A 57,671-nucleotide genomic window follows, 5' to 3' on the forward strand; every position below is an offset into this window, starting at 1 on the left:
TACTTGACAGGGAGCACTTCATCTCCGCCTGTGAGGGTCACTTCTTCATTAACTGATAATTCTTGGAGGGGTAATCCCACTCAAGTTGTTTGTACTGAGGACGGTCGGGCGGATCGTCCTTATTTCTATTCTTATCTTAACATAAAAAACATAAAACATGTAAGAAAAAATGTGGGATAGCTATCTTACATTTTATTTTTCTAGTGCCTGTAAGGCATCGTTAATTTGGGCTAGTTGTTTTTTAAAGTCCACCAATTCATTTTTAAAAACAGTCTACTTCATTTTCAAACTTTCGAGTGAAATTGGCTATAACTTCCCCCTGTACTGATAATTTTAGGTGTCATTTCCAGGCTTAGATCAAGTGCTATCCTACTACTATGTTAACTTCTTGGTCTCATTCCGTAAGGAAATTTCCTAGCATAAAAATTACTCCGTTAGGCGCTACGTGTGTTACTTATAATTTTTGCCTGTAATTGTTTTAAACTCAGCAGGAGTTATTGGATAAAAGTGACATGCATCTCATTTCTTCTTCCCAAACAAAATAGCCCTCTATCAGCTAGAGGGCATAACCATCTTTTATGAAGTTCTTATATCTTTACAGACTTCCAAAATCAAAAAAGTTAAATTTATATTGCTGCATACCATATAAATTTGGAGCATCTATAACCATATAAATAGTCGCCCCTGGAGGTACTGCTACATTATTCATAATATGACTAGAACTTATTCCTGATGTATCTGCATACATCAGAGTAGAAAGATACCGGTTGTTATATTCATATTGAATCCCTAATCTATTGGGAGTACTTCTATCATCACTTAGGCATTCAATTCTAACGAATCTCGTTTTATCAGTGGTATTCGTCCACTTAAACCAGTCTTGATCACTATTGGACTGCAAAAATAGAGAATATTCAGCCCTATTACTACCATTCTGGAAAAATAATGAAATGGCATCATTCCTTGTGTCACCTACCCCTACTGCTGTAGGTGTTATCTCCCTAGCAAATACCGATGTTGACAGAGTAAGTAGTAACATTGAAGTCAAAAGAACTGTAAGTAACTTTTTAAGCTTCATTTTCTCCCATCCTTCTATCAAATTTAGAATCGGCCGATTCGACTCTATTATACATCTTTCTACCAATTATTTAAAATAGTAGTTTATATTTAGGTATTTTGGATTAAACAAATATTAAAATACATCTTTAGGCACTATTGGGATATTTACCTTTACTTACTTGAAATGCATCCGGCGTGAAAAGTGACATATTGTGCTATTTACAGACGCACTGTTATTATTCGAATAAACCACACTTGATTTTGAACTTGTTCAATAATAGATTTACTGTCGTGACGTAACCTCCTGTAGTAAAAAGCCCAATCCAATTGGGCGAGATGAACAGGTACTGGCTAAATTGTAAGCTCCCTCTCTTTCAGCAATTCCACTGTATTTTCCTTTTTTCAGCAAGCCCGGAATATTCGTTTCGTCAATATCAGAAGCCCATACCCCGTTTATCTCACAGCCCAATCAATCTTTTTGTACCACCGCCTACAACGACTAGTCCTCCAGCTGTACTTTCTCTTGAAGCATATAGCAGTTCTGCGTTAGCAGAATCATTCACCTCTACCGCGCCAAAGAACAAATCAATATTGACATGTTGTACAGTGATGTCTTTTGACTACTCTCGTTTTGTAAAGCTCATTACTTAAGGCTCTATCTTGAAAATCAATACTTGACCGCTAACCCACACTAGCGAAGAGACAGAGAGATTCTGAAGAATGTCTCTTAAAATCAAATTCCACCAATAAAATTACTTCAATATAAGGAATCTGATTTTAACAACAATCGCAAGAACTCTCTGGAACGTAGCTACCATCCTCCAGTCGTTGGCAAGTATTAATTTCTAAATAGAGCCTGACTTAAAATCACTTTTTCATTTTACAAAATTTCCAATGTATCTTACACTAAACACAGCCCAAGGCAGTATTAACCACAAAAAATGGAGGCGTTTACGATACATAAACTTACCACTCGATTGATTGCAATCATCACTTCTCTTTTAATAATTGTTCCTTTAGTCTCTACAACTGTTAGCGCTAATGAAGCAGGCACGCTGAAAAAGGTGTGGTCAAACGGTCCTGATTCCATTCCGAACACCCGCACCGGAGGCATCGCTTCTAATGGTGAATTTGTTTTCTTTTTCCCCTACGGTGACCTTGTAGGTTACAAATCAGTAGATGGGGTAAACTGGGAAACTGTAGAGACGCAGCTTCAAACAGCAGATGGTACCCTATATGATGGGGTTAGTGATGTGAAGCAATTGTTGTGGGATGGCAAGCAGTTTGTAGCGATTACGTCTTACAACGTGTTGACCTCAACGGATGCGACTGTCTGGAAAATACACCCTATCCCTCATCCGAATCCTGCCAAGGAATATGATTTACAGGATATTGTGTATACAGGTAAGCAATATGTTCTAGTTGCCCAAGATCGTAGCAAAAATGCAAGTGGCTTTTCTACCCCTGGTCCAAATACTTTTTTAGTGTCTAAGGATCTAAATATATTTACCGCTGCAAAAAAGCAAAATATTGAAAAATCGATTAGTGGCGAGCGGCCTGTTGAATTTCTTGCAACCAATGGGACTACCATTTATGGCGGAGGTAATACTTCTGTTGTGTCAACGGACGGTGGACTAAGCTGGAAGGGATTGTCTAGTGGACACTCGCCTTATAGCGGATATGGCGCGATTTGGGATGGCAAGCAGTTCGTCCATGCAATAGACAATCTCATTTTCACGTCAAAAGATGGCATCAAATGGACAAGTAGTAAAATCAGCATTGCGGGTAATAAAGCCGAAATTAAAGTAGATAACATCGCTTACAACGGCTCAGAATATATCGCTACAGGCTACAATTATAATAATAACAAGACATTTACCGTGTACACCTCTCCTGATTTGAAGAAATGGAGTAAGATATCAGTAGCCACTACGAATACGAATGTCATTCAGATTAAGCCATTTAGAAATGGATTTATTTTACTCGGCACAGAGGCGTGGTTATATCAAAATGATAGTGTCAATATTGCAAGCAGTTGGGCGCAAAAGGAAGTAAGCCAAGCCAAGGAGCATCAGTTAGTAGGCGACAGCTTAATAGGTCTATATCGTAAAAATATTACACGTGCAGAGTTTGCAGAAATTAGTGTACGACTCTATGAGCAGCTAACACTTACTCAGCAAGACCTGCAAGGCAATACGAGCAACACGAAGGCTGATGACACCGCACACAGCACAATTGACAATGAAGATAAGGAAAGAAAAGAGGTAGGCTCTGAGAATACAGAAGATCGTATTGAAATGACTATCCTGCCTTCTCCTTTTAGTGATATAAACAACCAATATGTAACCAAAGCGTTTCATTTAGGTATTGTTGCTGGTAATGGAAGTAAGCTTTTTAACCCAGAGCAATCTCTACAACGTCAAGACATGGCAATAATGCTGAATAATGTGTTAAAGGTGGCTAAGTTGACGTTACCTGATCAAGCGTCTCAATGGCAAAAGCAATACAAGGATTTAGACACAATCTCAGGTTATGCGACAGAAGCCTTAAAGAGTTTTAATGCGACTGGCATCATCCAAGGAATTGGCGAGCAAATCCAACCTAAGCAATCTACAACAAGAGAGCAAGCGATTGTAATTGCCGAAAGAATTTATCAGCTTTTAAACAGTAGTATATAAACAGTTTGTTCATCAATAGCTCCACCATTCAGACACATATGGGAATTGATTTCGTTTACACTAAACGGGGTCAATTCCTAGCTTTTTATCACCCTAACAACAAATTAGCAGTAAACGAAGTACATACAGTGTGCTATGATAGCAAGCATGAAAGTGAAAAGAATCGGAGGCAGTATTATGAAGATTACGGGAGACCAGCAATTGATCAAAAAAATGAATAAAACGATCGTGCTGGATACAATAAGGCAATGTCAGCCTTTGTCCCGCAGTGACATTTCAAGTACGATTGGGTTAAATAAAGCAACAGTGTCCTCGCTCGTATTAGAGCTTATTCAGAGTCAACTTGTCAATGAGATTGGACCTGGTGCATCAAGTGGAGGACGTAAGCCTACACTACTCCTTTTTAATAGCAATGCAGGGTACGCGATTGGTGTAGATATTCGGATACATCATGTGTATTTTGTGCTTGTAAATTTAGAAGGGGTGGTCATTAAGGACTTAACGATCGCCATTACTTCGATAGAGCCTGATGACATCATTCCTGAAATTGCTAAGCAAATTAAAGCGCTAGGTAACGAAGCCCCTCCTTCCCCTTATGGGGTTATCGGTATTGGGATTGGTGTACCTGGCTTAGTCGATGAGCAACACCATGTTGTATCTACACCCAATTTGGGTTGGGATAACTTTTCTCTAAAAACTTCATTGGAGCAATATATAGATTACCCTGTCTATATCGATAATGAAGCTAATGCAGGGGCGATTGGCGAACGCTTATATGGGGCAGGCAAAGAAAGTGACAACTTAATTTATTTAAGCATTGGGGTAGGGATTGGTGCAGGAATACTCGTAAATGGCTCATTATATCGGGGTACATCTAACTTTTCTGGAGAAGTTGGACATATGACGGTAACCGAAGAAGGCCCGCTTTGTCGCTGTGGCAATCATGGCTGCTGGGAGACGTTAGCTTCAGAAAAAGCATTGCTAGATAAAGCAACGAAACGACTAGGACAATCGGGAATGGAAATTACGATTGATGAGTTGATTGCACTTGCACAAGCAGGTGACAAGGCTGCACTTGAGCTATTTGAAGAGGTAGGAACACACTTAGGTGTAGGTCTTGCCAATTTAGTGAATGTATTAAATCCAGAGTTGATGATTATTGGGGGTCGGCTCTCCTTAGCAGGTAACCTGCTAGAAGAACCGATGTTAAACACGATTGAAAATCGAAGCTTATCGTACCACCGTAAAAAGTCAGCCGTTACTTTTGCCAAGCTTGGACTTCGCTCAACTGCACTTGGTGCGGCATCCATGCCCATCACAGCTTTCCTTAAAGACACGGATAAGCATTAGCTAATACGCTCTAAAAAATGCTGTACAAAAGCAACATGATCGACGGCAACGCAAACCTGAACAGTTGCAGAAGGTGAAGGAACACCGATCGTTTGACCTGTTTTTTCTCCTTCTGTCACGACTGTAATATCCATACGCTCTGTGGTCACAAAGCTAGAATTAATTGCTACGCCAATCGCAAGCGGATCATGCAAAGCACAACCTCCAATACCAGGATACATCTGTTCATAAGCCCCGATATAAAAGTCGGTCATCTTTCCTAGTAGTGCAGTAGCTTGCTCGTCACTTTGTTGCCATTTCTTAATTTCAGCACGTGGAAGCAACGTTTGTAGCGTAACATCAAGTCCAACCAATACTACATTTGCACCCGAGGAAAAAACAAACGCAGCGGCTTCAGGGTCAGCAACGATATTGGCCTCCCCATAAGGTGTCACATTACCAGGTACGTTAACAGCTCCACCCATAATGATAATTTCCTTGATTAAGGGGGCTATCTTAGCGTCTTTTTGAATAGCAAGAGCAATATTTGTTAACGGTCCTACCGCCACAATGGTTATTTCATGGGGTCTTTTATATATTTGCTCGATCAAGTAATCAATAGCGTGCATCTCAGGTACGATACTTTTTATGGGTTGTGACAATTCAACATTACCAATTCCGTTTTGCCCATGTACATGGCGAGAATAACGTGACTTTTCACCACGGACCAAAGTTTCTGCTGCGCCTTGAATCACAGGCACATCAACGCCTAATGCTTCAAGCACAGCTAACGAGTTTCGTGAAGCATCCGCTACAGGAATATTTCCGAAACACGTAGTAACGCCAAGTAAGTCTAATTCTGGTGAATGAACAGCATAAGCAATTGCTAACGCATCATCCACACCTGTATCTACATCTAGTATAATTGGTTTCATCTACATTCCTCCCGCTAAACATCATACACTATTTCTTTCTCTAGTAAATGACTAAGCTCTGTTTCCGTTAGCGGCTTGCTGAGCAGATAACCTTGGATAAGATCACATTTTGCCCGTTTTACATATTCAAGCTGTTCCTGTGTCTCAATCCCCTCTGCAACAACAACTAACCCTAGATTCCGTCCAATTAAAACAATAGATTTAGCTAATGTATGCTGATGATCCACATAGGAACTGGTCACTTGTTCGATAAAGGTTTTGTCAATTTTTAAGGTTGAAATTGGCATCCGCTCTAAATAACTCAGGGAAGAATAACCTGTCCCAAAATCGTCCAAGGCAAAATGAACGCCCCGAGACTTTAACAACTCCAGCTTCCATAAAAGAAGATCAAAGGACTCCATAAAAACAGACTCCGTAATTTCTAGCTCAAGCTGCTGTGCTTGTAGCCCCGTTTCCGCTAAAATCCCCCCAACCATATCAATAAAACCATCATGTAAAACCTGTAGCAATGAAACATTCACAGACATTTTAAGCGAAAGTCCATACAAATCATTTATTTTCTTACCAAATTGACATGCCTCTCTCAGCACCCATTCACCAATTTCGATAATTAAACGACTATCCTCCGCCACTTTGATAAACGTAGCAGGAGACACTGTACCTAACTCTGCACTATGCCAACGAATGAGAGCCTCTACCCCAAGAATTTTCCCTGTTTTTAAGCAAACCTGCGGCTGATAATGGACCGCAAATTCCTGCTTTTTGATCGCTTTACGCAAATGCTTTTCGATCGTGTATCGATCATTAAAAGCCTTTAATAATGCAGGTTCAAAAATAACAAATCGATCCTTCCCCTGCTCCTTGGCTCTATACATAGCTAGCTCCGCATTTTTAAATAATTCCTCTTCTGAATCCCCATTTTCAGGATAAAAGGAAACGCCAATGCTGAGCGTCACGTACACTTCATGCTCCATTACGGCAAAGGGTTGTCTAAAGCCCCACAGCATATGCTCAATCCACTTGACTACCTCACTTTTGGACTGAAATTGGTTCAAAAAGATAATAAATTTATCTCCACCTAAATGAAAGATTTGACCCTTTTGACCAAAGAACTGACTTAATCTTCCCCTAATGAGCTCCATCAATTGGTCACCACAGGCATGGCCTAACGTATCATTAACATACTTAAAATTATCACTGTCGATAAAAAACAGGGCTGCATCACCTTGATCCTGCTCAAGATAGGCTTTAATTTTTTGCAGTAGATAGGGTCGATTAGGGACGGTGTTTAGTTCCTTTAGTTCTTTTACTTCCTTTGGTTCGTTTATATCCAGTGATCTCTTCTCAGTTGATAGCTGGGCGGTAGCACTTACCTCTTTAAAAGCCAGATCCGCCTCTAAATCTATGTCTGTAATATCTAGCCCATACAACGTATAAACTTGTTCAGAGCTGGCATTTTGACTTAGGCTTACTCGAAAGACAAGCTTAGTTGCTTTGCCATCCTTGTTGTTATTAAATGTGATCGAGCTATGCCCCTCTCGATTTGCAGCGATTATCGCGTCTAGCAAATCGATAAACCTGGGATGCTGTTCGTATAGTGAAGGGATGTTGTCATATTTCATCCCTGTCACCCTTTGTTGCTCAATGCCTAACAGTTGAAGCGAATAATCATTTACTTTTAAAATTTGCTTATCCTTATGTACCATCCACATAAATATTTGAGATTGATCTTGCTTATCCTCTGTGGGCTGAGCGCCGGCAAGTCTGTTCGAGGTTGCTATTCTTTTATATGCAATCCAAATGACCGCCATAAAAATAGCAATTCCCACGATTGTTACCGACACTTCCGCCCACGAGGGGATTGCATCCAATATCGTAGTAATCTTCAAGCTGAATCCCTCCCTTCTTGAAATATAAGAACGAGGCAAGCACCATTTTTCTATTAGAAATTGACACTGTTTTACGTTGGATGAATGAGGATGCAATAACTCCCTACTATACTTAATTTTATCATACTAATGAATTCCATTAATTACTTTAATAAAATTTAGCGATTTACATAGTTATACATTACACCCATAAGTACACTACCGCCAATCAAATTCCCAATCGTAACTGGAATTAAATTGTGAAGCACTCCACCCCATGAAATAGCCTCAGAATGTTCTAATACTAGCGCGATTGCAAAGGTACACATATTGGCAATACTGTGCTCATAACCCGAAATAAAGAAGCAAAATACAAACAACATCATCGCAAACATTTTTGCTCCATCGCCCTGCATAAACATCGGCACAAAAAAGGCAAGACACACGAGCCAATTACACAAAATAGCACGGAAGAATAGAGGGAGGATAGGATAGCTCATTTTATGCTCAACAACATCAAGTAAAAACGTATTTACAGAGGCATCTGCAAATAAACCTGTTAAAAAAATTAACAAAGCAAACGCACATGCACCTAAAATGTTACCTAAATAGCTAAAGCCCCACAACTTTATCACTTCACGCCACCGTAGCTTCTTCTTGAGTGCTACATAAGTGTAATAAAACGTGTTACCTGTAAATAAATCACCACCGCCATACGAAATTAAAATAATCGCAGCACCAAATGTAATCGCTGCCATTGGATATGCAAACGGAGATTTTTCCATGTAAAAGAAGTTACCTGTCTTAAATGCCACAATGACCCCAAATCCAATAAACATACTTGCAAGCATTGCTCTTGCTAAATAGTGCAATGGGTTATGCTTAAAAATATTGAATTTTTTCAAAGCTAATTGTTCGACCTTTAACAATGCTTCTGTTTCCATAGAACCTCCTAAAATTTTAAATATCCCCTTCTTTCTATAATATGCTCTTTTTGCTTTTTATACAGTCATGTCAATGTTAGTTATCACAAATATCGGTGTAAGTTTACTTTTTTTTAAGGTTTTTATTTACTTTTTATCTTTTATTGTGCATAATAATATAAAGTTGATAATGATTATCATTATTGAAGGAGAGACGTGCCCATGAGATTATCCACTCGCCAAAAAGCCTATCTACAAATTGATGATTATTTAGATTTGTTGAATTTGGCAACTAGTCTTGGTGATTCTACGTGGCAACAGGAAATTGTTGCTCAATTAGCGCAAATGCAAAACGAATCTGATCAGATTCAATTGAAATCATAGATGCACAAAGTAAAATCCAGCAATCAACAAAAAATAAATGCCCAAAGATAAAAAAGTGATCTCTAAAAATTAGGGATCACTTTTTTATTATATATAATAGTAGCCTTATCTTTTTCTTATTGCCCTAACTGTGAGCTCCCCATCAAATAACAATCGACCTCGTGTGCGACCTGTCTGCCCTCATGAATCGCCCATACGACTAAGCTTTGTCCACGTCGCATATCCCCAGCTACAAATACACTCGGTGCGGAGGTGGTGTAGCTAACCTTATCGCCCTGCCCTTGATGCTGATGTGGTGAGTGTCGTTCGATATTTAACTCAGCAAACATCGTTTCCTCTGGACCAGTGAAACCAAGAGCCAACAATATAAGATCCGCGTCGAGCACTTGCTCGCTGCCTTCCACCTCAGTTGGAAACCTGCTCCCCTGTTGCCACTCAATATGACTTACCTTCACCCCTGTCACTTGTCCCTCAGCATTGCCAATAAATTGTTGTGTTGAGGTTAAGTAATGACGAGGGTCATGTCCATACAGAGTTGTAGCCTCCTGCTGTCCGTAGTCTCGTTTTAATACTTTCGGATACTCAGGCCAAGGATTGTTCGCTTGTCTTGTCTCAGGAAGCTCAGGCATAATCTCTAATTGCTTCACACTGAGACAACCTTGACGAATCGCGGTAGCTACGCAGTCTGTACCTGTATCGCCACCTCCAATGACAACAACATGTTTCCCCTTAGCTGAAATATAATTGTGATCCTCTAGTCTTGAGTCTAGTAAGCTACGTGTAGTTCCTGTTAGAAACTCCATCGCTTGGTGAATCCCCTCTAGCTCTCGACCTTCAACATTTAAATCACGTGCAACTGTAGCTCCCCCACATAACACAACAGCATCATATTGATCACTTAACTGCTGAGTTGAAATATCCTTTCCAACTTCAGTACCTGTAATAAAAGTAATCCCCTCGGCTTCAAGTAAATCTACACGTCTTTGCACAGTTGCTTTATCTAGCTTCATATTAGGAATGCCATACATTAGCAGTCCACCCACTCGATCAGCCCGTTCATATATAGTCACCTGATGTCCTGCCTGATTTAATTGATCCCCACAGGCAAGCCCTGCTGGACCAGAGCCTACGATTGCAATCTTTTTGCCAGTTCTAGCTTCAGGAATTGTAGGTGTAATCCAGCCCTCTGCAAAACCTTTGTCTATGATCGCCTTCTCAATGCTTTTTATCGAGACAGGATTTCCATTCATCCCTACTGTACAGGCACCTTCACATGGTGCAGGGCATACTCGACCTGTAAATTCAGGGAAGTTATTTGTTTTATGCAGTCTTTTTAACGCCTCTTTCCAATTCCCGTGATATACAAGGTCATTCCATTCTGGAATAAGATTATGCACTGGACATCCAGATGCCATGCCTGATATGATTCTGCCGGCATGACAAAAAGGAGTGCCACAATCCATACATCTTGCACCCTGTGTTCTAAGCTGCTCCTCCTGTAGTGGAACTGAAAACTCGGCCCACCCCGTAATTCGCTCTACAACATCTACTTCAGTTGGAACCTGACGATGGTACTCCAAAAAACCTGTTGCTTTTCCCATTTGACGCCTCCCATTCATGAATACGTGTGCTGTACAAGTTAAGAAATGCATAAAATTTTACTAATGTGACTGAAATTAATTTATATTAGCACTTCTTTTTATATTTTTTGAATGAAGAATATCACGTAAAGTATCATTCTTAATGAATAAATATACAAATACGAGCAACCAACAAAGATATTAGTTCTCACACAATCCGCTACAATTCCCGATAATTAAAATATAGACATTTAACGTTTCGTCACTTTGTGACAACTAATTCAGAAACCCATTGATTTCCTAAACCCACCGCATGTATGATGAGAGTATGATTTATATTTTGAAGTGAGCATATAACAATATAGATACATAATTTCGAGTATTCATTTCGAGGAGGCTATTACTGTGGATAAAGATGAAAATAACATCAATGTTGAAGCTATCATTAAATCCTCCGCGTTGTTGCGCTCTATCGATATGATGGGGGTCGGCATGGCCATCACCGATCCTTCTCTTGAGGACAATCCTTTAGTTTATGTAAACCAAGGATTTGAGAAAATTACAGGTTATTCTCGGGAAGAGGTATTACACAAAAACCCCCGTTTCCTACAAGGAGAAGAAACAGACACCGAGCATCTAAAAATTATTAAACGTGCGATCCAAACCGGAAAAGCCGAAACAGCAACAATTAAAAATTATCGAAAAGATGGCACCACCTTCTGGAATCAGTTTATTCTGAGTCCGCTTGTAGAGGATGGCAAACCCATTTATTTTATAGGTCTACAATTTGATGTCACAGGAGAAGTAGAGGAGCGTCAGGCCTCCCACCAGAAAATACAGCAGCTCTCCTATTTTGATTCATTAACTGGACTATTAAATACAAACCGCTTTAAAGAAATTACGAAACGAAGGCTTGAGCAATCAGAAGCAAACCATACAACTGCTGCTATTTTACGCTTTAACATCAATCGTTTTCGTTACATTAATGAAAGCTATGGGGAAAATGCGGGAAATGAGCTTTTATATTTAGTCGCTGAACGGGTACGCACATTATTTCCAGATGATACGCCAATATGTCGCAGCTTTGCAGATGATTTTATGGTATTGATCTCCGATATCGTTAATCCACTACAAATTCATGAGATTGCACACAACCTAAATGAAGCATTAAAAAAACCATATATTTTAAATAATGAAGAACTCACACTTGGGTTTGGCATGGGTGTCAGCTTATTTCCCGATGATAGCAAGGATACGACCTCTTTAATTAAACATGCAGAAATGGCAATGAAGGAAGCGAAGGCAGAGGCAATCAATGGTCCTCATTATTTTGATTATTATTTAATGGATAAGCTGCTAGAACGGATTAATATTGAAAAGAAATTTCCTAAGGCTTTGGCAGAAGAGGAATTCGAATTATATTATCAGCCAAAAATCGATGCAAGTACGATGGAATTAACCGGGTTTGAGGCTTTAATTCGCTGGCAAGATCCTGAGCTTGGCTTAATCCCACCTAACAATTTCATCCCGATTGCGGAGGATACGGGTTTTATCGTCCAGCTTGGTGAGTGGGTGTTATGGGAGGCTTGCCGTACAAATAAAAAATGGCAAGATGCAGGATTACCTAAGCTGTCTGTCTCGGTCAATGTCTCAGCGATCCAATTTAGACATCCACAATTTGTCAATACAGTAAAAAGTGTCCTTGAACAAACCGGACTCGAAGCACAATACTTGGAATTAGAGGTAACCGAGTCTCTTTTGAATACACCACTAATGATCAAAGAAAAGCTAAACTCTTTACAAAGTCAGGGGATTTCCTTATCGATCGATGATTTTGGTACAGGTTACTCTTCCATCTATTATTTGAAGGCTTTTCCCCTCCAAGTACTCAAGATTGATCGGGCATTTGTCCATGGTACACCTAACTCAAGTCGGGATAGCTCTTTATTACTATCTATCATTCAATTAGGTAAATCACTAGGGATGACCGTATTAGCAGAAGGTGTGGAAACGTGCGAGCAGTTTGAATTCCTGAAAAAACATGGCTGTGATCAAATTCAAGGCTATTATTTTAGTAAGCCTTTAAATAGTGAGGCGATGCAAACCTTGCTAGTATCTCGAAAAATATCATAATCAACTATAATTTAGACATAATTCAGACTTTTGGCAACAAAAGGGACTCTATTTTCGTTATTATATTGTAGTATTTTGTAAATTAAAGTTAGTTAAACATCTTCATGAAAAAAGCGGATATTAACGAGGTGTATGATGAAAAAAACGGTATATTTATTGTTATTTAGTTTTCTATTAGTTATGTTATTTCCTTTTGATCACAGTGCAGCCGCAGAAGCACCCACACAAACCAAAATTATATTAGATGGCAAAGAGCTTGCCCTTGCTAAAAATACTGAGGTTGCAAATATTAAAGGTAACGTCATGGTTCCCCTTCGTATTGTCGCAGAAAATTTAAAATACAAGGTGGAATGGCAGCCTAAAACAAAAGGAATTATCATCAAAAATGAAGGAAAAACAATCGCACTTACGGTAAACCAGCAACAAGCAGTTGTAAACAAAAAGGAAGTATTATTAAATGTTGCGCCTATCATTCAAAACCAATCCACTATCGTTCCACTACGCTTTGTAAGTGAGCAAATGGGACTGGATGTAAAATGGGATAATTCCAACAAAATTGTCCATTTGGCACAACCTGAAAAGGAAGCTCCTAGCGATTCAGGCAACAAACCAAGTTCATCGACCTCATCCAATTCTACACAAAATAAGCCACCTGTAACCAAGGTCAACCATATTAAAAAGGTGGAACTGATTCAAAATGAATTACATGTAGCATGGGACGGTGATGTGAAGCCAACAGTATCTAAGATTGGTAATCCAGAGCGAATTATTGTTGATCTTCCTAATACGACTTATTCGGATACGTTTAGTAATGATCATCCACTTGATGCAAGCTTAAAAGGGGCTCTAAATATTACCGATCCTACGACTGTAACTGGCGTGAGATATGCGCTCTTTACACAAAGTCCTGATCAGGTTCGCGTTGTGCTTGATTTAACGGAAGCAACACCTTATACAGTGACACAGGATGCAAAGTCACAGCAATTAATTGTTAAGCTAGATGATTCAAATTTATCACAAGGGTCGAAGCCTAGCACAACTAAGCCTACGGAGCCTACGAATACAGAGCCTACAACACCAACAGTACCTTCAACGGATCCAACACAGACGCCAGTGGTTACTCCAACTACACCTAATTACGGAAACGATGGACGGAATATCGTTGTAATTGATCCAGGTCATGGAGGCAAAGATCCAGGGACATCTGGTATCTCAAACACGCAGGAAAAGGATTTCACATTAGCGGTCGGCTTAAAGGTGCAGGCACTTTTGCTTCAAGAGCCTAACATTGAGCTTTATATGACACGTGTAGATGACACCTATCCAACTCGTCCTGAACGTGTGAAGCTAGCTAATGACCTCCAAGCTGATGTATTTGTATCTATTCATGGTAATAGTGTTCTGGAATCACCAAATGCAAATGGCACAGAAACGTATTGGTATAAACGAGAGAGTAGCAAGCAATTAGCTACTATCCTTCATAAGCATCTATTACAACAAATGGGCTTAAAGGATCGTCGTGTGAAAGAACAAAACTTCGAAGTCATTCGTGAAACAAAAATGGCAGCAAGCTTGGTGGAAGTCGGCTTTTTGAGTAATCTATCCGATGAGAGCTTTATGTTCACAGAGGATGGACAAAATAGAGCAGCACAAGCAATCGTGGACGGCATAAAAGAATATTTAGGGCTATTATAGAGCTACGTCGCAGAGGGTGGTTTCAACCACTAGACTGGTTTTCCACCACCCTCAGCTCCTTCGCTGGGTTTGCTAGTATAAAATAATACTATTTCTAGCTGAGTCTCAAAATCAATTTATAATATACAAATTTAGTTATAAAAAAGGGATTGATCTACTAATCAGTATACACTGATTTTAGACAATCCCTTTTAGGTGTTAACCATATTATAAATATTACTTATTTTATAGTTATTATTGACCTGTCTTTATTTCAACATTAGTCAATTTTGTAAAAGATGATTTAGCAGCACTTGTCGCATTTGAAACAATGTAAAGATCATAGGGTTTAGTAACATCAATAGTTTGTTCATTCATATCTGATGTCAATAATGCAAAATACTTATCCCCATTTAAATTAGCTTGGAAACCCTTTTTAATATTATCAATAGGTAACGTACCACTTGCTGAAGGTAAAGCTACCACAGTAAAAGAATTAATGTTTGAATCATTTGGTGCAGAAAAACTAACATTTAATGAGATTGTTCCTGTTGAATTATCAGCTACAACATTTACTTTTGAAGCATCAACTTGAGCAACCGTTGGTAATTCTTGAACAGGTGGCGCCTTCATAATAATTTGATTGGACGCTCTAGACAAGGCATACTTCCCATCTTTTCCAACCGTTAAGACCCTTATCTCATAAGTCTTGCCACTTACAGCTGAAGCTCCAAATATATCATTTGAATTAACATCACCACTAGTTGTTCCTACAGGAAGTCTTGTATAATTACCAGATGCTACATTAATAGCCTGATCTACTGAATAGTTATAAGAAGATTCTGATGAAGGAATAACCAAAATCCGGTACTCGTTAATATTGGTCTCATTACTTGGTCTAGTAAAGCTCACCTTAATATCCCCAAATGTACCTGTATTTCCACTAATAGATGCGCTTAGGTTGCTTACAGCCTGCACAACGGAGCTATCTGTTAATGTGATCGATGATGAGCCATTAGATAAAACATTATTTACTGATGAATTACTATTGCTCACAGACAAGACAAACACAGTATACGGTACACCTTGTTGAATTCTGTCACCATCTGTATCCCTAGCATCAGAGTTAAGTGTTCCTGAAACTTGAGAACCCGTTTTATAGAATGTTGTATAATATCGATTGCTATTTGCTTGAGTTAAGTTAAATGAATTTGCCTTGCTTGTTTTCACAACATAAACCTGATAGCGACTTAAGTTATTTTCGTTACTGCTTGGTGAGAATCTAACCTGTAAATCACGTCCATCGCTAAAATCGGCTATATCGGCTACTAATAAGTTGGTGACTGCACTTACTGATGCATTGTTACCTAATCTGATGGTAGAAGAAGCATAGGATAACGCATTATCACCACTGCTGTAGCTATTTCTTACGGACATTACATACACTTGATAGTCTACGTTATTTTGAATTAGATTCCCTCTCACATCTCTTGCGCTAGACGACAACACTTGAGTAATGTTAGCGTTCCGTTTACTGATGCTTGTATAGTAGTAACTGCTTAAAGAATTAGCTTGATTTAAATCAAAGTTGCCATAATAGGTCGGAACAACAAATACTCGATATTCGCTAATATTGCTCTCATTATATAGTTTAGTAAAGCTAACCTGTAAATCACGTCCATCCCCATAATCCGCTACATCATTTACATATAAGCCAGAAACACGCTCTACTGCCCCTGCATTTGTATTTAACGTAATGAGACTAGATGCACTAGACAATGTATTAGTTCCATTGTAAGTGCCTGTGCCCACTGCCATCACAAATACACGATAGCTGATATTGTTACGAATGAGGTCACCATCTGTATCCCTAGTGTTATACGACAAGGTTTGAGTAAGGTTATAGTTCGTTTTATTTACTGACGTATAGTTTGCACTAGACACATAATTGGCTTGACTTAAATTAAAGTTGCTTTGCTTGCTATTTTTCACAACAAAGACACGATAACCAGAAATTCTGGACTCATCGGAAACTTTGTTAAAGCTGACACGCAAGTCTCTGCCATCCCCATAGTCACTAATATCCTCTACTTTAGTAATAGCTGGCGCTGTTAATGTACCTTGGTTTAAAACTAAGCTTGAAGAAGGATTAGATAACTTGTGATCCAGCGTATTCGTATTATTACTTACTGACAGCACAAATGCAGTATATGACACACCGTTTTTAATTAAATCGCCAGATGTATCTCTTGCTGAAGAAGAAAGAGTTACTTTAAGTGAAGAACTCGTCGATTTATTTACAGTAGTATAATATTGACTTGAAGCTCCAACCGCTTTTGCAAGTGTAAAGGTGTTACTATCTTTTGTTTTAACAATAAATACACGGTAATTTGCAATATTGCTATCCAATTGAGGACGCGTAAAGCTTACAGATAAATCACGCCCATCACCATAATCACTCACATCACTCATCACGACATTTGTAGCTACACCCACGCTTTGACCGTTTGTCAATGTAACTTGGGAAGAGCGTGCGGACAATACATTGCTAATGTTTCCTTTGCCTACTGCAAGCACATAAGCAACATAGCTTTGACCATTACGAATTAAATCACCATCAACGTCTTTAGCACCAGAGCTTAAAACCGTTGAAGGGTCTGTTCCTGTTGCTAAAATATTTGTATAGTTTCCTGCTGATGTAGCCCGCGTTGCACTTGTAATATTGAAGTTATTTGCTGATGAAGCTTTTACAATGTATACGTTATAGCTTTGTACCAGAGATTCTGTAGTAGATTTCCCAAAGCTTACACGTAAATCTCTGCCATCTCCATAATTAGCTACATCACTCAAAGTAATATTAAGCACTGGATTGATGGTATTGTTGCTTGGTGGTGTATTATTGTTATTTCCCGGATCTTCTGTAGTTAAGATCGTTACGGTACGCGTACTTGTTTGCCAGCTCACGCTTTGTCCTAGTGCCTCACTTACGAAGCGAACAGGCACCATCGTTCTTGCTTTATAACCTAGTGGCGCTACATCAAGACTTACTTTTGTACCATTGATGGTCGCAACTTTGGAGTCTAGATAAAGTATCATTTCAACTCCATCTTTATATGCTGTAATCTTCCGCTGTTTAGGCTCCCATGACACTGAAGCTCCTAGCTGCTCAAAAATAGCACGGAGTGGCAGCATTACTCTTCCTTTAATCATGATTGGATCAACATCTGTTGGTAGTTTGTCTCCATTAATGTTAATTGTAATTGGTATTTGCTTCTTAGGTGCTGCTTCCACTGGTGTCTGAAATAAAACTGGAATGACTAATGATCCTGCCAAAAGCGCAGCATATAGCTTCTTTGCCTTCACCTTATCCGCCCCTCTCATCATATTGGCACTTATTTCCACCTTAATTATAAATTATAATTCCAGAATAGGAACAATAATCTAAAAATAATTTTTGCCTATTCCTTTAACGTTCACAGTTCAGCAAATGTTTCATCAAAAATATAGGATTTATTCATATTTATTTAATGTTCATGAGTTAATGTTAATAACAAGCAAGTTAGATAGCTGGAAGTGGAGTTAAACAAAAGAACAGTGAACCGCTCGATTTTTAAAATACTGAAACTACATATCACTTCAATCGTATCTATAATAGATGTGCTGATTATTTTTAGAACAATCTGTTTAAATACTTAGAAGTGATGAGGAAAGGATTACTTTACATGAATATAAAAAATATTATTATTATGAGTACGATGGCATTGGTAATCAGTTTAAGCTCTGGTGTATCAGGATATCGTGTTAGTGCACAGGTACTTCACCCATACGGACAAGAGGAAAGAAATGTGGATGGCTCTGGCGGTGAGGATCCGTTGCTTGCTTCACTTGGTGTCAAGGATGACAAGCGATTGTACGATCAGCTATTAGAAGGTCAATCGCTTGCAGATATCGCAACTGAAAATCAAGCTTCCATCAATGATGCCCTACAAGTGCAAACCACACAACTACAAAGCCAGATTATTAAGCGCTATCAAGATGGACAAATTAGTCTTGAGCAATTAAAGCTACAGTTACAAGAGGCAGAGGAAATTATCGCAAATAGTGCTTTCACAAGATACAGTATCGGAATTTAGTGTTTCATCATATTTTAAGAACACGACATCTTCCCTATGTTATAGGTGTAGATGGGGTGTTCTTTTTTTTGGCAAAAACAAAAATAATTAGTTATTGACAAAAAAGTTGCACAGGAGCAAAATATGATTAGATCATGACTACATTGCTACATTGAACAATTAAAAATAGATAAATTAACAGATAGCTTTAACAGAAAGAAGGAAAAATCATGAAGGCTATGACATCAAGTAAAGAAGCGGCCTACGAAGAATCAGCAATATTTACCTCAGCAAATGGTGCAAGCCTTGAGGAAATTAATAATACCGTTTCTCTCCCTAAAAATGCAGGCTTTTGGAAAAAGTTAGCTGCCTTTAGTGGTCCTGGTGCATTAGTAGCTGTAGGTTATATGGACCCAGGCAATTGGATTACATCCATTCAAGGGGGCTCCCAATTCGGTTACACACTACTTAGCGTCATATTATTATCTAATTTAATTGCTATGCTCTTACAAGGCATGTGTGCGAAGCTAGGTATCGTGACTGGCATGGATCTAGCGCAGGCAACAAGGAAGGCAACCACGAAGCCCGTGGCAATCGTTTTATGGGTTTTGACTGAGCTTGCTATTATGGCGACAGATATTGCAGAAGTCATTGGTGGTGCCATCGCACTCCAGTTGTTGTTTCATATCCCACTTTTAGTTGGCGTGTTGATTACAACCTTTGATGTGCTACTTCTATTGTTATTAACTAGGGTAGGGTTTCGCAAAATTGAGGCCATTGTTGCTACCTTAATTGCAACGATTTTTATCGTTTTTTTATATGAAGTGATCTTATCCAATCCAAGCATGGGCCCACTATTACGTGGTTTTATTCCAAGCACTGAGATTGCAACAAATGGACATATGCTACTTCTTGCGCTAGGTATTATTGGGGCTACGGTTATGCCGCACAATTTATATTTACACTCTTCAATTGTGCAGACAAGACAATTTGAACGAAATACGGAAGGGAAAAGAGAAGCGGTTCGTTTTGCAACCATTGACTCCAACATTCAGCTCAGCATCGCATTTGTCATTAACTGCTTATTGCTTATATTAGGAGCGGCATTATTTTTTGGAACCACAAGTGATTTAGGGCGCTTTACTGACCTTTATAATGCTTTAAGTGATAATGCGATCGTTGGAGCCATTGCAAGTCCGCTGTTAAGCACCTTGTTTGCAGTTGCATTGCTTGCTTCTGGACAAAATTCAACAATTACAGGTACGTTGTCAGGGCAAATCGTCATGGAGGGCTTCATCGAGATGAAAATGCCTACTTGGCTACGTCGCATCATTACGCGCTTGCTTGCTATCGTGCCTGTTATCATTTGTGTTATTATTTACGGCGGTAGAGAGGATGCAGTCGAAAAGCTATTGCTATACACCCAAGTCTTTTTAAGTATTCAGCTTCCTTTTGCCATCATTCCATTAACGATCTTTACAAGTAGCAAAAAGCTAATGGGGGAATTCGCTAACCCAGCTTGGATGAAATATTTAGCATGGACGATTGCAATTGCGTTAACCATTTTGAACTGCTTCCTCATTTACGGCACATTTGTAGGGCTATAACACGCTATAACGCATCAAAATTTTAGTATTAATGCGCAAAATAGAGCTAGCTTAATTTCCAAGATACCCATAGAATTATATACTAGCTAGTTAAGCATTGTGATGCTGTAATATGCTGGCTTAATTATTGGATATTTTGAGGAGAACAACATGGTCACTTTTTTATTAGTTATTATTTATCTTGCATTTTTAGGACTCGGGTTGCCTGATGGACTATTGGGCAGCTCTTGGTCTGTATTGAGGCTGGATATCGGTGCCACCACAGAGATGGCGGGGTATATCTCATTAACCGTATCGTCTGGCACTGTCATTTCCAGCTTATTTGCCAGCAAATTATTACACAAATTTGGTACGGGCAAAGTTACGCTTGGTAGTATTTTTCTTACCGCAATTGCCTTAACAGGCATATCTTTTTCGGATGCCTTCATCTATCTGATTCTGTTAGCAATTCCACTTGGATTAGGAGCAGGTTGTGTAGATGCAGCTTTATCTAATTATGTTGCCCTTCATTTTAAAGCAAAGCATATGAGCTGGTTACATTGCTTTTGGGGTGTAGGTGCGATGACTGGACCCATTGTGATGTCATACTGGTTGAGAAATGGGAACCAATGGCGCGCAGGTTTTATAACCATCGCTATAATGCTTACAATTTTGGTGCTTATTTTATTATTTACTTTATCCTTGTGGAAAATATTTGAGAAGGAAAAGTCTGCTGATGGGGATGAAGCAAAGGTTGTAAGTAATAAAGAGGCCTTTCGAATCCCTGGCGTAAAAATGTTTATGTTAACGATGCTCTGCTACAACGGTACAGAAGCGGCTGTTAGCCTATGGATTGCAACGTTTTTAATTGAGAGCAAACAACTTTCACCTTCTTCAGCAGCGGCGCTTTCCTCAATATTTTTTATCGGAATTATAATTGGACGGTTGGTATCTGGCTTTTTATCGACATATGTCTCAAGCAAGGACCTTATTCGTTATGGCGGAATCATAGGCTGTGTAGGTTTCATTATACTCATTACCCCTGTTCCTTACCCTGCTATGGCTAGTGCCTTATTTATTATCGGTTTTGGTGGCGCACCTGTCTATCCAAGCATAGTACATGCAACACCAGAACGTTTTGGGGAAAAAGCCTCACCAAGTGTGATTGGGCTTGAAATGGCAAGCGCTTATGTAGGAGCTACCTTAACCCCCTTGCTTGTAGGTCTAATCGCCACCCAATTTGGCATGTTTTTGATTCCAATTCTACTTCTATTGCTGTTCATCATTATGTTTATTGCGTCTGAAATGGGAAATCGTGTTTTCCGCCAGCAAAAGCTTAATTAATTAATTAATTAATTATGAAAAGTTATTCGATACTTTTGATCGCACATAAAAAACAGCCCGTAGTTCATTCCTTATGTATGCTTTGACAAGCTATGTCACAAGGAACGTTACAGGCTGTTTTTCTATTTAAATTTGAATGCTAACAGTTAACGCTTAGGCAGTAGCTTCACATACTGATCTGATAATTTCATAAGCTCCAAAATGTAATCGTAGTCACTACGATATTGTGCAAAGTCAGTAACGGGCTCAAGTGTTTTTATCGAGGTAGCTTGACCGTCATCAAAGCCTTCACCAGGCACAAATAAAATATCATCGTTAAAAAAGGAACCTGTAGGAAGATAATATCTCATCCCCACGACATTATGATCAATATTAAGTAAATCTTGTCCAAAGGCTGTAAATTGAGCATCCTTAAGCGATATACCTAATAGATTGGCTAAGGTAGGCATTATATCCAGTTGCCCCCCTGTACGCTCGATCACCTTGCCATGGCTTTCCCCTGGGATATGAATAATAAATGGAATATTAAATCGACTAATGCGATCATCATAAGGAATTCCTAGCTTGGCTGTAATTTCTTCTGCCCCTGTCTCCGTTGGCTGAATACCAAAATGATCTCCATAAAAAGCAAGGATCGTATTTTCCCACATGCCTTGCTTTTTCAATTCTTGAATCAACTGACCAATCGCATAATCGGTATAATTAATCGCTGTAATATAGTTCCCAAGGTTACTTCCCTCTAGCTCAGCAGGTAACGTTATTTTACGCTTATCCTGTGGCACAACAAAGGGTGAATGACTAGAGGTCGTAACAAATTGAGCATAAAAAGGCTTAGATTGTGCTTGAAGCTGACTTAATTGCTCCATCCCTACTCTATACATTTCCTCATCTGATGCCCCAAAATCGTTAAAATGATCATTGTTATAATAAGGACGATCAAAATATTGATCAAAATTAAGGGCTGGATATAGGCGATGCCGATCCCAAAATTTCACGTCATTGATATGATAGGTTTGCGCTACGTACCCTTTACTTTGCAGTAAACGTGGCAAGCTTGGTAATTCCCGATTACCAAAACCTTTAGACATCGCGACGGCGGCTGTAGGATAAATCGAAGTGTTCGACATAAATTCCGCATCTGACGTATTGCCAGTTCCAATTTGCTGAAAAACATGTGGGAAATATAAGCCTTCCTTTGCAAGCTGATTGAGCACAGGCGTAATCTCTTGTCCATCTATTTTCAGGTTAATCGGAAAATTTTGAAAGGACTCCATTTGAACTAGGATTAAATTTTTACCTTTTGCAGCGCCAAAATACTGCGCTTCTTTTGCCACCGTACCTGTTCCTTGATTCTTATAGTTATAGCTTGCTTGATGCTCTGCGACCTGCTTGGCAACCTCATGAAGATTCCCTTCTGCAATTAATCGCTCTTCCTCCTGATTACGAAATACTGCATCAAATTGATAATTAATGAAGCCAACACTTTCAGCGCGAACAAGCTCATTATCGATACTTCGGCCTGCCTTGACGTACATACCTGAGGTCAACACACTAATAACAAGCACCACGCCAATACCTAATTTCCATCCCCATGTTGGTTTTACACGTCGAGACGAGAACGAATAGTTAGAGCTGTGGCTACTTCCATAGTTAGAATTATAACTAGATCCGTTACCCCCATTAAAGCTATAGCTAGAGCGGTTTCTTCTATTTAAAAACCAATTGATGATCGCCCATACTACCAAAATAACAAAATCAGCAAAATATAAAAATTGTTGTGGACGAAGTAATGCTCCTACACTGGCCTTTACTTGAGGGACTTGGTTTAACTCACCCAATACTAGATAAGTCGGAACCGTTCCAAAATGTGCAAAATATAAAGTTGCCGCAAAAAGTGTAAACGAAATAATAAAATTAAGGCTCCAATATATAACGGCACGTTTGCGCCATTGAGTTGGAATTAACAGCTCGATGATAAATAAAAGGAGTAACAACGATAATATATCGCCAGGCATCCCTTTTGCATGAATACCATCATAAAAGAAATATCTAAGTAACATCACCTTAAACACAATTAAAATTAATGTAAGCCAAAACTGAGACTTACCCCTAAATAAAGTAAAAATAATGTCCATCTCATTTCTATAATAAAATTAACTTTTTATAGTTTCCTATTATAACATGCTCATTTTATTTCTCCACCTTACAAAAAATAGACGAATATAGCCATGCTTTAGTTCATTGTAAAAACTAGGGTAACGGCTACTTAGACGCACCCAAATAAAAAAGAAGCCTTTTCTTCGCTTACGCGGTTGGCTTCTTCTTATATATATCATATCTAATTTTATTGTATTTATTGATCAATTCATCTAAGAACATAGATTGTTCTAGCACCCTTTGGTCCATAAACCCGTTTATTTCAGCTAAGTGATGTAACTCTACTCTTGCAACTTCTATTTTATTTTTCAAGCCCTCATGCCCTAGCACACGATGCACCTCCCATGAATATTTTAGGAGATGATGCTAAATATTTGATACTCGCGCCTTGTGCATATTATAAAAATTCCCATTAAAATAATAATTGACCATTTTAGTATGATGAATTATACGAAAAATATATGGATTACACTATAATAGAAATAATGATTTGTATGGGGAGGATGAATTACGATGGGAAAAACTGCACTAATAGCAGGCGCCAGCGGCTTAGTAGGTCAACACCTTTTACACTTATTATTACATAGTGAAGTCTATGACCATATCATTGCACTTGTTCGTTCGCCACTAAATAAACAACACCCAAAGTTAATTGAACATATCGTAAATTTTGATAAGCTTGAGGAGCACTCCGCCTTGTTTGCGGTTGATGATGTATTTTGCTGTTTGGGTACAACAATTAAAAAAGCAGGCAGTCAAGAGGTTATGTATCAGATTGATGTGGACTACCCCTATTCAATTGCGAAATTGTCGCAGCAACAAGGAGCACAGCAGTTTCTTGTAGTTAGCGCTATGGGTGCAAATCCTAACTCATCTATTTTTTATTCTCGCATGAAAGGTGAACTGGAGCAAAAACTCGCTACCCTAGGTTATCCTTCCCTATCTATTCTTCGTCCTGCATTATTGCTTGGAGAACGTAATGAGGTGAGGGTTGGTGAACGGATAGGAGCAATTGTAGCAAAAGGAACCGCTTGGTTGATGGCGGGGCCTCTAAAAAAATATAAGGCAATTGAAGGCAGACAGGTGGCACGAGCAATGCTAAAAATAAGTAGAGTGGAAAAAAATGGGGTTTATATTTATTCAAATGAACAGTTACACCAGCTTGCAAAGTAATCATAATAGACTGTTTTATTTTATCCCCTGTTGTATTTATAAATAGGGGACTTTAAATATATAACAATATTTTTAAATAAAAAGGGATTAGAAGCATAAATATGTATTATTAAGAAATTTTATATCTTATTTTGTGTTTATATATCTTTTATGATAAACTATGGATAAATCTAGTAAATAATACTAGATTAATTTTTTTGTAGGAGGGATTTTCAATATGACGCAAGAGGAAATCAAGGTGATGAATCAAAGCTGTGGTACTGGATTAAGATCTCTATCTATGGAAGAAATGCAAAACATCTATGGTGCTTCTGAAGTAGATCCAAGAGCAACTCCAGGAGTGGTAATCTCCACAATAATCAGAAGCGTAGCTAAAAGCTCAAAGGTTTGTATCTCAGCAGTTGGAAGCGCAATCAGTGGTATCGTATCTAATAACAAAAATTGCTTAGGATAAGGAGTGGAACCCTTGAATAGTCAATTTAACGAGTCCCCTGTTGGCAAAAGTTTAAGAAGCTTGTCTGAAGAAGAAATGGCGGCTATTTTTGGTGGAAGTGGTATGGATACAGAGGTAAGATCAACACCAATTTGTGGTGCAGGTATCAGTTTTGTGGCCTCATATCTAGCATCTGCTGCTTTTAAATGTGGTAAAGAAAATAAAAAATAAACAACCATAATGGGGCAATATCCTAATATATTGCCCCATATCTATATTTAATTTAAAAAATCTTCCTAACTAGAGGTGGAAATATGTTAGATAATATTTTCAAATCTTTAACCATTGCTGAGCGTTACTCTCTTTTAGCGCCCCTTGATTTGAAGGAAGATCCTCAAAGTATGGATCATTGGCGTTCTGATATGTCTATTATTTCAAATAAAACCTTTGATCAAATGCTGTACATAAACAACTACAACAAAGAAACCTTCTCCCACGCAGTACAGTATAACCCTGATCCCAACTATATAAGCTTATATAATGATAAGGCTATGCAAGCACAATGGTTTAATGTTTTTCAGGAAGCATTAGATCTGGTGGAGGATACACAAAGTAGTTTTTCTCCTAAAAATGATTTAAATGATTGCTTGCATCCTTTTATGCGATACGCATATACAAAATTCCAACATTTTCTGCAACGGCATGATGAGATTATTTTAAATAAAGAAGTTCTAGAGAACTTACTTTCACAATTAGCAAAGTCATTAATGGATATGGCTCATAAAGCATTGGTGCTTGAGCTAAATTTGTGTAGAGAAAACGATCAGTTAGAAGGAGATACCCCAGAGGAAAGATTTTTGTCCTTTATTTCTAAATTTAATTCTAAACATTTTTTAACTGAATTTTTTAATAAATATATTGTTCTTACACGATTATTATCAACAACAACATTATTTTTCATTACAAATATACAACAGATGCTAATCCGTATTTTTGCAGATGAGCAGGAGCTAAGGAATCAATTTGGGATTCATAATTTCACAATAGACAGCATTAAATTAGGTGAAGGCGATACGCACCAGCAGGGTAATACTGTTTCAATTATTACGTTCTCTGGTGATAAAAATATTGTGTATAAGCCAAAACGATTACAAATTAATTTGGCATTTAATAAACTAATTGACTGGCTAAATACTCAAGGTATATTGGAGCTTCGAGGTGTACACACAGCCGTACATGATGATTATGCATATGAAGAGCACATTGCCTACAAGCCTTGTAGTAGCTTAGATGAGGTTGAGTCTTATTACAAGAGGTTCGGCCAATTAATGGCTGTAATTCAACTATTAAATGGAACAGATATTCATATGGAAAATTTGATTTCTCATGGTCAATATCCCGTTATTATTGATTTAGAAACGTTAATTCAGCAACCTATGCCACTAGGAAAGCAAGAATCACAAAGTTTGAAGCCACTTACAGATACACTTTTTCATCATGTGACACGTACATTATTTTTGCCAACGAATGGTGTGAAAATTGAAGACCCGTTAAAAATTGACCTCAGTGCGTTGAATGGTCGCCAAAAGAAGTTTGAATTCAAGGTACTTCAACCTGTTAACCAAGGTACAGATCAGTTGAAATATGATTATCAAGACTTTGAACTTGAAGGCGCAAATAATCTCCCATTTATTGAAAATAATGATTTGATTATCGATTACAAAATGTATCGTGACCAAATTATAGAAGGATATCGAGATGTATGCACTGTCTTCCTAAAAAATAAAGAGTCATTACTTCAAGAAGGAAGCGTGCTCTATCATTTTAGAGGTGTACACACACGTTGCCTGTTTAGAGATACGAGCCAATATGCAAATATAATGATGCACCTTCACCATCCTGAAATGTTAATGGATATGCTTGATCGTGAGAAAGCAATTGAGAATATGTGGTCATTCCCTTATACAGACAGGAAATTAAATCAAGCAGAATCATTAGATATGATGGTAGAAGATATTCCTATTTTTTTCAGTGTAAGTGATAAGCCAAATATTTTGACAAGTACAAACGAGGTAATAACAGACTTCTATACAATAAATTCATTTGATTATTTTATACAAACCATTCGCAACTTAACAGAACAAGAAATAAATAAGCAAATATCTATTATTCATCTTCATTATGGTGATTTTTCAGAATATCGTATTCAAACAAACAAAGCACTTCAATATAGTAACTCAGCAATTAAAGATTTAAGTAGACATAGGATTGATTTTATAAAGGAAGCGGAAAATATAGCTGAGCGGATTATGCAAACTGCTTTCACTGAAAATACACTAAGTTGGATCATTCCTTATGAATCAGAACGTGATGTTTGGTCGCTTATTCCGATCCGTGAGGACTTCTATAATGGTGTTGGTGGCATTTATTTAATGTTCCATTTCCTATATCAAAAAACTAGAAACGAAAAGTATGCTTTTTTTATTAATCAAATTTTAGAGCATTACCCTGTAGATCAAGCAACTCAGTTTGAATTAGGGATAAGTGGTTACCCTGGTCTATTTTATGCATTCTCCTTAATCGAGGATTATGGAGCCAATAAGCTTAAAATTACGAAAATGATTAATCAATATTGTGAGCAATTTGAAAAATTGCCAGAGTCACATATTGAGAGCAAACTACAATTTGATTATTTAAATGGTTATACAAGTCTCATTCATGCATTATTGAGATTTTATAAAAGGCGAAAAGATCAAAAGTTTATTCAGCTTGCCATCAAGTTAAGCAATCTCTTAATAAATAAGTTAGAAAATATTGAATCTATAAACTCCGGTTTTGGTCATGGCATTTCAAGTTATGCCTTAACCTTATTTAAAATGGGAGAAATAACAAAGCTGCCACAGTATACAAATAAGGCAATCGCTTTAATGAAGGATGCGAATCAACGTATTGATGAAACTCATCAGGCAATGAGTTGGTGCCATGGATACATTGGTGAAGGAATTGCTAGAATTGTGATGGAGCCATGGCTACAAGGCTTAGACGATACAATTATTCAAGCTTCGATTTTAAATAAAGCTAAAAATGATCAACTACTATTCAATGATTGTATGTGCCATGGCAATATGGGCATTACAGAATTATTTCTAACCCATTACATCGTAACTAAAGATAAAGATAGCTTCGAGCTTGCCAGAAATATTGCAAGTGAGGTTATCCATCTAAAGCAAGCTAATGGGCAATATAAATTAATGGACATTAATGAATACCCAGACGTCAGCTTATTTACTGGGTTAGCAGGTATCGCTTATCAATTGCTACGAATTAATGATCCTGAGGGCATACCTTCTATACTCACAATCTAAGATTTAATGGAGGGGTGATGAGGCTTGAAAAATATATTTGTATATATTGGCTCACGCAACGAAAACTCTAGACTTTTTCGCTATGTACATCAAATTATTGATTACGCTCGTGCCCATTGCTCTATTGGGAACATTGATATTTATTCTCCTTTAAATTCTAATCTACTCCCATCCACAGGATGTAAAAATTGCTTCCAGCAGGGCTTTTGCCCTAATGAAGAGAACAGCCATGACGATGGGCACATAATTAAGGCAAAGCTAGAGCAAGCCGACATTGTTATTTTAGCCAGTCCTGTATATTCACATAATGTGTCCTCTGATATGAAGTTGTTAATTGACCGACTCTCTTATTGGGCCCATCTTTTTAAGCTCACAGGCAAAGCTGGCATAGTAGTAACTACCGCTGAGAGCAATGGTGCTAGCTTTGTCTCAGATTATTTGGTAAAAACATTATCGTTCATGGGTGCGTCCATCGAGCATACTGTTAATTTTGTAAATAGTGAGCAGGACTTAGCCGATTTGTATGCAGAAGAAGCCGCACTCAAATTAATAGAGCTTTGTAATGATAGCTATCGCGCAACACCAACCAGTCAGCAGGAGGTTACCTTTCAAACAATGAAAATGATTTTAAGCGATTACCCCAAAGATCATTTTGAATATCGTTATTGGAAGGAGAATGGTTTTTTTGATTACCAATCCTATGAGGAGCTTTTAAATCGACATGTCAAAGTTTAAACAACTTGCTTTACATCCCTTAACAATTACTATTTTTTATCCAGTTATCATACTCCTTCTCTTTTTATGGACGAATGACAATACCTTATTCGTTATATTTATTTGCTATGCCATCGCATTTTTAAGTATAACCATTCATGAACTAGGACATTTGCTGGTGGCGATAAGCCTAGGTTCCAAGCTTCATTTTATGTCAGCAGGGCCCATTTTAATATTACCAACTCACAGCGGAGGTCTTCGGCTTTCTGTAAATGATGACATGAATCTTATGTTTGGGATGATGAGTAGCTACATTCCAAATGAGCATCTATCGGATAAGTTATTAAGAAAGAAAATGATCCCTACCTATTTAGGTGGGCCACTGGCTAACCTACTAGCGATCGGAGTATGCCTTCTCATTCGCTTAATGCCAATTGAAAACGGCTTGCTATGGGATACAACCAGTTATTTTATCATCATTAATATTGCTCTATTTTTTGCTACAGCAATTCCAATCGGTAGCTATACAGATGGTGCAAAAATTAAAGAATTATTCCGCAAAAAAAACATGTCGGTTTACCGTACGTATAACCAATACCTTAATCCAAGCTATAAGCTATCATCTCAAGATGTATTAGCGTTAGAGCAGCAGCTAAATGAAACAACTCAGCTCACTTCGTGTTATAACGTAGGCATCTTGTTAATTCAAGAATTTAATTCCAAGCAAGCCTACAGTCGTAGCCTGAACGTGATTGACCAACTAATAAGCAAGCTGACAAAGGGAGATGGTCCTATTATGGAAAATCTGATTTATTTTTATCGCGGCTTACTATTATGGGCATCTAAAGCAGAGATTGATCAAGATACTTTAACTCGGCTTAAACATATCAATTCTGCGTATGGTCGCTCATTTTGTTATCTAGCTAATGCCATGATTCAATATGCAGAAGGAACCCAAACCTCTAAACAGCAAGAGTTACTTCATCATTCTAAAAAGTGGCTTTATCAGCTAATGGATCATCGTCAAGAAAACATTATAACGAATGCCATTAACTCTATTGAAAAAGAGATGTGTGCATGATGTTACGCAAAAAGGTTCCTTTTATTCAGCAAATGGAATATAGCGAATGTGGTTTAGCTTGTTTGGTTATGTTACTAAATTACTATCATCACCGTACAGATTTAAATGAACTAAGAGAAGAGTATCCTGCACCAAGAGGAGGTTACTCTCTCTTTAACTTAATGGAGGTTGCCAAGAGTAAACAGCTTGAAACAGAGGCCTTTCGAGCAGATATTACACACTTATCACAAATCCATTTGCCTGCTATCCTCCATTGGGAAGGAAAACATTTTATTATTTTAGAAAAGATTAATAAACATAGCTATACGATTGTAGACCCCGCACAAGGGCGTCAAAGAATTAGTGCGTCTCAATTTGCAGAGCGGTTTACAGGTTATGTACTAACTATGAAGCCGACTTCTACTTTTGCAACAAAAAAGGCGACTTCAAGCAATTTATTAATTAACTATTTAAAAAAATACAAATGGATGCTTCTCAACGTCCTTTTGTTTACAGTAGCACTTCAGGGCGTAATGGTAACAGTCCCTTTATTCACAAAATGGTTTATGGATCAAGTTGTATCCACCAAGGACAGTAGCTTTTTAGGTCAAACAGGCTGGTTGCTCTTGCTTATGTTAACAACCTTTATAGTTATCAATGGGATGCGAAGCATCATGATTACTTTTGTGCAGACGAAGCTTGATCGTTCAATTATGAAGGACTTTATGGATACACTCTTGCATCTCCCCTTCCCTTTTTTTGATAACCGTAGTAATGGTGATATTTTGTTTAGAGCAAATTCCAACTATTATATTCGAGAAATTCTATCTACTACATTAATTACATTATTTATAGATTTGTTGCTACTAGTAACGTATACAATCATGATGCTTAACTTTTCTGTACAGCTTAGCCTCGTGCTTGTGGGAACTAGCCTAATATTAGGCTTGGCATTATTTCTTAATGCAAAGTTAGTTAAGAAAATGGTGGAAAATAATATCCGCGATAAAATCAAAGTGCAATCTACTGTAACCGAAATGGTGTATAACACACTAGATATTAAGGTTTTAGGCATTGAGGAGCGATTGCTTAATAAATGGAAGGGGAAATATGAGGGTCAACTTCGTAGCACCCAAAAGCTAAATATTTGGGAGTCGATCATTCAGACGTTTACTTCTGCAATTCAAATTATTTTACCATTACTTATATTATGGCTTGGTGCATTTATGGTGCTTCGTGGAGAAATCACGATGGGCACACTTCTTGCATTTAGTTCTATAGCAGGTTCATTTATTTCGCCTGTTATTTCAATTAGTAATAACTATACTGAGCTTGTTTCTTTGAAATCATACTTTTCACGTATTCAGGATGTTTTAAATACAAAAAAAGAGCAGGAGTCATTGGACAAGCTTATTGTTCCTAAGCACCTAAGGGGTAAAATTGAGTTTCGAAATGTTTCATTTAAATATAACCGATTTAACGAAGAAGTGATTAAAAATATCTCGTTTACAATTCAGCCCGGAGAAAGTGTTGCAATTGTCGGACATTCCGGCTCAGGAAAAAGTACGATTGCCAAGCTATTGTTAGGTCTGAATAAGCCTACCTCAGGGCAGATTTTAATTGATGACATTCCTATTGAACAATATAACCTTGGAAAGCTAAGATCACTAATTGGATCCGTGCTTCAGGAGGCACAGCTTTTTAATGGGACAATTAAAGAAAACATTCAGATGAATGCTAATGGAAATGAAGAAGACGTTATTGAGGCGGCTAAAAAGGCATACATTTACAACGACATCATAAGTACACCTCTTGGATTTAATACGATCGTTACAGAATCTGGTGCTAATTTCTCAGGTGGACAACGTCAACGTTTATTGCTGGCAAGAGCCTTGATGTCAACACCCAAAGTGCTTATTTTGGATGAAGCCACCAGTAGCTTAGACAACATTTCAGAGTTGTATATTAAAAAAAGTATTAACAAGCAAGCTTGCACCAAGCTCATTATTGCACATCGTTTAGATACGATTAAGGATGCAGATAAAATTTTACTCCTACACGATGGCGAAATTATTGAGGAAGGCGATCACTCCAGTCTGATTCATCAACAAGGTTATTATTATAATTTATATGTAAAAAAAGGAGAGGTTGTATGAGAAAATTTATTCATTCTTGTTTACTAATGTTCATCGGGATGGTTATTTTCTCATCCCCTGCTGATGCTCAAGCTAATGAAACTACAATTTTATTTAAGTCAGAGGTTACACTAGAGCAAAAACATGAATTTTTAAAGCAATACCAATTAGAGCCCTTATATGAAATTTCTGAAGTAAATCTTGTCTCCGTCAACATGGATGAGACCCAAAGGATCGCTTTGGTGGAGCACCCATTAGTTGAGGCAATAAATCAAGCGACATCAATTGATAAGCCAGAAATTACACAAGTTGAGTCGATTCCTTTTCAACCCAAATTTAGACCTCAAGCTAGAATGAGTGCGCTTCCTTTGTTGTGGGAATACCAATGGGACATGAGACAAGTAACCTCAGACGGTGACAGTTACGCCCTGCATACACCAACAACAAATACAGTGATTGCAATTATTGATTCGGGCATTGATTCCTCACATCCTGATTTACAGCATAGTCTAGTAGCAGGGTCAAAAAACTTAGTGCCCGCAGGTGGACATAACGGGACAGAGCCGGATGAATTAGGAGCCCCTGATGATATAGCGGATAAATTAGGACATGGAACAGAGGTAGCAGGACAAATTGCTGCTGATGGTCTGATTAAAGGTGCAGCACCAGGTATTGGTATTAAAGCCTATCGTGTATTTGGGACTAAATCTGCAAAAACAAGTTGGGTAATTAAAGCGATTGTGGAAGCAGCAAATGACGATGCTGATGTCATCAATTTAAGCTTAGGTGAATATATGCTCGTTAGTGGGAAATACAGTAACAATACTAATGATTCAGCGGAATATCACGCTTATAAGCGTGCTGTTGATTATGCTTACAATAAAGGAAGTGTCATTGTTGCAGCTGTAGGTAATGATGGAGTCGATATTTCGGACAAGCAGCAAATGATTAATATTTTAAATTCTAAACTCAAGGATGTCACTGTAATTAAAGGAAAGGTATTAGACATGCCTGGACATCTTAAAAATGTAATTGCTGTTGGTTCCACAGGCCCCGAGAAAGGGTTATCCACCTTTAGCAACTATGATAAGGGATTTTTGAATATATTAGCACCAGGTGGTGATTTAAAATATTTCAATGAGTATGGGCAAGAGCGTTGGACAGAAGAAGGCTGGTTCGAGAAGGAATTCATCCTCACTACATCATTAGAAGGCGGATATAATTATGCTGTTGGCACCTCCTATGCAGCCCCTAAAGTGGCGGCGGCAGCAGGTTTAGTGATTGATAAGTATGGATGGAGAGATAATCCAAAGCAGGTCATGAAGCATCTAAAAAAATCTTCTACAACAGAACCAACGTTGACTGATAAATACCGACACCTTAACCTTGTTACTCTATTAAGTGAGAATTAACACTGTATATTGCCATCAATTGTCCTGCACTAGCAAAGAGGACTTAACTAATAACGAAAAAGCGGCTACAGTACAGAGGATTATTTTATCCACAATCCTGTACTTGCCGCTTCTTTCTTCTGTAATCATGCATTCATTCTGTAATAAATCTATTTTCTAAGTTTCGATGTTTTATAATTTCAACAATCTCGCGGCCGCAGCATTGCTGCTCACTTGCTCAGGGCTTTTGCACCCAGGAATAACAGCGGTAACTGCCTCATGCCCAAGACACCATGCAAGTGCCCATTGTGCCATATCCACACCTTCTGGCACCTCATGTTGCGCAATACGCATCACTTCCTCCAGCTTCTGGCGTGTGGCTTCAGCATCATGCCGATGACGAACATCATTTTGCTCAAAGGTAGCCCCTGGTTTATATTTACCACTTAAATAACCACTTGCTAATGGTACTCGTGCAAGCACACCTAAATCCTGACGTTGGCAGGACGGAAACACAGTGTCCTCTGGCGTACGATCAAGACGATTATAAACGACTTGGATTACCTTTGCATTCACACTTGAAGCCGCGTCTGTCTGATGTAGATTGTTATTTTTAGCAATAGATAAACCAAGATGACGGATTTTCCCTGCCTGTACCTGCTTGTCCAACAAAGTCCATAATTCATCGTTATCAAACACTTGATCAGGACCAGAATGGAATTGATATAAATCAATATAATCCGTACGTAATGCACGTAAGGAAGCATCTAACTGCTGCAAAACATCTTGAGGCGCAAATACGTCTGTACGTGAGAAGTTATAATGAAAATGGTGACCGAATTTCGTAGCAACGACCCAATCCTCGCGCTTACGGCGATGAAGGTAATCGCCAATCAAGCTCTCAGATAAATGATCGCCATAACATTCTGCTGTATCAATGAGGTTAATGCCTTCCTCTTTCGCTTGGTCCAAAATAGCATCGACTTCTGCTTGAGAAAAGGAACGCCCCCATTCTCCACCAAATTGCCACGTGCCAACTCCAATAACGGATACGTCAAGCTCCGTTTTCCCTAAACGGCGATATTTCAATGATAACATCCTCCTTTATCTTAGGACTTGTCTGCCCTAGTTTGTTATCATTATAAGACAAAACTTAGTTTACTCAAAAAAAATTAATGATTAACCTAAAGGCAAGACACTCCGAACAGAGGTTATTTCACTTGCTGTTAAAATCAGATTCTTTGAATTTATTTTTATCCGGAAAGAATCTTATTTTAAAGGCAACCATTCCATTGTTACATAATCCTCTGTCCTTCGTTTTGTATCCCTTTGGAGCCAATCATTAATTAAAATTAAATCATAAATACAATATTTTAAAATTGGACTATTTTATTTTTACTTATCCTTTCAGCCAAAGCGCTGTGTTTTATACCATTTATTTCCTTCTCTTCCTGTAATCTTATCCACGATAATGACCCAAAAGGCTTTGACGGAAATGACAAGAAACAGTTGGGAATAGGTGAAATAAGAAACACAAGAAACGATAAAGTTTTCAATGTTGCTTTGCCCAATATCGGAGGCTAAAGCTAAGTTAATTTGTAGCACATAAATAAAGTACATCAATGCCCAAGCGATCACGAGATATACATATACGTCGCTCGAAAATTGAATTGGGCTTTGCAACGCAGGATTAAACAATCTAGCCACCTGATAGCCAATATTAAATAAGAAAATAATATCTGAAATAATGATCGCCAGCATAAACCAGAAATAGCTAGCGGCAAAATAAAGCACATGAAGCTTAATACGCCAGCTTGTACGATCAAATAAATGATGGAAATTGTCCATAATGACATGGAAATTCCCTTTTGACCACCGGCCACGTTGCTTCATATATACACTTAACTGCTCTGGCTCCTGTTGGTACGCTTCGGCTTGAGGTGCTAATGCAATCAGCTTACCCTTTTTCATAATCTCAAAAGAGACTGCCGTATCTTCTGTAATCGCGTTCTCATCCCAACCGCCAATCTCTCTCATCAGCTGCGTACTGACAATGAAATTGGTACCTGGAATCGTTCCCACCTGAAATAATTCCCATAAGCCAGTATGATGAACACGCTGAATGGTAACTAATTCTTGGTTTATACATTTGGACAAAAAGTTTTGTCCACGATTGCGTGCCTTGTTACGTCCAAATACTGCACCATACAGCTCTGGCTTTTCTAACGCCTTTTGTACTAAAAACATAAGTGCATTTTTTTCTGGTGCTGCATCCGCATCATAGACACAAATCCATTCTCCTGTAGCAAGCTTCAGGGCATCATTAAGTGCACCTGACTTTCCCCCTTTACCAGTTCGCTCTAAAATCTGAAAATTCCGATGCTGATACTTTGGACGACTCTTTAATTCCTTCAGCTTGGCAGCAGTTGTATCCGTACAATTGTCAGCAATCATTATAATTTGAACCTTATCCTCTGGATAATTAAGTCTTAAAATATGCTCGGCCGTAATGGCGACCACAATTTCCTCATTATGTGCTGGCACTACAACTGTTACCGTTGGAAAATTTTCCATGGATTTTGGAAAAATAACTTTGCTATTATTTTGCCTTCTCATAAAGCGAATGGCGCCAATCATAATAACAATAGCTTCCGTCACGGCAATCCAAATACTAATAATTGAAAACAGTAATATAAAATCAGTCATTATTTTGCCCTCGATCATATTTTCGATACACTTGCGCACGGAATCTCAATGTCGCAATCGTTAAACCAACAATCGTAATCGCAAAAAAGGAACTCACTACAATACATAGTGGGATAAACCAATTTATATAACTCGCCATTACCCCAATTCCTTTCCTAATTAAATAAATTCAGCAATTAAGTCCGTTTCTGTGCTTCTCTCTAACGTGTTAATAATGTCATCTGCGGTCTCATATTGACTAAGCTGATCCGGTTGGAACACAAGAGTACCTGCACGAATCACAAGCTTCAAAGCGCCGCCTTTTAAATCTGTCACGGGCATATCCATCATCGCCCATTTGATCCGATTAGTTAGCGCATCTAAAAACTCTGGACGAGTCAATGGGCAAATAACAACAAATCGTCCGCCATCAATCGAAAATTTATAATCTTCGTATCTTAATTGCTTCTGGATCGTTTCAGATAAATTAAGCAACAATTCAGAATAACCCTCTGCGCCAAGCGACTCCTGCACTAAAGGTAAAAATTCAATTTTAAATAATGCAATACAGAAATTATATTTATCAGGATAACGTCGTGCTAAGTTTGATTGTTTCACAAAAGCATCTGCAAATGCAAGCTTGTTGCCCAGCGCAGTATCTAAGTCAATTTGCGGATTTCTTTGCTCTAAGTTTTCTAAGCGTTCGACAAACTGATGACTACGTATAAAGTAAGTTTTAATAAGTGCAGCAACGAGCATATTAGCAGGAATCACTAATAACCAAGTGATCGTTATCACCTCTGAGGGTGCATAGGTCGCTAACCAAACTAAATACAACACAAAATATACAAATATAGAAACTACGGTAACTCCAAAAGGTAAAACAACACCTGCAAGTAAGCCAAGCAAAGCGACAACGTTAAAAATCAAATCGACAGTCGTAAAGGCTTGTGTGTTTTGAATATGCCAAAAAACAAAAACCTCCTGTATCAAGACCAGCATAATCAGTAAAATGTAACCTAGCTGTAAGCCCTGTAGAGGAGTTTGTGGTATAATACGACGTTTAACTTTAACTGGTTCCAATTACTCACCCTCTTTTCTTATAATTAAACATTCTGGTTATTTTCATTCACTAGTAATTGATAAATTTTTAATAGAGTAACGATAACATTTTTTCATAGTTCTTTGTACCTACAATTACAATAGTACGCTCAGAACAACATAATATCAAATTGAAAAATTATGAAAAAAAATGAGATTAATTTCTGCGTTATGCCACATTTCAATCACCCTTAATCGTAGTACTAAATATAAGGGCAAATCTTCGACGTCGAAAATATTTTAAAATGTAATTTATGTCCCTTTATATACTTTAACAGAGCCGGCTTTTAGATAAGGAGTGAAGAAATGGATGAAATTGACCTACATCAAGCTATATTAGAAGTTTTGCGGGGCGATTTGTCCTTATTTGAAAAAATCATGAGATCCTATCAGCAACAAATTTTTACGTATTGTTACCATATGTTAGGGCAGCATGCAGAAGCCGAGGACGCCACGCAAGATACTTTTATTAAGGCATACCAAAGATTAGGTTCTTATCAACATGACAAATCCTTTGAAGCTTGGCTGTACAAAATTGCTTCGAATACGTGTATTGATGTTTTGCGCAAACGGAAGCTCTCTAAATACCTCCCATTTCTATATAAAAGTGATGAACACCATCGCCCTGTAGATCAGGCTATTGAAGAGCATTACTGGGATGAAGCTGTAGCCAAAGCAATGTCCAAATTGTCGCCTGAAGAACGTAGCTTACTTATTTTAAGGTGTGTTGAGGATAAAGACTATAAGGAAATTGGGGAAATTCTACAACAAAATAGTAATAGTCTTCGAAAAAAGTTTCAAAGGACGGCATCAAAATTTAGAAAACATTATGCTCAAGCTACAGGAGGTAAGGTAGATGAAGGACACTCAAGCGCAAGACCTCAAAAAAATATTTCATAATAGCGATGTTCCGCAAATTGATGTGACAAACGCTGTTATGTCTAAACTAAAGGAGAATAACATGATTAAACCTAAATCATTTTTCAAGGTAGGTACAGTGGTTGCACTCGGGAGCGTATTGCTTGCTTCCTCTGCATTTGCAGCATCTCAGTTTTTAACCATAGATAACAAAAAAGGCGAAGTGGTGTACGAGGAAAAAAGATATGAACGCCCTGCGGATTTCGACAAGGAAAAGCAGTTACGCAAATTAAAAGCGAGTCATTATGGTCTTCAAATCTTGAAGCCTGGTGAAACGGGTGTCGCTTATGTGGCCGGTGAAGGCGATGTAGGTGAGCTATATAACGTAGAGGGTATGGGAATTGGACTTTCTAGTCCTGCTGAGCTACGCTCTAAGCTAGAAGGGTCTGACGCTACAGTATTAGACAACATTTTAAAGAAGTATAAATTTACAGGTGGGAATCTCTCTTACAAAGGGGATTCTTTAAGTCAAGATGAAATAAGTAAGCTTACCGCTGAGTTAGAGCCTGAGGCAAGACAGTCCGATGAGCAATACGCTATAAAGGCACTCCCAAACTCAGGTAAGATTTGGAATGCGACGAGTAACTATAATAATGGGACAGTAAGAGTTACACAAATGAGAACCAATGAGAAAATCACATTAAATTTAGATCAAGAAACGTATGACAAATTTAAATCAGAGGAACTACAAATCGGAGATAATAAGGTTATTTATGCCGAATATGATCAAGAACGTACCCTGCGCTTTGTTACCGAAACAAGTGAAGAAGGTTATCACATCCAGCACTTCTTAACTGTAGATAAAAGTAAAATCAGCAAAAATGAAATGATCTCTATCGCAAAATTGTATTTGGATGTAAAGTAAGAATAGAGTAATAGAAAATAGATTGAAATTTAAACACTGATATTAAGAGACAAAGACGTAAAATGAGACCCTTATTCTGCTTGAGTAAGGACTCATTTTACGTCTTATTTTAGTGAGCCTTTAGCTATATTTTTATTTTATTTTGTACATATGTCACATTTCATGGACAAACCTTCGTTAAACCAATTGAAGGAAGGGAGGGAACAAAAGCACCTTGGATATCACAAATGAACAGATTGTTAAGGACGTGCTAGCAGGAGAGAAGGATCAGTTTACGATTATCGTCATTCGTTGTGAAAAGTTTATTTTTAATTATTGCTACCATATGCTAGGGGATTATGGGGAAGCGGAGGATTGCACGCAAGAGGTATTTCTAAAAGCTTATCGAGGACTACACAGCTATCAGCCTGATCGTCCTTTTGAAGCTTGGCTGTACCGTATTGCCTACAATCAATCGATTGATATGCTACGTAAACGAAAAGTAATGAAGCTACTCCCCTTTTTATACAAAAGTGATCGGGACAACAACCAAGTGGATCAAGCCATTGATCATAAATATTATAATCCTGCTGTGTTACGTGCACTAGCCACATTGTCTAATGAGGAGCGAAGCCTGCTGATTCTTCGTTGTGTCGAGGACAAAAGCTACAATGAAATCAGTCTTATCCTGAATCAAAGCCCCACTTATTTACGCAAAAAATATCAACGAGCTGTTGAAAAATTCAGAAAAAACTATGATCGGACGAGGGAGGAAAAACAGTATGCAACCGAACCATCCGGAAGAAGATCTGAAGCTACTGTTTCAAAAGGTTGAACCTACAGGGACTACCCTACAGAATGTAATTATAAGTCAGATTGAAGCTGAAAAGCCATCATATAAAAAGGAGCGATTTTTAGTGAAATATAAAGTTAGCTTTCTTATCCTGCTAGGTGCATTGTTGACAGCTTCCACAGGATTTGCTGCGGTGAAATACCAGTCTTTGACGAGCGAATCAGGGAAGGTGCTTTTTGAGGAAAAGCCCTACACACATACTGAAGATAAACGTACCGAAGAGGAATATAAAAGAATATCAAAAATGAACGAGATTTGGATGAATAAAATTAAACCAGGTCAACTAGCGTTTATCTATGTTGTGCCAAATAACCCTAATCAGAAAATAGAACTCAAAGGAACGTCACATGAAATAACTAATTTTAATCAATTACAAAAGATGGTTAGAATTCCAAATAAGCCTCTTTCTAAAGAAATTTCAGCCAATAATAAATACAAATTTAAAGATGCAAGCGTGCACATGGAACATGGCGTTGACATTTACAAGCTGTCGGACGAGGAAAAGAAGGAGATTGCAAACAAACTCCTAGCAGAGGCTGAAGCTAACGGGCAAGATTATGCGTTAATGCCAGTTCCGTTTAAAGATGACTTTTGGAATGCAAATATTAATTATGTAAGTGGAAAAAATGAAATTACATTACAAATTATCCACGCTACCTCAGTTTCAGCCTCATATGGAAGCGGAGAAAATGTCAGTGAAAAAATCAAAATAAACGGAGTGGATGTCATTAAAAGAAATAATCTTGAAAAATTGATTTGGGCTTATGAGGCACCAGAAACAAAAAAAGCATACGTCTATAGTTTGAGAGTTGCTAATGGTAAAATTTCCGATGAGGAGTTAATTGAATTTGCAAAACAAATCATTCCAAAAGAAAAAAAATAATAGTGCACTCTAATTTGTATCAATATGGAGCTTTTCTACTTCTTTAAAATGAAGTTAGGTAAGCTTCATTTTCTATTTTTGCAGAAAAACATAAAAGCTGGTTCATAATACTGCACTTGAAGATCGTGTTATATGGAGTGATTTCGAACAGCCTCATCGCAGGGAAGATTCGCCAGTGGATATTGGAATTACTCTAATCATAAGTCAAGCAATAAAGACTGATCTCAATTTATAGCATTGGACTAGAAGCGTTTTTATGAGGAATATTCCCCCTTTATTCTTTACGCCCGTAATCCGCTTTAATTTCGCCCCATACCTCTGTTTCCCATTTTAATACTTTATTGCTGTAGGTATTGTTGTGAAGCCAATCGAGTGCGCGATCAACCAAATCCCAAACTTCTGCTGTCGTCTCGTCACGAACAAGTGTGGTCGCCACTTTTTTATCACGTAGCCATTTAAGTGCTGTTCTAGAATCACTATATACCGTTTTATTGCTGCCTAGCTTTTTTAAATAAGCCAATGAATGCACAATTGCGAGAAACTCACCTAAATTGTTAGTCCCCTTCGCAATTGGTCCTTTTGCAAATAAAACTTCCCCTGTGCGTGTATCTACGCCCTGATATTCAATCGGGCCAGGGTTGCCATGTGTTCCAACATCAACGGAAATGCTGTCATAGTCAATTTCAGTACTAGTCGCCTTGGTAGTAGTAGAGGTATTCTTCTTATTAGAGCCTCCACTTGCTGAGCCTTTGCCCCAATGCTTCTTCCATCCTTCCGCATATGCCTTTTCTGCCTCTTGCTTAGAAGTATATGATTTGAATTTAGCATCTTTGTATCCAGATACATGCTTCTGACATTCTGCCCAATTCGTATATATACCTGGCTTATGCCCTTCCCAAATAACATAATATTTAGATCCTGCCATAAATAATATTCTCTCCTCTACCTATTCACTCACATAAAAGGCTGCTCCAAAGGTAAATCTAATTGGAACAGCCCCAACTTAAAATGAACTAGACTTTTAAGCCTGAATGACCTTAATTAAGTTCGTATTCCCAGCTTGTCCAAGCGGAATTCCTGCGGATACGACAATCGAATCGCCCTCTTTAGCGTAACCAGTTTTGAATGCAGTTTGCTTTGCTGCCTCAAACATATCATCCGTTGTAGGATAAACCTCTCCCTGCACAGGGATTACACCAAATAATAAACTAAGCTTAGCTAAAACGTGCTTTTGATGTGTAATCGCAATAACAGGCACATTTGGACGGTACTTCGAGATCATCCGAGCGGTAAATCCACTTTCAGTTGCCGCAACAATTGCTGTTGCTCCAATTTCAAGCGCTGTACTTACAGCCCCTTGGCTAATAATCTCTGTAATATCTGTCGCATGCTGCTCACGTTTTTTATTAAACTGATTATGATAGTCGATCATGCCTTCCGCTTTACGAGCGACCGCTGCCATCGTGGTTACTGCCTGTACTGGATATTTTCCTGCGGCAGATTCACCAGATAACATAACAACATCTGCACCTTGTAAAACAGCGTTAGACACGTCACTCACTTCTGCTCTTGTTGGACGTGGATTAACCTGCATCGACTCAAGCATATGTGTAGCAACGATAACTGGCTTCCCAGCTAAGTTACATTTCTCAATCATTGTTTTTTGTAGCATCGGCACATCTTCAACTGGAACCTCAACGCCAAGATCCCCACGAGCCACCATAATGCCATCTGAGGCTTTAATAATACTATCTAAGTTATGGAAGCCTTCCTCATTTTCGATCTTAGAATAAATTTGTACATGCTCTGCATTGTGCGATTTTAGAATAGATCTAATTTCCTCAATATCTTCCCCTTTACGTACAAAGGAAGCTGCGATCATCTCTACATCATTTTCTAAGCCAAATTGAATGTGCTTAATATCTCTTTCCGTTACACCAGGTAATGTCGTTTTAATCCCAGGAAGGTTAACGCCCTTACGTGGCTTCAATACGCCACCACTCACAATTTTACAATGGATATCATTGCCTTCCGTAGATAAAACGGTTAACTCAACTAAGCCATCATCAATTAATAGACGATCTCCCGCTTTAACGACTTTAGGCATATCAGGATAGTTGACACTAATCCGCTCTGCATCTCCTAAGATGTCATCCGCTGTCAAAATCAGTTCATGACCTGCCAGTAGCAAACAAGACTCTTCCTTTAGCTTGCCAATTCGCACCTCAGGTCCTTTAATATCCATCATAATCGGAATAAAGGTATGTAGCTCTGCTGCTGCTTGACGTACACGCTTTATTCTAGCTACATGCTCCTCCAGCTCTCCATGTGCCATATTAAGTCGCCCAACCGTCATCCCGGCCTGAATCATTTGTTTTAGTGTATCTACTGAATCACATGCAGGTCCTAACGTACAAATAATTTTAGTTTTAAGCAATGATTACGCCTCCTGTCATTATATAAATAGCTTGTCTCTATCTTACCCAAATGCTGGTGTTCAATCAAATGATAAAACGCTTTAAGTTTGTTGGAATAATGTCGTCGTGATTTGATCCGCAGAACATATGAACATATAATAAATCCCTTCGTAACTATCAGTAACCTGCTCAAAGTCAACTTGCCCGATAAATATCATCTTTTTACTGCAGCAGGGGCAGGTTGGAAAATAAGCATCTTGAATCCATCCAGGATGACCACCGATTTGAGAATTTGTTCCCTCTAGCATCCATTCTGCGCTATGGTATAGGGCTCTTGGCTGTTGTGCTAATTTAAAGGTTTCTTTTAAAGTAAAGGTTGTAGCAGCTTCATCCAGCTCCGGTAAATAACTTGGTTTGCGATTATATTTACTCCATATCACTTCACCATTTTCATTCATTTCCATAAAAATTTCACCATAGGCACTACAGTTGAGACAGGTTTCAATCGTAATGTAAGGATAAGGCCATCCTAGTTCCTTCACTGCAACATGCTGACTACCTAGCTCAATAAGCTTCGTTAGTTCCCCACCACACCACGCACAAGTATGCTTGCTTGGGGCAAGTAGCTTAAATTCAGCGGAAGGGTTACGATCAAGATCAACATGATCTTGTCTCTCAGCATCGTTTTCATTATGAGCGTTACGATATTCGATCCCATAATTCACAGGTAAAAATAAATCCTGTCTTTTACCCTCAGCAGTTAATTCCCAGCCTGCTTCATAATTAAATTTTTCTACTGGAACATACATTTCATTTGCCCAGCTTGGCGGGTTAAGACGCCATTGATTAAATTGCTCGACAACCTGATCGTCTCCAATCCATGCTAAGGCTAATAAAAGTGTTTGTCTCTTATTTTTATCTATCTCAATCTGAGCTAAGCATTGATCACGAATGGAATCAGGGGCATTTCTAAACAAAATGGCTGCATTATAACTTCCCTTTAGCGCAAGCTGAAGCATCTCATCCGAAAGAATATAATCACGATAGCAGCTTAAACTCAACACAATTTTCCAGCCAACGTTTTCATCTCCAAGTAACCACTTCTCTTTTGCATATTGCTCCATCTCTGTCATCTGGCATTGATTTAATTGTAAATAAAGCTGCTCTTCTGTTAGCGGAGAAGGTACATATTTTATTAGTTCGTCATAAGGTCTAGGTGTATATATGATTTTGAGAATCTCTACTGGGTCCGTGACCCCTTCATATAAATCAACCGTTCTCCGATTCTCTTCTACATAACGCATATGCGCTTCATGCTGAATTACCTGATAACATGGCATACAATACCCCCCTGTCTTTGCGGCAGTGGTTGGTAAAATTGTTGCAGTACAATCTACGCTTATACAAGGAATACGCTCAGTCATAATCTCCCCTCTTCCTAATGTTCATTTTAGTAAATATCCTGTTTTTATTATTAACTTAAAGGAAAACATAAACAAGAATTAAGAATAGCAAAAAAGGGGTTGCATTTTTAAAAGCAATATATTATATTACTTGAGGAGTCAATCATTGATACGTCAATCAATTAATAACAATTAAATTTAATAAAGGGGGTATCTCTTGACCTACTCTAAACAAAATGCAACAGAAGCTTTTGACCAACTACAATTGCTAAACAAGCAATTAAGTCCAAAGTTTGAAAGATGCGCAGGCATCAGTCCATCTCGCTTACATTTATTAATGACTTTATTTGAAGCAAATGAACTGAGTCAGACTGAATTACAAAAGCAAGTGGGCATTGATAGTGCTGCGATTACTCGCCATTTGAAGCAGCTTGAGGCTTCTAATATGGTAACTAGACGTACCAATCCCGATGATAATCGGATTACATTAGTATTACTTACAGCACAAGGTCATCAGAAGATGGAAACCTACTGTTTGGAAAAACAGACCTTTATGAATCAACTATTTTCTGGCTTTAGCCCCGAAGATACACAAGCATTAACTGCTCTGTTAACCCGATTAATTCAAAATATTGAAAAATTATAATTGTATAATACAAAAGGAGAGAAACATAATATGAGTAAAAATAATGATTTTAACGCAATTGTAACTGGTCGCCATTCTGTACGGAGTTATGATCCAACTGTAAAAATTAGCAAAGAAGAAATGACTGAAATCTTAAACAAAGCAATGACAGCTCCATCCTCTACCAACATGCAGCCATGGCGTTTCCTAGTTATTGAGAGTGAAGAAGGTAAAGCGAAATTGGCGCCACTTGCTAAATTCAACCAAACCCAAGTAAATACATCCTCTGCGATGATTGCCCTGTTTGGCGACCTTAGAAACTACGATAACTTGGAAGAAATTTATGGTACCGCAGTAGAGCTTGGACTTATGCCACAAGAAGTGAAAGATAGACAAGTTGCAGCACTATCTAACCATTTTGCAAATATTGATCCACAGGTTAACAAAGATACAGTGTTAATTGATGGGGGGTTAGTTGCAATGCAGCTTATGCTAGTTGCTCGTGCTTATGGCTATGATACTTGCCCGATTGGCGGATACGAAAAGGATCAAATTGCGGAAGCATTTGGTCTAGATAAAGAACGTTATTTGCCAATTATGTTAATTTCTATCGGTAAAGCTGCAGATGCAGGATATCATTCCTACCGTCTACCTACTGAAAAAGTTGCGGAGTGGAAATAAGGAGGCGTCTCAAACCATGATCGTCGTTCATGCTAAAATGCAAATTCAAGCTACCGCTAAAACACAATTCTTAGAAGAAATGAAGACGCTACAAGCAGCATCCAGAGAAGAACAAGGGAACATTTCATACGAGCTACTTGAACATACGGAGCAACCTAATACGTATATTATGATCGAAGTGTGGAAGGATCAAGAAGCGATTGCGCATCACAATGCAAGCAGTCATTTTCAAGCCTTTGTAAGTCAGGCCCCACAATTTATGGCGGCTCCACTGCAAGTACAAGCATATGAAGCAACTAGCTTGCAAGCCTAATATAGAATTCATTCAAAATCAACCTTATGGTCATTTAGATCATAGGGTTGATTTTTTTGTAAGTTTGTATGTGTAGGCGTTCTTTGCTATGGAGACTCATGAGCAACTTTTAATCTGCCTGTTACGTTATAATAGATGAGAGTAAGATAGATTATAAAAAGTTATAATCTAATCAATTTAGTTTATATATGCTTAACAAAGCTTCACCAAGGGGGATCAGAATGAATATTAAAAAGAATATAAAAAAGAAAATGTTAGCCTTCACCACGATGGTATTGTGCCTCATACTAGTTAGTGCTTGTTCATCAATGGATGCGACCTCTAAAGAGGAAAAACCAAAGACCGATCAAAATCCACAAAATGTCCAAACGGTAAAAAATGAACAAGAACAATCGGAACCAACTAGTCCTGCGACAGCCGAACCTGCAACGCTGACGAAAGAGGAAAACCTTTTAACCATCTACAACAGTAAGCTAGAGGTTCAAGAAAAGGTTGCGGAATTAGTAAAAAACCTTGAGGGTGTCGATTTCTCCAAGCTAACAGCTGAACAAGACAACAATGGTATCGATATTATGGACTACTTAGTCAAGCATAGTGATAAAATTACTCCGGACAATTATAATGCGTTGTTCCTTGCAAGCAACAATCAATTTGATGGTGTTCTATCGGAAAGCTATGCCAGCATTGTGGGTCAAGTGTTTATGAAAGATAAAGAAGCGGTCATTATTACGCTCGCGAGTATCGAAAATGAAGCCATGCAAAAGCAAGTAATTTCTTCGATTGGCTACAATCTTAGCTACGTGGAATATACCAAAATAAAAAAAGAGCTAGATGAGTTTAAGGAAAGCACACCTTTAGGTGAAAAGGAAAAATCAATCGTGGATCAAATTTTGAAGAAGGTTGAAAATCCTTATTAAACGAAGACAAGTGAAAAGTATCATTCACGATTGATTACTAAAGCTCCTAAATGTCCATCGGTTTAGTCCCTAATCGACATCTAGGAGCTTCTGTTTACTTACTTATCACTTTTCCTACAATCAGCAATCTCTTTCTCTTTCACTTAATGACTTGAATGACTAGCTGTTGGCGTAAACTCACTGCCATTACTTTCAATGACCTTTTTATAGAAATGGAAGCTATCCTTTTTAATTCTCCGTAAAGATCCAGTACCATCATTCTGTCTATCTACATAAATATAGCCATAGCGTTTTTTCATTTCGCCAGTTCCAGCACTCACTAAATCGATTGGCCCCCAACTGGTATAGCCGAGAATTTCTACGCCATCCTCAAGTGCCTCTGCCATCTCAGCAAAGTGACCTCTCAAATAATCGATCCGATACTGATCGTGAATCTCTTCTCCTTCTAACGTATCCACAGCACCAAGTCCATTTTCCACAATAAATAATGGCTTGTTATAACGGTCATATAACTGATTACATGTAATCCGTAGACCCTTTGGATCAATCGGCCAACCCCATTCGGATGCTTTTAAATAAGGGTTTTCGACAGATGGGAACGCATTGCCTTCCGTCATTTGTGACAAAATTTCTGGGTCTGTGCTAATACAACGACTTGAATAATAACTAAAACCAATATAGTCAACTGTATTATCACGTAAAAGTTGCTCATCCTGAGCTTCCATCTTAATTTCAATCCCATGGTCACGGAAGAAACGTTTCGTATAACCAGGGTAGTACCCTTTGGATTGCACATCAATGAAGAAGAAGTTTTCTCTGTCTAGCTCCATCGCACGCCACACATCATCAGGGTTACTGCTATAAGGATATACAGCCCCCGCCGCCAACATACAGCCGATTTTCGCCTCTGGAATGATTTCGTGACAAGCCTTTACCGCTAACGCACTTGCAACTAATTCATGGTGAGCCGCTTGATACAATATTTTATTTTTATCTTCACCTTCCTCAAATACCATCCCTGCACCGATAAACGGAAGATGAAGCAGCATATTAATTTCATTAAAGGTCATCCAGTATTTTACTTTATTTTTATAACGTTTAAATAATGTGGTTGCATACTTCTCATATAGCTCAACCATCACTCGATTTTTCCAACCACCATATGCTTTCACTAAATGTACTGGAATGTCAAAATGGCAAATCGTCACGACAGGCTCAATGTTATATTTCAGTAATTCGTCAAAAACATCATCGTAAAATTGTAGACCTGCCTCATTTGGCGTAGCCTCATCCCCATTTGGAAAAATTCTTGACCAAGCAATAGACATACGGAAGCATTTAAAGCCCATCTCGGCAAATAAAGCAATATCCTCCTTGTAGCGGTGATAAAAATCAATCGCTTCATGTGAAGGGTAAAATTGCTCTGGACTTGGTTCAAAGGAGTTTAATGCTCCCATTGCAATTTTCATACGCTCTGGGCCCGTAGGAAGTAAATCCACTGTGGTCAACCCTTTTCCACCTTCAAGATAAGCCCCCTCAAGCTGGTTCGCTGCTGTAGCTCCTCCCCATAAGAAATCACTTGGGAAACTTGATTTTCGCTGTGCTGCTGTCATAACATCACCCTCCGATTTTATATTTGTTGAACTAAACTCTACCCATATACACTTGCCTGAACAAACCTAATTATTAGACTTACGCAAAAAAGGCAAAACCATACCTATCTCAATAGGTAAATGGTTTTGCCTGATTAAACAGTGACAACCCAACATTTGTATGCGTTTACTTCATGCTAGCATAACATTTTGACGTGTGCAAGTGTCTATGCAAGCTTAACTCACTTCGATCATATATTCCACCTTGGAGCCAATTGCAGTGAGTATTTCTTGGAGCTGGAATAGTTGTTCAATATGATAAACACCATGTGCCAACCCTCCACGATAGACTTTTTCAACAACCTTTGCAGCCACGATAGCGGTAATTTCCGCCTCTTTTAGTCCATACAAGTATTGCTGAACATGAACTGCATCATCCCCCCAAGAATCTACCTTTACCGCAAATTGTGGTTTTCCGCCCGCTAACAACCCCATCATTGCCATAAAAGTACCACGAATAGGACGATATTTTAACAACTTCAGTATACCTAACTTTTTAGATAAGCCTAATAAGGCATTAATAAACCTAGAATCTAGGCACATTCGTGTTGAAACTGTAGGAATGTTTAACGTCGTAGGTAGCACTTGCTGGTCACTAAAGTTAAAGCGGTACGCTGTACGCTTGCCAAGTTGCTTTCCAAAGTTGACAACCTTCCCTTCTGTAAAGCTTGAAACGGTTTTTGATTTGCTTTTTTCAATTACGGTAAAGGTTTCGTTCATTCCACCTATAGTCCATTCCATCGCCGCTTGACCATGTGCTTCACCTAATCCAAGCAAGATGGAAATGTCGGCTTGTTTGTTCTGTGAAATATATTTTTGCGCTTCTAACGCTAACAAATTGGTTACGCCTGGTGCGAGTCCAACGCTCAATAAGGCAGTGGAGCCCGACTTAGCAAAATCCTTGTCCAACTTCTCTACCTGTTCAAAAAAAGGATAACTTGCTGTAATATCAACATAATGCGTACCTGTCTGAGCGCATAGCTCAACAATATGTGTATCCTGCTGATCCATACACATCACAATCACCGCCGCCTGTTCCATTACGGTAGGGTCTATCGGTTTCGTAATATCAAGCTGTAAGGGTAAAACCTTCCCTTGTGTAGTATCACAAAACGCCTTTGCTTTATTTAAACTGCGTCCAGCAGCTATAACCTTCCCAGGGAACTTTTCGCCCAATCGATTACAAATCGTCTGGCCCACCTGTCCATAGCCACCAATGACAACAATATTGTCCTTGTTCATCATCCCTTGCCCCCTTGCTCAAGCATCTAAGTATTTATGTATAAATAATTATAGTTTTCTATTCTCACTGTTCCTATCCCACAAACATGGGATAAAAAAAACGTACCCTAATATTTTCATCAGGATACGCTAGGTAAATTCAAATGATTGACATCTTAATAAATTTAAGCTCTACATTTTAAATTTAATAATGACTTGTTGAAGATCCTCTGCCATTTTTGCCAGCATTGTAGATGATGCAGAGATTTCCTCCATTGTCGCTAATTGCTCCTCTGTGCTTGCCACGACATCTTGGATGCTCGATGAGGATTGCTCTGCAACCTCGTGCACATGATGCATCAGATTGTCCACGTTGTTAGCTCCTGCTGCCATTTGCTTCGAGGCTTCACTAACCTGGCTCACTTGGTCTGCCACTTGTCTAATTGCTTGTTGAATTTGACCGAACACTACTCCAGTCTCATCCACCTTGCTTACGCCTTCCTTCACCTCATGACTCACAAGGCTCATCGCTTCCACCGCTTCTTCCGCTTCTTGCTCGATTGCAGTCACAAGCTCAGTGATTTGCGCTGCCGATTGATTCGACTGTTCTGCTAAATGACGGATTTCAGTCGCAACGACAGCAAAACCTTTTCCATGCTCACCAGCTCTTGCCGCTTCAATAGAAGCATTTAAAGCAAGTAAATTCGTTTGTCTTGCTATGGAGGAAATAAAACCAATAATTTCAACGATTTCATTTGAGCGCGTCTTAAAGCCTTGAATCGCTACCGCTAGACTTTCAACTTTTTCGCCCACTGCATTCATTTGCTCCACGGCAGCTTGCGCAGTTTCATTTCCTTGCTGTGCTTGGTCATACGTCTGGTTGGAGATATCTGATACCGTATCTGCCTGAGTCGTTACGGATGCCAGCTGCTGGATCATCGTATTTAACTCTTGGTATGTATCTTGAACCGCATTGCTTTGTTGATCGGCGCCTTCGGATACCTTTTGAATCGCTAACGCAATGTATTCACTCGAAGTGGAGCTTTGATCTGCGCTAGAGGACAATTCTTCACTGGAGGCTGCGAGTTGCATCACATTTTGATTCACTTGCTCAATCACATGATGTAGTGACTCCGTCATTTTGTTAAAGGAGGTGCTTAATTCCCCTAATTCATCATTACCTTGATAGTCTACACGTTCGGTTAAATCGCCTTCACTAATGACGTTAGACGCATGTTGTAGCCTTCTCAAAGGTTTAAGTATAGAAATAATAATTCCAAATACAAGCGCGCCACCAATGACTAACGATGTTATCATCACATACACTAGAACTCTAAGAATGGAAGAGGCATGCTCGCCAACCTCACGCTCATACATCGTACCGACTATTTTCCAGCCTGTAGTTTCACTTGTTTGATAGACTAGATTTTTAACTTCCCCATCAGAAGCAGTAAATGAGAAAGAATCTGCTGGCTTTTTACTCATTCGCTCTACTTGCTCATCTACAGTGGCTGCTTCTCCCGCCTCAAGGTTGGGATGATATACGATATTACCAAGTGCATCTACAATATAAGCGTACCCATAATCTCCAATACTAACGGATTTCACCATCTCCGCTAATTGATCAATACGTACGGATGCAGCTGCAACTCCTCGTCCATCCTCCGTTACTTTCCCAACGGTAACAAGTACATTTCCACTTGTACTAGACTTATAGGGTGAGCTAATATAGACCTCGCCTTTTTTTGCCATCGTATCCTGATACCATGGACGTTTTCTTGGGTCGTAGTCTAATTTATTTTTTTGTGACTCAGGTGCATTCATATATAATCCTGTATCTGTCCCTACAAAGGCAAGTTCTACTTCAGGATGAATTTCCTTATAGTTATTAAGCTGTTGTCGTATGAAATCATCATGCCCAACATTTGTACCGTCTACTGGTGTCACATCGCCCGCTGTAAACATTTTGGACATAAATTCGATTTCGCCAGCCTTGCCTTTAAAGAAGTTGTTAATGACTTCATTGAGCATAGTCACACTATTTTGAGCGCCCTCTTGTAGTTCAGTACTAAGCTTTCCTTTCGATGTAGTATAGCCAATTACCCCTATGGTCAAAGTTGGAACTACCAAAATGAATATAAAAGATAACATTAGCTTGTTTTTAATAGTAAGGAATTTGAGTCTTGTTTTGGGGACTTTTAGTTCCTTCTTCTTATTTACTTTTTTCATTATTTGACCTCCAAATAGTTTATCTCACCTCTATATCGTCATTCTTATTGTTATATTTAAATCATTTCTAAAAATATAGTCAACTTCACCAAAAGGCAAAAACAAACTATACTAGATACACAAAAAAAAGAAGCTTACCCAAAATTGAGTAATTAGACTCTTGTTTTCGTCACGCAATTACAGTAAAATATTACTTTAAATTCTAAATTTAATTATAACTTCTTGCAGATCCTCTGCCATTTTTGCCAGCATTGTAGATGATGCAGAGATTTCCTCCATTGTTGCTAACTGCTCCTCAGTACTTGCCACAACATCTTGGATGCTGGACGAGGATTGCTCTGCAACTTCATGTACATGGTGCATGAGGGTGTCCACTTTATTTGCCCCTACTGACATTTGCTTAGAAGCTTCACTTACCTGACTAACTTGGTCTGCAACCTGTCTAATCGCTTGTTGAATTTGACCGAACACTACTCCAGTCTCATCCACCTTGCCTACGCCTTCCTTCACCTCATGACTCACAAGGCTCATCGCCTCCACTGCTTCTTCCGCTTCTTGTTCAATTGCGGTTACAAGCTCGGTGATTTGCGCTGCGGATTCATTGGACTGCTCTGCTAAACGCCTTATTTCTGTAGCCACCACTGCAAAACCTTTCCCATGCTCCCCTGCCCGTGCAGCTTCAATAGAAGCATTTAAAGCAAGTAAATTCGTTTGTCTCGCAATAGCTGTAATAAAGCCAATAATTTCAACGATCTCACTTGAGCGTGTTTTAAAGCCTTGAATCGCTTCAGCCAGACCTTCTACCTTTTCACCCACTGCATTCATTTGCTCTACAGCAGCTTGTGCAGTTTCATTTCCTTGCTGTGCTTGGTCATACGTTTCTTTCGAGATGTCAGATACGGTATCTGCCTGAGCCGTTACGGATGCCAGTTGCTGGATCATCGTATTTAACTCTTGATATGTATCTTGAACCGCGTTACTTTGCTGATCGGCACCTTCGGACACCTTTTGAATTGCTAATGCAATATATTCACTTGAAGTGGAACTTTGCTCTGCACTTGAAGATAATTCTTCGCTGGAGGCTGCCAGTTGCATTACATTTTGATTTACTTGATCAATCACATGATGAAGCGATTCCGTCATTTTGTTAAAGGAAGTACTTAAATCACCTAGCTCATCCTTGCCATCATAGTCTACACGTTCGGTTAAATCCCCTTCACTAATCACGTTAGAGGCATGTTGTAGCTTTCTTAAAGGTTTTAAGATTGAAATAATAATCCCAACGACAAGTGCGCCGCCTAATACTAAAGAAGTAATAAGGACAATGAGTAGCACTTTAAGAACGGAAGAGGCGTGCTCCGCAACCTCACTTTCATACATCGTACCTGCGATTTTCCAGCCTGTCGTTTTATTGGTTTGAAACGTTAATTTTTTTGCTTCACCGTTAGAGGTTGTATAGGAAAATGCATCACTTAGGGACTGATTTAAACGTTCCGCCTGATCATCTACTGTAGCAGGAGAACCCGCCTCTTGGGTTGGATGGTAAACCACATTCCCCGTACCATCTAAAATGTACGCATACCCGTGATCACCTATACGAACAGATTTGACTAGCTGCGCAACGAGATCAATATTAACGTCAACAGCAACAACACCTGCGCCATCATTTGCCGTCTTAGAAACCGTCACTACAAGCTGTCCACTTGAGCTAGATTTATAAGGGGAGCTTATAACGACCTTTCCTTTATTCTCCATCGCAAGCTTATACCAAGGACGTTGTCTTGAATCATAATCTAATTTATTTACGCGAGACTCAGGTGCATTCATATACAATCCGCTTTCTGTCCCGACATACGCTAATTCCACTTCTGGATGAATTTCTTTATAATCGTTAATTTGCTGACGTATATACTCTTCTTGTCCAGCATTCGTATCATTCACAGCGCTAATATTAGCTAAAGGAAGCATACGAGACATCCATTCTACATCTGCCATTCTGCTAGTAAGGAAACTATCTATTGAATTATTAAGCATATTTACACTGTTTTGCGAACTACCGATTAGATCTTTATCAATTTGCTTGCTAGAAGAGTTATAACCTGCAAAGCCAACTGTTAACGCTGGGATAATTAAAATAAGTACAAAAGATAAAACTAGCTTGTTTTTAATAGATAAAAACTTTGCCCCCTTTCCTTGTTTCACTTTTTTTATTTTTATCTCTCTCTTTTTCTTTTCTTTTTCCACTGAATGACCCCCAGTTAGATTTTTTTCCTTTCTTTCTCTATTATCCCCATTAATGTTTGTATTTTCAAATGATTTCTGAAATATCATTTCAATTTCATTTCATGGTACAATTAAACTTCAAGGTTTAATGGATAGTTAATATAGATCACATAAATCTACTTAGCTGACAAACAAGGATTTAGTATAATCTTTCCCTGGTTTGAAATCGTTTTCATTTTTATTGTCATCTGTTAAACTAAAAGAGCGAGTAACCCGGCAAATGTTTCTCGCTCCTAGTCGATTGCTTTTATGCAGTCGGCTTTTTTTTATGCAATTCACGAAGTCGGTTATACTGATTAATAAGTTCGTCGAGAAGTACAGATTGGCTAATAACTTGAGGATGACCAAATTGACCATTATATTTTTCTGTAAGTATATGAAGTTGGTTTCTTGCCTTTTCAATTCGGGCCTGTACCATCTTAATTTCCATATAATTATCTCCCTATGTAATATTTTAGGGAATTATGTCAATTTGTTGTATTCGCTACTTGTGACATAAATTAATTTAAATTATTTAGGCTGAACATAGTAATCCGTGCTTGACAATTTTATGCAAAGAAGAGGCTACAGTGCAGGGAGTGGCTTCAACCGCTGTTAAGATCCCATTTCTTTTATAACATGTATGAGATTAGATAGAAATGTGACCTTAAAGGCGGCCGCTGTCGCTTTTCCGCCATCTCCCTGCCCCTTCGCTAAATTAGCTTATTGTCAAGCACTGATTTCAAGAATGAGCCAATATTTAGGTTGAAGTTATTTTCTGTCTCACTCGAAAAATCAATAAATTCTAAATAATAAAAAAGGAATCCGTTAAAGAATTCCCTTACTAAAATACTGACAAGCAATTATGCAAGGCTCAGTATTTTGCAGATTATACTAAATTCTTGGGTAATAATATTGAAACTAAAAATGTAAAGCATTCTATAATGTTAGTTTTATTATTCATACTAATAGATAACTCCAAACTTGCAGAAAGATACTGTATAACTTTTTCTAATTTTTGATTACGGTTAAAATAGTAGATTGCAAGATCGATAAAAAAGCGTGCATACGCATCCTTTATTATTTCTTTTTTATACACTCCAGCAATTATCTCTTCAGCTTTAAGAGGGATATATACCCAAAACTTTTCTAAAATATCATCTATATTTATCTTAAACTTGTTAGCTGCTTGGATAATAAAACACAATGCAATAAATATCTCCTCTTCATGCTCTGCAACATAGGAAATATACTCATCAATAACTTCTATCTCGCCATCCATTAGCCGATACAGAAGAGAATTAATTTTCGCCCACTCGGAAAACTGACGAGTAATTTGCTTAGCAGTTTCATCCTTCTCGCAAACCCACTTTTCACCATTTCCATAAAGAGAAACAAATTTCAACGCTCTTCTATAGTCACTAAGGTGCTCACTAACAGTAGCCCTAGCTAAATATGAATATAATATATAGTAGTAGATTGGTTGTTCTGACTGAGTCCATTTATCGCCAAAATCAGGTGGTTTTTTTTCAAAATGATATAAGGATGATGCCAGTTGTTGCAATTGTTCAGCTAATACATCCACCTTGGACCATTTGTGGACCATACCAAAAATATGCATAACTTTCTTTAATGCATCTAATTGTTTCATTTCAGGCAAACGGTTAATATAAGGCTCGAATTTCGTGGCAGCTAATAGATTTCTTTCTAAATCCTCCCCTAGATCAATCATAAATAATCTATAATGGCAAAACGCCAAGCGCTCTGAGTGCTGAAATCGTTCAGATTCAGCAACTTGTTTAAAAATTACTGTTGCTGCTTCTAATTTACCTTCCTCAAAAAGCTGCTCAGCCATATCAAATAATGCAGCATTGTATTGGCGGTCATCCAATAATCTGCCTAACACTTCATCTATACAGTCCAATCGTTCTAACTCTGCGCAACGAAAAATGAAAGGTCGAATTCTCCTTAAATTCACAAAAGAAGCAAAACACTCTTCTATATATTCTTCAAATAAAGCATCCTCAGGCAATTCCATGCCATATGTAATCTGTTGTAGTTGTTGTAGTGAGATTGGCTTTGTGCCCTTTAATATGCGGCTTAACGTTCCTGTATTAATATCAGATAACTGTGAAAACTTGGATATAGATAGTTGCTGCTCCTGTATATATCGATCTAATATTTCACGTATCGTTCGCTGCAACCTAACACCTCCAGCCCAAAATACAAAAATACCATTAATTAGGATTATACCTAAATTAAAGTATACCTACAATTGAACATCGGTCAACAACATATTTAGAGATTTATTAAGACTATTATATACGAATTATCCTGCGTGTAAAATAAAACGCTAATGATATAGCGTGTTTTTGATTTCATGACTTCATTATCATGATAGCGAGAGGAGCATGAAACATTGAAAATTAAAGAAGCAAGAGAAGCCGCAGGCTACACACAAGAAAAATTGGTTTATGAAATAAATAACACCATGAATTGCACACTGCGACACTATCAAAATATAGAATATGGGATTGTTATTCCCAATGTAACGTTAGCACTGCTAATCGCTCATTTACTTAATGTAGATCCTAGAGACATTAATGAATGGAAGTTTAAAGCCAGCAACCAATA

At 38.3% G+C, this 57,671-nt stretch carries 48 protein-coding genes (1 of these 48 running past the window's edge); 25 read left to right on the plus strand and 23 right to left on the minus strand.

Annotated elements, in window-relative coordinates; all coding sequences use genetic code 11:
* Positions 1-595 precede the first annotated feature (595 nt).
* From ABE099_RS11430 to ABE099_RS11440, 3 genes are all read right to left on the minus strand, one after another.
* Positions 596-1,078: a hypothetical protein gene (locus ABE099_RS11430; RefSeq protein ID WP_430030599.1), complete on the minus strand. Its 483-nt coding sequence runs from the start codon at positions 1,076-1,078 to the stop codon at positions 596-598.
* A gap of 264 nt (positions 1,079-1,342) precedes the next feature.
* Positions 1,343-1,528: a hypothetical protein gene (locus tag ABE099_RS11435; RefSeq protein WP_430030602.1), complete on the minus strand. Its 186-nt coding sequence runs from the start codon at positions 1,526-1,528 to the stop codon at positions 1,343-1,345.
* Positions 1,518-1,643, minus strand: a complete 126-nt coding sequence (locus tag ABE099_RS11440) for a hypothetical protein (protein ID WP_430030606.1) — start codon at positions 1,641-1,643, stop codon at positions 1,518-1,520. The genes ABE099_RS11435 and ABE099_RS11440 overlap by 11 nt, the downstream gene beginning before the upstream one ends.
* Positions 1,644-2,000: 357 nt before the next feature.
* Between ABE099_RS11440 and ABE099_RS11445 the strand changes: the two genes are divergently transcribed.
* Positions 2,001-3,737: an S-layer homology domain-containing protein gene (locus tag ABE099_RS11445; protein ID WP_430030609.1), complete on the plus strand. Its 1,737-nt coding sequence runs from the start codon at positions 2,001-2,003 to the stop codon at positions 3,735-3,737.
* A 177-nt stretch (positions 3,738-3,914) separates the two neighbouring features.
* On the plus strand, positions 3,915-5,087 hold the full coding sequence (locus ABE099_RS11450; RefSeq protein ID WP_430030612.1) for an ROK family protein: 1,173 nt from the start codon (positions 3,915-3,917) through the stop codon (positions 5,085-5,087).
* Here ABE099_RS11450 and ABE099_RS11455 read toward each other — a convergent pair.
* From ABE099_RS11455 to ABE099_RS11465, 3 genes are all read right to left on the minus strand, one after another.
* Positions 5,084-6,001 (minus strand): nucleoside hydrolase, encoded by a 918-nt coding sequence (locus tag ABE099_RS11455; protein WP_430030614.1) that lies wholly within the window; start codon positions 5,999-6,001, stop codon positions 5,084-5,086. The two genes, ABE099_RS11450 and ABE099_RS11455, sit on opposite strands and share 4 nt — an antisense overlap.
* Positions 6,002-6,015: 14 nt before the next feature.
* A complete protein-coding gene (locus ABE099_RS11460; RefSeq protein WP_430030616.1) occupies positions 6,016-7,890 on the minus strand; it encodes a putative bifunctional diguanylate cyclase/phosphodiesterase in 1,875 nt (624 codons plus the stop codon).
* A 158-nt stretch (positions 7,891-8,048) separates the two neighbouring features.
* Positions 8,049-8,813, minus strand: a complete 765-nt coding sequence (locus ABE099_RS11465; protein ID WP_430030619.1) for a formate/nitrite transporter family protein — start codon at positions 8,811-8,813, stop codon at positions 8,049-8,051.
* Positions 8,814-9,014: 201 nt separating this feature from the next.
* Between ABE099_RS11465 and ABE099_RS11470 the strand changes: the two genes are divergently transcribed.
* A complete protein-coding gene (locus tag ABE099_RS11470; protein ID WP_210089659.1) occupies positions 9,015-9,176 on the plus strand; it encodes a hypothetical protein in 162 nt (53 codons plus the stop codon).
* Positions 9,177-9,292: 116 nt separating this feature from the next.
* Here ABE099_RS11470 and ABE099_RS11475 read toward each other — a convergent pair whose 3' ends face one another.
* Positions 9,293-10,777 carry a glutamate synthase subunit beta gene (locus tag ABE099_RS11475; RefSeq protein WP_430030622.1) on the minus strand — a complete coding sequence of 495 codons (1,485 nt, stop codon included), beginning with the start codon at positions 10,775-10,777 and terminating at the stop codon, positions 9,293-9,295.
* 384 nt (positions 10,778-11,161) lie between these two features.
* Here ABE099_RS11475 and ABE099_RS11480 point away from each other — a divergent pair, with 384 nt between their 5' ends.
* The gene (locus ABE099_RS11480) at positions 11,162-12,889 is read left to right on the plus strand and encodes a putative bifunctional diguanylate cyclase/phosphodiesterase (RefSeq protein ID WP_430030625.1); all 1,728 of its coding nucleotides are present in this window, start codon (positions 11,162-11,164) and stop codon (positions 12,887-12,889) included.
* A 135-nt stretch (positions 12,890-13,024) separates the two neighbouring features.
* Positions 13,025-14,584 (plus strand): N-acetylmuramoyl-L-alanine amidase, encoded by a 1,560-nt coding sequence (locus tag ABE099_RS11485; RefSeq protein WP_430030628.1) that lies wholly within the window; start codon positions 13,025-13,027, stop codon positions 14,582-14,584.
* Between the two features lie 234 nt (positions 14,585-14,818).
* Here the strand turns inward: ABE099_RS11485 and ABE099_RS11490 are convergent, their stop codons facing one another.
* Entirely contained in the window at positions 14,819-17,944 is a 3,126-nt protein-coding gene (locus ABE099_RS11490) for a stalk domain-containing protein (protein ID WP_430030631.1), read from the minus strand.
* A 341-nt stretch (positions 17,945-18,285) separates the two neighbouring features.
* On the opposite strand from ABE099_RS11490, the gene ABE099_RS11495 reads away from it, so the two are divergent.
* The 3 genes from ABE099_RS11495 to ABE099_RS11505 all read left to right on the plus strand — a co-directional run bounded on the left by ABE099_RS11495 (position 18,286) and on the right by ABE099_RS11505 (position 21,605).
* On the plus strand, positions 18,286-18,696 hold the full coding sequence (locus tag ABE099_RS11495) for a hypothetical protein (RefSeq protein WP_430030634.1): 411 nt from the start codon (positions 18,286-18,288) through the stop codon (positions 18,694-18,696).
* Between the two features lie 218 nt (positions 18,697-18,914).
* The gene (locus tag ABE099_RS11500) at positions 18,915-20,282 is read left to right on the plus strand and encodes an Nramp family divalent metal transporter (protein WP_430031093.1); all 1,368 of its coding nucleotides are present in this window, start codon (positions 18,915-18,917) and stop codon (positions 20,280-20,282) included.
* 150 nt (positions 20,283-20,432) lie between these two features.
* The gene (locus ABE099_RS11505; RefSeq protein ID WP_430030637.1) at positions 20,433-21,605 is read left to right on the plus strand and encodes an MFS transporter; all 1,173 of its coding nucleotides are present in this window, start codon (positions 20,433-20,435) and stop codon (positions 21,603-21,605) included.
* Between the two features lie 146 nt (positions 21,606-21,751).
* On the opposite strand, the gene ABE099_RS11510 is transcribed toward ABE099_RS11505, so the two are convergent.
* Both ABE099_RS11510 and ABE099_RS11515 read right to left on the minus strand, forming a co-directional pair.
* Positions 21,752-23,740 (minus strand): LTA synthase family protein, encoded by a 1,989-nt coding sequence (locus tag ABE099_RS11510; RefSeq protein ID WP_430030640.1) that lies wholly within the window; start codon positions 23,738-23,740, stop codon positions 21,752-21,754.
* Positions 23,741-23,909: 169 nt separating this feature from the next.
* Positions 23,910-24,092 carry an aspartyl-phosphate phosphatase Spo0E family protein gene (locus ABE099_RS11515; protein ID WP_430030643.1) on the minus strand — a complete coding sequence of 61 codons (183 nt, stop codon included), beginning with the start codon at positions 24,090-24,092 and terminating at the stop codon, positions 23,910-23,912.
* A 183-nt stretch (positions 24,093-24,275) separates the two neighbouring features.
* On the opposite strand from ABE099_RS11515, the gene ABE099_RS11520 reads away from it, so the two are divergent.
* The 8 genes from ABE099_RS11520 to ABE099_RS11555 all read left to right on the plus strand — a co-directional run bounded on the left by ABE099_RS11520 (position 24,276) and on the right by ABE099_RS11555 (position 34,054).
* Entirely contained in the window at positions 24,276-24,935 is a 660-nt protein-coding gene (locus ABE099_RS11520; protein ID WP_430030646.1) for an oxidoreductase, read from the plus strand.
* A 217-nt stretch (positions 24,936-25,152) separates the two neighbouring features.
* Entirely contained in the window at positions 25,153-25,389 is a 237-nt protein-coding gene (locus ABE099_RS11525; RefSeq protein WP_430030649.1) for a lichenicidin A2 family type 2 lantibiotic, read from the plus strand.
* Between the two features lie 12 nt (positions 25,390-25,401).
* Entirely contained in the window at positions 25,402-25,599 is a 198-nt protein-coding gene (locus tag ABE099_RS11530; RefSeq protein ID WP_430030652.1) for a lichenicidin A2 family type 2 lantibiotic, read from the plus strand.
* Between the two features lie 83 nt (positions 25,600-25,682).
* Positions 25,683-28,733, plus strand: coding sequence for a type 2 lanthipeptide synthetase LanM family protein (locus ABE099_RS11535; RefSeq protein WP_430030655.1), 3,051 nt, complete (start codon positions 25,683-25,685; stop codon positions 28,731-28,733).
* Between the two features lie 24 nt (positions 28,734-28,757).
* A complete protein-coding gene (locus ABE099_RS11540; protein WP_430030657.1) occupies positions 28,758-29,468 on the plus strand; it encodes a flavodoxin family protein in 711 nt (236 codons plus the stop codon).
* The gene (locus ABE099_RS11545; protein ID WP_430030660.1) at positions 29,455-30,528 is read left to right on the plus strand and encodes a M50 family metallopeptidase; all 1,074 of its coding nucleotides are present in this window, start codon (positions 29,455-29,457) and stop codon (positions 30,526-30,528) included. Before ABE099_RS11540 ends, ABE099_RS11545 begins: the two co-directional genes overlap by 14 nt.
* Positions 30,528-32,663, plus strand: coding sequence for a peptidase domain-containing ABC transporter (locus ABE099_RS11550; protein WP_430030663.1), 2,136 nt, complete (start codon positions 30,528-30,530; stop codon positions 32,661-32,663). Before ABE099_RS11545 ends, ABE099_RS11550 begins: the two co-directional genes overlap by 1 nt.
* On the plus strand, positions 32,660-34,054 hold the full coding sequence (locus ABE099_RS11555; RefSeq protein WP_430030666.1) for a S8 family peptidase: 1,395 nt from the start codon (positions 32,660-32,662) through the stop codon (positions 34,052-34,054). The genes ABE099_RS11550 and ABE099_RS11555 overlap by 4 nt, the downstream gene beginning before the upstream one ends.
* Before the next feature lie 171 nt (positions 34,055-34,225).
* On the opposite strand, the gene ABE099_RS11560 is transcribed toward ABE099_RS11555, so the two are convergent.
* The 4 genes from ABE099_RS11560 to ABE099_RS11575 form a co-directional block, all read right to left on the minus strand.
* Positions 34,226-35,122, minus strand: a complete 897-nt coding sequence (locus tag ABE099_RS11560; RefSeq protein WP_430030669.1) for an aldo/keto reductase — start codon at positions 35,120-35,122, stop codon at positions 34,226-34,228.
* 318 nt (positions 35,123-35,440) lie between these two features.
* Positions 35,441-36,739, minus strand: a complete 1,299-nt coding sequence (locus ABE099_RS11565; protein ID WP_430030672.1) for a glycosyltransferase — start codon at positions 36,737-36,739, stop codon at positions 35,441-35,443.
* Positions 36,732-36,878, minus strand: coding sequence for a hypothetical protein (locus ABE099_RS11570; RefSeq protein ID WP_430030675.1), 147 nt, complete (start codon positions 36,876-36,878; stop codon positions 36,732-36,734). Before ABE099_RS11570 ends, ABE099_RS11565 begins: the two co-directional genes overlap by 8 nt.
* 20 nt (positions 36,879-36,898) lie before the next feature.
* Positions 36,899-37,720: a GGDEF domain-containing protein gene (locus tag ABE099_RS11575; RefSeq protein WP_430031095.1), complete on the minus strand. Its 822-nt coding sequence runs from the start codon at positions 37,718-37,720 to the stop codon at positions 36,899-36,901.
* Between the two features lie 405 nt (positions 37,721-38,125).
* Here ABE099_RS11575 and ABE099_RS11580 point away from each other — a divergent pair, with 405 nt between their 5' ends.
* The 4 genes from ABE099_RS11580 to ABE099_RS11595 all read left to right on the plus strand — a co-directional run bounded on the left by ABE099_RS11580 (position 38,126) and on the right by ABE099_RS11595 (position 41,317).
* Positions 38,126-38,719: an RNA polymerase sigma factor gene (locus tag ABE099_RS11580; protein WP_430030678.1), complete on the plus strand. Its 594-nt coding sequence runs from the start codon at positions 38,126-38,128 to the stop codon at positions 38,717-38,719.
* Entirely contained in the window at positions 38,676-39,602 is a 927-nt protein-coding gene (locus ABE099_RS11585) for a hypothetical protein (protein ID WP_430030681.1), read from the plus strand. Before ABE099_RS11580 ends, ABE099_RS11585 begins: the two co-directional genes overlap by 44 nt.
* Before the next feature lie 214 nt (positions 39,603-39,816).
* Positions 39,817-40,416, plus strand: a complete 600-nt coding sequence (locus ABE099_RS11590) for an RNA polymerase sigma factor (protein ID WP_430030684.1) — start codon at positions 39,817-39,819, stop codon at positions 40,414-40,416.
* Between the two features lie 82 nt (positions 40,417-40,498).
* Complete coding sequence (locus tag ABE099_RS11595; RefSeq protein WP_430030687.1) at positions 40,499-41,317, plus strand: DUF4367 domain-containing protein; 819 nt, start codon at positions 40,499-40,501, stop codon at positions 41,315-41,317.
* 274 nt (positions 41,318-41,591) lie between these two features.
* Here the strand turns inward: ABE099_RS11595 and rnhA are convergent, their stop codons facing one another.
* The 3 genes from rnhA to ABE099_RS11610 form a co-directional block, all read right to left on the minus strand.
* Positions 41,592-42,242 carry a ribonuclease H gene (gene rnhA / locus ABE099_RS11600; RefSeq protein ID WP_430030690.1) on the minus strand — a complete coding sequence of 217 codons (651 nt, stop codon included), beginning with the start codon at positions 42,240-42,242 and terminating at the stop codon, positions 41,592-41,594.
* A 96-nt stretch (positions 42,243-42,338) separates the two neighbouring features.
* Positions 42,339-43,754: a pyruvate kinase gene (pyk, locus tag ABE099_RS11605; protein ID WP_430030693.1), complete on the minus strand. Its 1,416-nt coding sequence runs from the start codon at positions 43,752-43,754 to the stop codon at positions 42,339-42,341.
* A gap of 81 nt (positions 43,755-43,835) precedes the next feature.
* Complete coding sequence (locus ABE099_RS11610) at positions 43,836-45,158, minus strand: DUF1963 domain-containing protein (RefSeq protein ID WP_430030696.1); 1,323 nt, start codon at positions 45,156-45,158, stop codon at positions 43,836-43,838.
* Positions 45,159-45,354: 196 nt separating this feature from the next.
* Between ABE099_RS11610 and ABE099_RS11615 the strand changes: the two genes are divergently transcribed.
* The 4 genes from ABE099_RS11615 (at position 45,355) to ABE099_RS11630 (ending at position 47,673) form a co-directional block, all read left to right on the plus strand.
* Positions 45,355-45,783, plus strand: coding sequence for a MarR family winged helix-turn-helix transcriptional regulator (locus ABE099_RS11615; protein ID WP_430030699.1), 429 nt, complete (start codon positions 45,355-45,357; stop codon positions 45,781-45,783).
* Positions 45,784-45,813: 30 nt separating this feature from the next.
* Positions 45,814-46,443, plus strand: a complete 630-nt coding sequence (locus ABE099_RS11620; RefSeq protein WP_430030702.1) for a nitroreductase family protein — start codon at positions 45,814-45,816, stop codon at positions 46,441-46,443.
* A 16-nt stretch (positions 46,444-46,459) separates the two neighbouring features.
* Positions 46,460-46,756, plus strand: coding sequence for a putative quinol monooxygenase (locus ABE099_RS11625; protein WP_430030705.1), 297 nt, complete (start codon positions 46,460-46,462; stop codon positions 46,754-46,756).
* 221 nt (positions 46,757-46,977) lie between these two features.
* Positions 46,978-47,673: a hypothetical protein gene (locus tag ABE099_RS11630; protein WP_430030708.1), complete on the plus strand. Its 696-nt coding sequence runs from the start codon at positions 46,978-46,980 to the stop codon at positions 47,671-47,673.
* A gap of 143 nt (positions 47,674-47,816) precedes the next feature.
* Here ABE099_RS11630 and ABE099_RS11635 read toward each other — a convergent pair whose 3' ends face one another.
* The 6 genes from ABE099_RS11635 to ABE099_RS11660 form a co-directional block, all read right to left on the minus strand.
* A complete protein-coding gene (locus ABE099_RS11635) occupies positions 47,817-49,286 on the minus strand; it encodes a 6-phospho-beta-glucosidase (RefSeq protein ID WP_430030711.1) in 1,470 nt (489 codons plus the stop codon).
* A 216-nt stretch (positions 49,287-49,502) separates the two neighbouring features.
* On the minus strand, positions 49,503-50,567 hold the full coding sequence (locus ABE099_RS11640) for a saccharopine dehydrogenase NADP-binding domain-containing protein (protein WP_430030713.1): 1,065 nt from the start codon (positions 50,565-50,567) through the stop codon (positions 49,503-49,505).
* Between the two features lie 171 nt (positions 50,568-50,738).
* Positions 50,739-52,775 (minus strand): methyl-accepting chemotaxis protein, encoded by a 2,037-nt coding sequence (locus ABE099_RS11645; RefSeq protein WP_430030716.1) that lies wholly within the window; start codon positions 52,773-52,775, stop codon positions 50,739-50,741.
* 195 nt (positions 52,776-52,970) lie between these two features.
* Positions 52,971-55,019: a methyl-accepting chemotaxis protein gene (locus ABE099_RS11650; RefSeq protein WP_430030719.1), complete on the minus strand. Its 2,049-nt coding sequence runs from the start codon at positions 55,017-55,019 to the stop codon at positions 52,971-52,973.
* Between the two features lie 286 nt (positions 55,020-55,305).
* Positions 55,306-55,488 (minus strand): aspartyl-phosphate phosphatase Spo0E family protein, encoded by a 183-nt coding sequence (locus ABE099_RS11655; protein WP_430030722.1) that lies wholly within the window; start codon positions 55,486-55,488, stop codon positions 55,306-55,308.
* 438 nt (positions 55,489-55,926) lie between these two features.
* Entirely contained in the window at positions 55,927-57,240 is a 1,314-nt protein-coding gene (locus ABE099_RS11660; RefSeq protein WP_430030725.1) for a transcriptional regulator, read from the minus strand.
* 216 nt (positions 57,241-57,456) lie between these two features.
* On the opposite strand from ABE099_RS11660, the gene ABE099_RS11665 reads away from it, so the two are divergent.
* A protein-coding gene (locus ABE099_RS11665; protein WP_430030728.1) for a helix-turn-helix transcriptional regulator crosses the window boundary here: on the plus strand, positions 57,457-57,671 show its 5' portion. Its footprint extends 1 nt past the window's final position; only the first 215 of its 216 coding nucleotides appear in the window; the start codon lies at positions 57,457-57,459; its stop codon straddles the right edge of the window (only 2 of its three bases are visible, at positions 57,670-57,671).

Source organism: Paenibacillus turicensis, from assembly GCF_050461185.1.
Classification (GTDB): domain Bacteria; phylum Bacillota; class Bacilli; order Paenibacillales; family Paenibacillaceae; genus Fontibacillus; species Fontibacillus turicensis_A.

Excerpts from the sequence above, each read along its gene's own strand:
- ABE099_RS11645 (WP_430030716.1), bottom strand. The coding sequence starts at position 52,775 with ATGAAAAAAGTAAATAAGAAGAAGGAACTAAAAGTCCCCAAAACAAGA.
- ABE099_RS11520 (WP_430030646.1), top strand. The coding sequence starts at position 24,276 with ATGGGAAAAACTGCACTAATAGCAGGCGCCAGCGGCTTAGTAGGTCAA.
- ABE099_RS11580 (WP_430030678.1), top strand. The coding sequence starts at position 38,126 with ATGGATGAAATTGACCTACATCAAGCTATATTAGAAGTTTTGCGGGGC.
- ABE099_RS11475 (WP_430030622.1), bottom strand. The coding sequence starts at position 10,777 with ATGGGAAAAGCAACAGGTTTTTTGGAGTACCATCGTCAGGTTCCAACT.
- ABE099_RS11470 (WP_210089659.1), top strand. The coding sequence starts at position 9,015 with ATGAGATTATCCACTCGCCAAAAAGCCTATCTACAAATTGATGATTAT.
- ABE099_RS11510 (WP_430030640.1), bottom strand. The coding sequence starts at position 23,740 with ATGGACATTATTTTTACTTTATTTAGGGGTAAGTCTCAGTTTTGGCTT.
- ABE099_RS11450 (WP_430030612.1), top strand. The coding sequence starts at position 3,915 with ATGAAGATTACGGGAGACCAGCAATTGATCAAAAAAATGAATAAAACG.
- ABE099_RS11565 (WP_430030672.1), bottom strand. The coding sequence starts at position 36,739 with ATGACTGATTTTATATTACTGTTTTCAATTATTAGTATTTGGATTGCC.
- rnhA (WP_430030690.1), bottom strand. The coding sequence starts at position 42,242 with ATGGCAGGATCTAAATATTATGTTATTTGGGAAGGGCATAAGCCAGGT.
- ABE099_RS11455 (WP_430030614.1), bottom strand. The coding sequence starts at position 6,001 with ATGAAACCAATTATACTAGATGTAGATACAGGTGTGGATGATGCGTTA.
- ABE099_RS11625 (WP_430030705.1), top strand. The coding sequence starts at position 46,460 with ATGATCGTCGTTCATGCTAAAATGCAAATTCAAGCTACCGCTAAAACA.
- ABE099_RS11585 (WP_430030681.1), top strand. The coding sequence starts at position 38,676 with ATGAAGGACACTCAAGCGCAAGACCTCAAAAAAATATTTCATAATAGC.
- ABE099_RS11630 (WP_430030708.1), top strand. The coding sequence starts at position 46,978 with ATGAATATTAAAAAGAATATAAAAAAGAAAATGTTAGCCTTCACCACG.
- ABE099_RS11610 (WP_430030696.1), bottom strand. The coding sequence starts at position 45,158 with ATGACTGAGCGTATTCCTTGTATAAGCGTAGATTGTACTGCAACAATT.
- ABE099_RS11620 (WP_430030702.1), top strand. The coding sequence starts at position 45,814 with ATGAGTAAAAATAATGATTTTAACGCAATTGTAACTGGTCGCCATTCT.
- ABE099_RS11490 (WP_430030631.1), bottom strand. The coding sequence starts at position 17,944 with ATGAGAGGGGCGGATAAGGTGAAGGCAAAGAAGCTATATGCTGCGCTT.
- ABE099_RS11465 (WP_430030619.1), bottom strand. The coding sequence starts at position 8,813 with ATGGAAACAGAAGCATTGTTAAAGGTCGAACAATTAGCTTTGAAAAAA.
- ABE099_RS11655 (WP_430030722.1), bottom strand. The coding sequence starts at position 55,488 with ATGGAAATTAAGATGGTACAGGCCCGAATTGAAAAGGCAAGAAACCAA.
- ABE099_RS11445 (WP_430030609.1), top strand. The coding sequence starts at position 2,001 with ATGGAGGCGTTTACGATACATAAACTTACCACTCGATTGATTGCAATC.
- ABE099_RS11500 (WP_430031093.1), top strand. The coding sequence starts at position 18,915 with ATGACATCAAGTAAAGAAGCGGCCTACGAAGAATCAGCAATATTTACC.
- ABE099_RS11495 (WP_430030634.1), top strand. The coding sequence starts at position 18,286 with ATGAATATAAAAAATATTATTATTATGAGTACGATGGCATTGGTAATC.
- ABE099_RS11640 (WP_430030713.1), bottom strand. The coding sequence starts at position 50,567 with ATGAACAAGGACAATATTGTTGTCATTGGTGGCTATGGACAGGTGGGC.
- ABE099_RS11485 (WP_430030628.1), top strand. The coding sequence starts at position 13,025 with ATGAAAAAAACGGTATATTTATTGTTATTTAGTTTTCTATTAGTTATG.
- ABE099_RS11545 (WP_430030660.1), top strand. The coding sequence starts at position 29,455 with ATGTCAAAGTTTAAACAACTTGCTTTACATCCCTTAACAATTACTATT.
- ABE099_RS11430 (WP_430030599.1), bottom strand. The coding sequence starts at position 1,078 with ATGAAGCTTAAAAAGTTACTTACAGTTCTTTTGACTTCAATGTTACTA.
- ABE099_RS11535 (WP_430030655.1), top strand. The coding sequence starts at position 25,683 with ATGTTAGATAATATTTTCAAATCTTTAACCATTGCTGAGCGTTACTCT.
- ABE099_RS11570 (WP_430030675.1), bottom strand. The coding sequence starts at position 36,878 with ATGGCGAGTTATATAAATTGGTTTATCCCACTATGTATTGTAGTGAGT.
- ABE099_RS11555 (WP_430030666.1), top strand. The coding sequence starts at position 32,660 with ATGAGAAAATTTATTCATTCTTGTTTACTAATGTTCATCGGGATGGTT.
- ABE099_RS11550 (WP_430030663.1), top strand. The coding sequence starts at position 30,528 with ATGTTACGCAAAAAGGTTCCTTTTATTCAGCAAATGGAATATAGCGAA.
- ABE099_RS11525 (WP_430030649.1), top strand. The coding sequence starts at position 25,153 with ATGACGCAAGAGGAAATCAAGGTGATGAATCAAAGCTGTGGTACTGGA.
- ABE099_RS11635 (WP_430030711.1), bottom strand. The coding sequence starts at position 49,286 with ATGACAGCAGCACAGCGAAAATCAAGTTTCCCAAGTGATTTCTTATGG.
- ABE099_RS11505 (WP_430030637.1), top strand. The coding sequence starts at position 20,433 with ATGGTCACTTTTTTATTAGTTATTATTTATCTTGCATTTTTAGGACTC.
- ABE099_RS11575 (WP_430031095.1), bottom strand. The coding sequence starts at position 37,720 with ATGCTGGTCTTGATACAGGAGGTTTTTGTTTTTTGGCATATTCAAAAC.